Genomic DNA, 45,805 nt, shown 5'->3' on the forward strand with positions numbered 1-45,805 from the left:
TCATCTTTGTTCCTGTTTGTCAAGAACTTTTTTATTTTTTTCTTATTTAAAAGATGATGTGTTTTCGTCTTGTAAAAGACACAACTATTATAGTATACTGCATTTTCTCAAATATGTCAATACCTTTTTTAAAAAAATTAAATCTTTCTTTTGGAAAGATTTAATAACGCAGAAGGAGGGATTTGAACCCTCGCACCGCGTAAACGGTCTATACCCTTAGCAGGGGCACCTCTTCAGCCACTTGAGTACTTCTGCAAATGCCTAAACATTAAAAATATTTTATTGCATTACGTCATTTATGACGCTTGAATATCTTAACAAAACCAAGATGTTTTGTCAATAGATTTTTAATTTATTTTTTCAAAAAAGAGAGCATTAACTATATATAGATAATTATGCTCTCTTCATCCATTATATGGTATATATAATATTACTTATTTCTTCTTTTATTTATTTTAATTTTTTAAACAGATTTTTCACTGTAGGATAGATTTCTTTAAATATCTGATATTTTTCTTCATATTTTTTTGCCAGTTTTTCATCAGGTTCAACTGTATCCACTACTTGTACCAGTTTTTCAGCAGCTTCTTCTACATTTTTAAATTCTCCACATCCTACCGCTGCCAGCATTGCACCACCATAACCTGGTCCTTCTTCACTTTCTATACTATCTACTTTTATATTTAGTACATTGGCTACAATTTTTTTCCATAATTGACTTTTGGCTCCTCCTCCACATATTCTGGTCCTATTGATTTTAATTCCAAGAGATTTTGCAACTTCAAATGAATCTCTAATTGCAAAAGCAACACCTTCTAAAACTGCCTGTGTCATATCTGCTCTTGTTGTATCCATTGTCATACCTATAAAAGTACCTCTTGCATCCGGATCATTATGTGGTGAACGTTCACCCATAAGATACGGAAGAAAGAATACATGATTTTCTCCTAAATTTTCTATTTTCTTCTGTTCCTCTTTATATTCTTTTGTCCCTATTATATTATCCATCCACCACATATTACAAGATGCAGCACTTAACATACATCCCATTAAATGATAATTACCATCAGCATGTGCAAATGAGTGAAGTGCATTATTCTTATCCACTCCAAATTTTTTACTTGAAATAAATACTGTTCCTGATGTTCCAAGCGAAATATTACATTTTCCATCACCAACAGTCCCTGTACCAACTGCGGCGGCTGCATTATCACCAGCACCTGCTATTATCTTCACTTCATGTGAAATACCTATCATATCTGCTATTTCCGGCTTAATTTTACCTACTACCTGATAACTTTCATAAACTGTAGCCAGCTGTTCTTTTTTTACATGACATATATTCATCATTTCTTCAGACCAGCATTTATTCTCTACATCAAACAACAGCATTCCCGAAGCATCTGATACATCTGTACAAAATACTCCTGATAACTTGTAAGCAATATAATCTTTCGGCAACATTATTTTATCTATTTTTTTGAAATTCTCTGGTTCATTATTTCTTACCCATAAAATTTTAGGAGCGGTAAATCCAGTAAAAGAAATATTTGCTGTATATTGGGATAGCTTTTCCTGTCCAATCTCCTGATTCAAATAATCACATTCTTTATACGTTCTTCCATCATTCCATAATAATGCCGGTCGTATGACTTTATCATTCTTATCAAGAATTACCAGACCATGCATCTGTCCACCAAAACTAATGCCGCCAATATCATTTTGTCCACAATCACTTGTTAATTCTTTCATTCCATCCACAAAAGCATTCCACCAGTCTTGTGGATTTTGTTCTGACCATCCTGGATTTGGAAAATAAATCGGATATTCTTTTGATACAATTTTTTTGATTTCACCTGAACCATCCATTAATAAAAGCTTTAATGCCGATGTACCTAAATCTGCCCCAATATACAACATATAATTTCCTCCGTTCTATAAAATATTACTACTTTATGTTTAAAAGGGTATGAAACACCTTTTTTCTTATGCCTCATACCCTTTTCTTTAATTATTCATTTTTTTAAATTCTTCCACTGCTGTTTCATACAAATTATGTCCATGACTATCGATTACAACAATTACAGGAAAGTCTTCTACTCTCAGTTTACGAATTGCTTCTGTACCAAGATCGTCATAGGCAATAACTTCTGAATCTTTTATACATTTAGAAAGAAGTGCACCTGCACCACCAACTGCTGCGAAATAAACCGCTTTATTTTTTACAATAGAATCAATAACCTCAGGTGATCTTTTTCCTTTACCAATCATTCCTTTTAATCCCTGTTCCAGCATAGTTGGCGTATACTTATCCATTCTGCTACTGGTTGTCGGGCCTGCCGATCCAATTACCTGACCCTCTTTTGCCGGAGTTGGTCCCAAATAATAAACAAACTGATTTTCTAAAGATACTGGTATATCCTCGTTATTATTCAGAGAATCAAACATTCTTTTATGAGCAGCATCTCTTGCTGTATATATGGTTCCTGATAAATACACATAATCTCCAGAATTTAAATTTTGTAATTCTTCCTCTGCTGCCGGCACATTTAAATGCTTTTCCATAATTGTTCCTCCTTACAAAACCCTATGAGAATGACGATTCACATGACAACATATATTCACTGCAAGGGGCATTCCCGCGATATGTGTTGGATATGTTTCAATGTTAAGTCCTAATGCCGTTGTATTTCCTCCCAATCCTCCAGGACCGATTCCCAACTGATTAATTTCTTCTAATAATTCCTTTTCCAGTTTAGCTATATGCTCCTTTGCGGAAGGCTGATCCAGATTTCTTGTTAATGCTTTTTTAGCAAGAAAAGCTGCCTTTTCAAAACTTCCTCCAAGACCTACACCTATGACCATAGGCGGACATGCATTTGGACCTGCATCCCTTACAGCCTCTATAACAGATTTCTTTATTCCTTCCTCACCATCTGCAGGTTTTAACATAAAAATCCTGCTCATATTTTCACTTCCAAAACCTTTTGGAGCAACCAGTATTTCCAGATTTTCTCCTGGAACGATATCAATATGTATAATAGCCGGTGTATTATCTTTTGTATTTTCTCTGATCAAAGGATCTTTTACAACTGATTTTCTAAGATAACCTTCTTTATATCCCTGACGTACCCCTTCATTTACTGCATCTTTCAAAGGCAATCCTTCAATATGGAGATCTTGTCCAACATTTAAAAATACAATTGCCATTCCTGTATCCTGGCAAATGGGAGTTGCATCTTCTTTTGCAATTTCCATATTTTCCTGAAGTTGTCCTAAAATCTGCTTTCCAAGAGGACTTTTTTCATTTTCATATGCCTTTTGAAATCTGCATTGCATATCATCTGTCAAAGATAAATTAGCTTCAATACACATCTCTCTGACATTTTTAATAATTTCATCTGTATGAATTGTTCTCATGTTGCCCTCCAACTATTTTATTTAATATTTTATTTTTTTCACAACAGTCATGTCTTTTGGATAAGAATGTACCTGCCATTCTCCATTACTGTTCTTCATAAGTTTATAATAACTATCAATAGTTCTCATATGAAGAGGTTCTTTTTGATTTTGAATTTTATAAGTTTCCTGCATATGAATGATACAAGTATTTTTTGATGGATAACTTACTTTTAAGAAATTATAAGATAATAATTCTTCAGTAATGTCTTTTTTAATATATTCTTTGTTTTCTTTATAAACCGGCCCATCTTTCACCATATATTTTTCAATATAAGAGAAATTATGTTCATTAATTGCCTTGATAAAAGCATTTAAGTAATTATGCATCATTTTTTCAGGCTCAGACAATCCACTGGTTGAAGCAGAAGCTGACATTAATGTATCTGGTTTATAAGAAGAATATTGTTTTCCACCTATCTTTCGATCCTGATACTCTACCATAAGATTACGAAGGTCTGTTTTATTTTCGCTATTACTTACTTTATATTCAACTAAATATAATTCCTTCTGTTGTCTATAAATTTCATTATAAATTTCAGCCATATTATCGATATTATCGATACTACGATAAAATCCGCCTGTTTCAGTGCATATTCTCTGTACATCATATGTTTTTATGGTACTTCCTATTCCAATGATAAAAACCGGAATTTTATATTTTTTTGCAATTTCTATAACATCCTCTGGTTTACAATAGCTGTAATTATCTGCACCATCTGTAAAAGCAACAACACATTTTGCCCCATTTTGAACTGCTGTTGTATTAACAGCTGCAAACAATGCATCATATAAACTTGTCATATTATCTGTTGTAAGATTCTGTATTTTTTCATCAAGAGTCGTTTTATCTTTTGTAAATGAAACTGCTGTCTGAACTCCTGTAGAAAATGTTGTTAATTCAACCTGATCTCCAATAGAAAACTGAACACTATTCAAGAAAGTCTGCATAATATTTTTCGCTTTTAACATTGGAGACCCATTCATGCTGGCACTCACATCAGCAACCATATTAATATTTAGGGCTTCTTTCTGATCCAGCTGAGATGCTTTTATAATAGTCTGTCTTTCAAAATTTTTGCTTCCTGTTTTTTCTTTCAGATAAAAATATTGCTTTTTCAATCCGGAAGGCACCTTATCTGTTGTTTTATCTCTGATATCCAGATAAATTTTTACCTTTGGATACTGTGATGTATCAACCTGAACAACCTGAATAGCTAAATTATCGTATTCAATCTGAATAGATGCTAATAATTTTTCCCATTTTATTTTCACTTTTCTGGCATTTTTAAATCGATTATCATCAATATATTTCTGCATTTGCTTTTCATAATTTTCGATTGATTTTAGTTCATTGTCAAAAGCTTTAGATGTATCACTTTCTTTTAATTTTTTTAAATCATTATCTGCATCTGTTTTATTCTCTTTTACAATCTCCTTTTCAAATTCATCCAGCTCCTTTTGTGCAGTCTTTGCTCCATCAATATTTTTTCTTGAAATAGCATATTCAAAATTTGCCAAAAGTCTTTTATATTCTCCATCATTATTATTTAAGTAATAATTATTAAAACGTTCCTGACTTTCTTCAAATTTCTTTTCCATAGCATGGATTTTATGATTTCTCTGAAATACAAAGATACCGATAACAGATAATGCTATTACTACAAGAATACCTGTAATTTTCTTTTTTCCCATACATTCTCCTCCCTATTATCTATTAACACTATTATATAACGAAATCAGAGCACAGACAATCAATCTATGCTCTGATTTTCTATAAATTATTCTTCTTCAGATAATTCTTCCTGGACTTCTTCTTTTCTTACCTTGGCAATACTTGCAACTTTAACATTTTCATTGACATTCATTACCTTAACTCCTGAAGTATTTCTTCCAAGAACTGATATACTTCCCACTCTTGTTCTAATAATAACTCCTTCTGTTGTTATCATCATGATTTCGTTATCGTCATTTACAGCTTTTACGCCTACAACATCACCTGTCTTTTCTGTAATCTTATAGCATTTAACACCTTTTCCACCACGATGCTGAGAAACAAATTCATCCATCATAGTTCTCTTACCCATACCATTTTCAGATACGATCAATAGTGCTTCTCCCTGAGTATCAAGCTGCATGCCGATAACCTCATCATCTCCTGTAAGATTAATTCCACGTACCCCCATAGAAGTACGTCCAATACAACGTACATCTTTTTCATTAAATCTGATACATTGTCCATTTTTTGTAACAAGAAAGACATCTTTATGATCATCTGTGAATTTTACTTCAATCAACTGATCATCATCTTTTAATGTAATAGCAGCCAACCCTGTTTTTCTTATATTAGAGTAATCCATAATAGATGACTTTTTAACGATACCATGTTTTGTAGCCATCATTAAATATTTTCCATCTTCATATTTTTCAATTGGAATCACAGCTGTGATTTTCTCTCCTGACTGTAGCTGAAGTAGATTTACAATTGCGCTTCCTCTTGCTGTACGGCTGCTCTCCGGAATTTCATATGCTTTCAGACGATATACTCTTCCCATATTGGTAAAGAACATAATGTAATGATGAGTCGTTGTCATAAATAACTCTTCAATATAGTCTTCATCAATGGTCTGCATTCCTTTAATACCTTTACCACCACGATTCTGACTCTTAAAATTATCCACTGTCATTCTCTTAATATAACCAAGTTTTGTCATGGTAATTACAGTATTTTCTCTAGGAATCAGATCTTCTATGGAAATATCATCTACATCAAATCCAATTTGTGTTTTTCTTTCATCACCATATTTATTACGAATTAAGATAAGCTCATCTTTGATAACTCCAAGAAGAATCTTTTCATCTGCAAGAATTGCTTTTAATTCTTTAATACGCTCCATTAATTCATGATATTCTTTTTCCAATTTGGCACGTTCCAAACCATTTAATGCTCTCAGACGCATATCTACTATTGCCTGAGCCTGAGCATCTGTTAATCCGAAACGTTCCATTAATTCAAGCTTTGCAGCCTGAATATTAGCTGCCTCACGAATAATTTTTATAACTTCATCAATATGATCCTGTGCAATCAGCAGACCTTCCAATATATGAGCTCTTTCTTCTGCTTTATTCAACTCATATTTTGTTCTTCTGGTTACAACATCTTCCTGATGCTTTAAATAATAATTAAGCATCTCAAAAAGATTCAATATTTTGGGTTCATTATTTACCAATGCCAGCATGATAACCCCAAAAGTATCCTGAAGCTGGGTATGCTTATATAATTGATTTAAAATGACATTAGCATTTGCATCTCTCTTTAACTCAATACATATTCTCATACCACTTCTATCTGATTCATCTCGAAGTTCAGTAATTCCTTCTATTTTCTTCTCTCTTACAAGACTTGCAATTTTCTCAATTAATCTTGCCTTATTTACCATATAAGGAAGTTCTGTAACTATAATTCTCTGTTTTCCATTGGCCATAGCCTCAATATCTGTTACAGCACGTACTTTTATTTTTCCGCGTCCTGTCCGATATGCTTCATTTATTCCTCCACGACCAAGAATAGTTGCTCCTGTTGGAAAATCAGGACCTTTTACTATTTCTAAAAGTTCTTCCATGGTTGTAACTCTATTTTCAGTTACTTTATCATCAATAATTTTAATAACTGCATTAATAACTTCTGTCAGATTATGAGGAGGAATATTAGTCGCCATACCTACTGCTATTCCCTGTGTTCCATTCACCAGAAGATTTGGAAAACGAGATGGAAGAACGGAAGGTTCCTTTTCTGTCTCGTCAAAATTCGGCACAAAATCTACTGTATTTTTATTTATATCTGCCAGAAGTTCCATGGAAATTTTACTTAATCTTGCTTCTGTATAACGCATTGCTGCAGCGCCATCTCCATCTACAGAACCAAAATTTCCATGTCCATCTACTAATGGATATCTGGTAGACCATTCCTGTGCCATATTAACCAGCGCACCATAAATTGAACTGTCTCCATGAGGATGATATTTACCCATGGCATCACCGACGATACGTGCACATTTACGATGTGGCTTATCCGGACCGTTGTTTAATTCTATCATTGCATAAAGGATTCTTCTCTGTACTGGTTTCAAACCATCTCGTACATCTGGAAGGGCCCTGGAAGCAATAACGCTCATGGCATAATCTATATAAGAATTTTCCATGGTCTCTTTAAGATCAATATCATGAACCTTATCAAAAATTGTATTTTCGTCCATTATCTTCTTCCTTCCTAAATATCTAGATTCTTAACATATTTTGCGTTTGCTTCAATAAATTCTCTTCTAGGTTCGACCTGATCTCCCATTAGTGTAGTAAATGTCAAATCTATTTCAGAAGCAGAATCTTCATCAAGATTAACTCTTAATAAAATTCTCTTTTCCGGATCCATAGTTGTATCCCAAAGCTGTTCTGCATCCATCTCTCCAAGACCTTTATAACGCTGAATTTTATTGTTATTATCTCTTCCAATGTCTGTGAGAATATTATTTAATTCCTCATCACTATATGCATACCAGAACTTTTTATTTTTTTCAATTCTGTATAAAGGTGGCTGTGCCAGATATACATATCCCTGTTTTATTAGTTCCGGCATAAACCGATATAAAAATGTTAAAAGCAATGTAGCAATATGTGCACCATCCACATCGGCATCTGTCATAATAATTATTTTATGATAACGCAGCTTGCTTATATCGAAATCATCATGAATTCCTGTTCCAAATGCTGTAATCATTGCCTGAATTTCTTTATTAACAAGAATTTTATCCAATCTTGCCTTTTCAACATTTAAAATTTTACCTCTCAACGGGAGAATTGCCTGTGTCGCACGGGAACGAGCAGTCTTTGCTGAACCTCCTGCGGAATCTCCTTCGACAATATAAATTTCACAATTTTCCGGATTCTTATCAGAACAATCAGCAAGTTTTCCAGGAAGACTCATTCCATCCAATGCTGTTTTTCTTCTAGTTAAGTCTCTTGCTTTTCTTGCTGCATCTCTAGCTCTTTGTGCCAGTACTGCCTTTTCACAAATAACTTTTGCCACAGCAGGATTCTGCTCAAGAAAATATGTCAGCTGACTGGAAACTACACTATTTACTGCTCCTCTGGCCTCACTATTACCTAATTTCTGTTTTGTCTGTCCTTCAAACTGAGGTTCACCAATTTTTACACTGATAACAGAAGTCAATCCCTCTCTAATATCCTCACCTGACAGATTATCTTCTTTTTCTTTTAACAGATTATTTTTTCTTGCATAATCATTAAATGAGGATGTAAGAGCAGTCTTAAAACCAGATAAATGGGTTCCACCTTCCGGAGTAATAATATTATTTACAAAACTTAGAGAATTCTCATTATAGGAATCATTATGCTGAAGTGCAACCTCTACATACACTCCATCTTTTTCGCCTTCACAATAAATAACATCTTCATAAAGGCTTTCTTTCCCTTTATTAAGATATTCTACAAATTCTTTAATTCCACCTTCATAATGGAATGTTTCCGCAACTCTCTCATCTTCTCTCTCGTCAATTAAAATAATTTTAAGATTTTTTGTTAAAAAAGCAGTTTCGCGTAATCTTCTTTTTAAAGTTTTATAATCAAAATCCACCGTCTCAAAAATTGTATCATCAGGCATAAATGTTACCTGAGTTCCGGTCTTATCTGTATCTCCTATTTCTTTCAAAGGATAACAAACTTTTCCTCTCTCATAACGCTGTTGATAAATATGTCCATTCTCATATACTTTTACTTCCAGCCATTGTGATAATGCATTTACTACAGATGATCCTACACCATGGAGACCTCCTGATACTTTATATCCTCCGCCTCCAAATTTTCCTCCGGCATGAAGTATTGTAAATACGACTTCAACACTAGATACGCCTTTTTTCTTATTGATGCCTACCGGAATACCTCGACCATTGTCTAACACGGTTACAGATCCATCTTTATTTAGAGTCACATGGATAGTATCACAATATCCAGCCAATGATTCATCCACCGCATTATCAACGATTTCATATACCAGATGGTGAAGCCCTTTTTCAGAAGTACTTCCAATATACATTCCCGGCCTTTTTCTAACTGCTTCTAAGCCTTCCAATATTTGTATTTGGTCTGCACCATATTCACCCTGTTTTTGTGTACCCATAGCTTCCTCCTAATTTTGTTTAACGATTTTTCCTGCTCTAATTTGAAACATACGCTGAATTGGCAGATGTTTATCAATAAATTCATCTAAACCTGTACAGGTTATCATGGTCTGTGTATCTTTAATACTTTCCAGTAAATACTTTTTACGATGACTGTCAAGTTCTGACAGAACATCATCTAATAATAAAACAGGCGAATCTTTCATTACCTCTTTTACCAACTGAATCTGCGCAAGCTTTAATGATAATGCTGCTGTTCTCTGTTGTCCCTGCGATCCATATTTTCTTATATCGATATCATTAACGATAAAGCTAATATCATCCCTGTGGGGACCCACTGTTGTAGTAGAATATTTTAAATCAATATTTCTTTTTTTTATAAGTTCTGTCAGAAATTCATCATAATTTACGTTATTATCATATTCCAGTCTGATTTCTTCTTTATTTCCGGTAAGTTTTCCATGAATTTCCTTAATAATAACATTTAAATGTTTAATAAAAGCCTCTCTATACCGAACAATTTCAGAACCATATTTTACAAGCTGTATATCCCAGGCTTCTAAAGTATCAATTAAACTCTTCTGAAAATTAATCTGTTTCAGCAAATTATTTCTTTGAACTAATATTTTATTATATTTTGACAAATGATATAAATATAAACTTTCCAGCTGGGATAATTCAATATCCAGAAACTTTCTTCTTTCACTTGGTCCGTTTTTAATTATTTTCAAATCTTCCGGAGAAAAAAATATAATCGGAATCTGTCCAAGCAGATCACTTGATTTACGGATAGGTATTTTATCAATGGCGACACCCTTAGCCTTGCTCCTTTTCAAATGCATATCCAGCTGATGCATAATATCCTGCTTTTCATAATGCATTCTTATGTGAGATTCATTTTCTTTAAATCTTATAATTTCCCTGTCCTTGCTTCCTCTGTGAGATTTTGTAGTGGCTCCAAGATAAACAGCCTCCAGAATATTTGTTTTACCCTGAGCGTTATCTCCATACAAAAGATTCGTCCCATTTGCAAAATCAATGGAAAGATTTTCATAATTTCTATAATTCTTTAATTCCAATGATTTTATATACATAATTCACCCAACTACTTAATAATATTTATTTCTTCACCATTAAAAGAAATGACTTCTCCTCCAAACAATTTTTTTCCTCGTCTGGTTTCCACTTCTCCATTGAGAAGAACTTCTCCTTCTTGTATCACGATTTTAGCATCTATGCCTGAACCAACAAGTCCCGCTGCTTTAAGAGCCTGTCCAAGCTTAATATATTCACCTTTTAATTTTATTTCATTCATAACAATATCTTCTCCTAATGATTAAAATTTACCGGAAGTATCAGATAAGTGTAACTTCCTGCATCATCCTTAATGAAACAAGGAGCTTTTGGATTTACAAGATAAATATTAATCTCTTCATCGTCAATAACTCTTAATACATCCATCAGGAATTTTGGATTAAACCCTATTAATAAATCTCTTCCTTCTTTTGTGATCATAATACTTTCTTCCATAGTTCCAAAGAAAGAAGAAATATTTAATTGAAGTGAATTATCCGTAATATTAATTATAATAGGTTTTTTATCAGATTCTCTTATTAAAAGACTTGCTCTGTCAATACAGCTCAAAAATTCTTTCTTGTTAATTCTGATTTTTGTTTCATAATCACTTGAGAGCATCTGGCTTATTTTATAATATTCCCCTTCCAAAAGTCTTGAAACAACTTTTGTATTATCAAATTCAAATAAAATATGCTTAGATGTAACATATATGGTAACTTCTTCTTCTGTTTCGCCTGATATAATTTTAACAATCTCCTGAAGTGTCTTTCCAGGAACGACAACCTTGAAAGAATCATAGCTTTCCTTTAGCTGAATATTACGAATGGATATTCTATGACCATCCAGGGATACAACGCTTAGCTTATTATCCTTAACTTCAAACAGTTCTCCAGTCATCAATTTTGTATTTTCATTATCTGAAATAGAAAAAATTGTCTGACGAATTATTTCTTTTAAAGAATATTGTGATAAAGTGATACTTTTTTCTCTTTCTATTTCAGGAAGATAAGGAAATTCATTTCCTTCCTGTCCCATAATCTGGAAACAAGCCTTTTCACAGGTAATTGTTGCTTTAAAATCTTTATTTGTTTCAATAGTAATATCATTATCTGGAAGTTTACGAACAATTTCTGAAAAAAGTTTGGCATCCAATGCAATTTTTCCTTGTTCAAGTATAGTTCCTTCTATAGTAGTTTCAATTCCAAGTTCCATGTCATTGGCTGTTAAAGTAATAGTTCCAGCACTTGCCTCTATTAAAATACATTCAAGTATTGGTAATGTTGTTTTATTGGAAACAGCTTTTGAAACAATACTGACTCCATGAACAAGATGGTTCTTATTACATATAATCTTCATAAATGTGAATAACTCCTTTCGGTGTGAAGTTGGCTTAAATAAATAAATAAAATTCGTAGTAATAGTCGTAGTAGGTGTGGATTTGGGGATAACCTTAAAAAACCGCTAAACATAAAGCTTTTAAGGGTTGATAAAATGTGAAAAAAACTCTGAAAAACAGAGGATAATCAGAAAATTATCAACATTGGAAAATATTAAAAAATAATAAATACACAGGATATCCACAAGTTATCCACAGATTTTGTGGATAACTATCCTGTTAAATAATTTTATTCCATTTTTTTAAGGATTACATTAATAACGCTTTCCAATTGAGGATCATTTTTTAGATCTTTTTCAATTTTCTCTACTCCATGAATTACAGTAGAATGATCTCTTTTTCCTATAATTTCTCCAATTTTAACAAGGGAAGCATCAGTCTGTTTTTTACATAAATACATACAGATCTGTCTTGGATATGCAATATCATGGCTTCTCTTTTTGGAAATAATATCATCTGTTTGTATGTTAAAATGTTCAGCAACTGTCTGTAGAATTAATTCCGGAGTAATTTTCTTCTTATTTTTACTATCAATTAAATCCTGTAGTGCTATTTTAGATAATTCAAGATTAATTGGCTGTTTATTCAGTCTTGAATATACTTTAATTTTGTTAAGAGCCCCTTCAAGATCACGAATATTAGATTTAATATGTGTAGCAACGTAATCAAATATTTCATCATCGATGTGTAAATGGTCTAATTCTGCTCTTTTTCTTAATATTGCAACTTTTGTTTCATAATTTGGTGGCTGAATATCAACCTGAAGCCCCCAGCTGAATCGGCTTCTCAGTCTTTCTTCCAATACATCCAGTTCTTTCGGCGGTTTATCAGATGAAAGAATAATCTGTTTATTAGCATTATACAATGCATTAAATGTATGGAAAAATTCCTGCTGGGTACTTTCTTTTCCTATAATAAATTGAATATCATCGACCAGTAGGACATCGATATTACGATATTTGTTTCTTAGTTCTTCCTGTTTTTTATGCTGAATGGAATTAATAACTTCATTGGTAAAATCTTCACTGGTTACATATAATACATTCAGCTGTTTGTTGTGTTCAATAATGTAATGGGCAATAGAATGCATCAGATGGGTTTTACCTAATCCGGCACCTCCATAAAGGAAGAGAGGATTGTATGCTTCTGCTGGAGCTTCCGCAACTGCAATACTGGCAGCATGGGCCATCTGATTATTATCTCCAATAACAAATGTATCAAAAGTATAACGGGGATTTAAATTATTATTATCCTGAACAGGCTCTTTTTTCGAGATTTTTTCCTGAGCCTCCTCTTTTTCCAGTTCAAAAGAAATATCGTATTTTGTTCCTGTAAGGTCCTGAATTGCTAAAGATATATAAAAATCATACATTTTCTTTTTAATAAACTGGATACCTCTTTCATCATATTTAGCATCCAATGAAAGTATAATATTATTATCTTGAACATCTTTAATATGAAGTGGTTTAATCCAGGCATTAATTGCTGCACTGGAAACATCATGCTCTTGTTCCAGCTTTATTAATACATCATCCCAGATTTTTTCAATGTTATTTTTCATGAATAAAGTAAATCCCTTTCTACGTAGTTTTAAAAATTGTACTCTTTTCCCTTTTTTCGAAGAATTTTTTTATAAAGAATTCCTCGTAATGGGTAGACATAGTCCACGAGGGTATATGAGTGCACTATATTTATAGTATAACAAAAAAACTTTTTTTTCAACTTTTGTTTGTTACTTATCAGGAAGAAAAAGGAAAGTTAATAACAGTGTGTGGATAACTTGCTCCACAGTATTAACATAACGAAAAATGTGGAAAAACAGAGGAAAATCAGATAATATGTAATTGATATTAACATTTTATCACCAAGTTATGCACAAGTTACCCACAAATTGTGGATAACATTATATATACCCACAATATCTATGAAAGTACCTATTTATCTTAAAAAAAGCAATTATTTGCTTGACTTTAAGGTATGTATTTGGATATAATAGAAACGATGTTTTTACGAATATATTATTCATATATATAATCAGAAAAATTTGTAAGGAGGTGTTTGCAGATGAAAATGACATTTCAGCCAAAGAAAAGACAGAGATCTAAGGTTCATGGATTTAGAAAAAGAATGAGCACTGCTAATGGAAGAAAAGTTCTTAAAAGCAGAAGAGCAAAAGGAAGAAATAGATTATCAGCTTAGGTCGCAGAGATGTGACCTTTTCTTTTCTCTATTAATAAGGAAGAGAATATGAAAAATTATCATTCATTAAGTAAGACAAAGGAATTCCAAAAAGTCTATAATAGTAGAAAATCCAAGGCTAATAAGTATCTTGTGATGTATTATATAGAAAATGATTTGGAATATAGCAGATTAGGAATATCAGTAAGTAAAAAAGTTGGGAATAGTGTAGTAAGACATCGTGTAACACGATTAATTCGTGAAAGTTATCGTTTAAATGAGAAAAAATTAAAGAAAAATTACGACTTGGTGGTAATTGCAAGAAATAACACTAAAGATATAGGCTATTATACTATGGAAAGTGCATTTTTGCATTTAGCAGATTTGCATCATTTAATAAAAAAGAGTTGAGTATAGTTGAAAAAAATTTTAATTTCTTTTATTAGATTTTACAGAAAGTATTTATCTAGATTAAAGGGAAGAGGAACATGTATTTATGTTCCAACTTGTTCGGAATATGCTATTGAAGCCCTGGAAAAGCATGGAGTTATTAAAGGAAGTCTGCTTTCTATTTACAGAATTTTGAGATGTAATCCATTCTCCAAAGGCGGATATGATCCTGTTCCGGAAGTCAGGAAAGGAAAAAGGTACGAAAAATGATGTTATTGTCACAGGCTCAGAATGTGGGCAATGGAGGAATTTTATATCCAATTGTCAGAGTATTTGGATGGGTAATTGAAGGAATCTATCATGGTTTAGCTGCAGTAGGAATTCATAATGTAGGTTTGTGTATTATTTTATTTACATTAATTTCTAAATTAATTTTATTACCATTAACTATGAAGCAGCAGCGTTCAATGAAAATTAACCAGATTGCTCAGCCTGAAATGAATAAGATTACAAAGAAGTATAGAAATAAAAAAGATCAGGCATCTATGATGAAACAGCAGGAAGAGATGCAGAAGGTCTATGAAAAATATGGAACAAGTCCTACAGGCGGATGTTTAACAACATTTATTCAGTTTCCGATTATCATGGCTTTGTACTATGTTATTCGTGCAGTAGAAGTCTATATACCACAGATTTCTAAAGATGTGGCAACTATTGGAAAAAGTGTTTATGAAATTGTTCCAGGACTTAATATTCAGGAAACTCCAGGATTTAGATTAAGTATTATGATGATCGTTCCTGTTTTATCATTTGTATTTCAGTTTTTGAGTGCAAAAACATCTATGTCAAATTCACAGATGGATGATAGCACACCTGGTGCAGGTATGACAAAGAGTATGATGTACACAATGCCTTTAATGTCTTTCTTTATGTGTATTACACTTCCGGCTGCGTTAGGTATTTACTGGGCTGCAAGTGCTTTATTCCAGTGGATTCAGCAGATTGCTTTTAATTATTATTATGATCATGCTGATATGGACAAAATTATTGAAAAGAGCCGTGCAAAGGCTGCTAAAAAGAAAAAGAAAAAAGGTCCTTCTTTATATGAAAAAATGTTAGGTGCAGGAGCTGCATCTGACCAGCCAAGCGGTGCATCTATTAAAAAAGGTGCAAGTGCTAAATCAACAAAGAATTTTGATTACAGTGGAAATACAAAAGGAGGAATTGCTTCAAAAGCAAATGCTAATAGAAAAAATAAGGGAGGTAAATAATAATGTCAGTAAAACAATTTACTGGGAAAACTGAATCTGATGCAGTAATAAATGCCGCTATGGAATTGGGAATTCCAAGTACCGACCTTGATTATAAAGTCATTGATCCAGGAAGCAATGGTTTTTTAGGATTATTTAAAAAACCTGTAATTATTGAAATTATAGAAAAAGCTGAAAAGAAGTCAGCAGTTTCCAATAAAACTAAAAAGAAAGTAGAAAAAAAGCAGGATAATGTAAAAACTGAAAAGAAATCAGCAAATAAAAAGACTGCCAATAAAGTAAAAGAAGCAGCTCCTGTTAAGGAAACAAAGAAAAATAAAGCTCCGGAGAATCTTGATGAAATTGTAAATAATACAGAAAAATATCTCGATGAAGTATTAAGAGCTATGGGATTAGAGCCTAAATTGAATCTGTATTATAATAGAAGAGATAATGTTTTGAATATTAATGTGTCTGGAGAAAAGATGGGTGCATTAATTGGAAAACATGGACAGACTTTAGATGCACTTCAGTATTTAACAAGTTTGTTCGTTAATAAAGAAAGCGATTCTTTTATTAAAATAAAACTTGATACAGAAAATTATAGAGAAAGAAGACAGCAGACTTTAGAAAAGCTTGCAGGAAGCATTGCTTATAAGGTAAAGAAAAATAAAAAACCTATTTACTTAGAGCCAATGAATCCAAATGAAAGAAGAATTATTCATTCTGCATTGCAAAAAGATCCATATGTAGTCACAAAGAGTGAAGGTAAAGATCCTTATCGTAAAGTTGTTGTTATGTTGAAAAAATAGAAATTCAGGCTGCCTTAGTTAAGGCAGCCTTTTTTGAGGTAAAAGATATGAAGTCAGATACGATTGCAGCAATTGCTACGCCAATGACCAATAGTGGAATAGGTATTATTAGAATCAGTGGTAATGAAGCATTGAATATTATTGAGAAAATATTTAAACCAAAAAAAGATAAAAAAATAAAGGAAGTTCCAACTTATACAGCACATTATGGTCATATTTTTGATAATGAGATGATGCTGGATGAGTGTATAGTACTTATTATGAAGGCACCTCATTCCTATACGACAGAAGATGTGGTAGAAATAAATTGCCATGGTGGTGTCATTGTAATGAAAAAAATACTGGAGGCTGTCATAAAAGCAGGAGCAAGACCGGCAGAACCAGGTGAGTTTACCAAAAGAGCATTTTTAAATGGAAGAATTGATTTATCAAAAGCGGAAGCTGTTATGGATTTAATTCATTCTCGAAATGAATTTGCCATGACTAGTTCTTTAAAACAGTTAGATGGTGTTTTAGGTGAAAAAATTAATTTACTGAGAAAAGAAATTATCCATAGTGTTGCTTTTATTGAATCAGCGCTGGATGATCCGGAGCATTATTCTGTTGATGGCTTTTCAGATGAATTAAAATTACAGGTAGAACATATTTCTGGTGAATTAAATGAATATTTGAAAAATGCAGATAATGGAAGAATATTAAAAGAAGGTATTCAGACTGTAATTGTTGGAAAACCTAATGCAGGAAAATCTTCAGTATTAAATGTATTGTTAGGAGAAGAACGAGCAATTGTAACCGATATTGCAGGTACTACCAGAGATACTTTAGAGGAATCTATTCAGATTAATGGAATACCTCTTAATATTATAGATACTGCGGGAATCAGAGAAACAGAAGATTTTGTTGAAAAAATAGGTGTGGATAAAGCAAAAGAATTGTTAAAAAAAGCTGATTTGGTATTATATGTTGTGGATAGTTCTACACCAATATCTGCTGAAGATCAGGAAATAATTGAGCTGATCAAAGATAAACAGGTTATTGTTTTATTAAATAAGGCAGATTTAGAATCTGTTGTAAGTGAAAAATATTTGAAAGAACGAGGTTTTGAGCATATCGTTGTTATCTCTGCACGAGAGCGTACAGGAATGGAGCAGCTTTATGAAAAAATCAATCAAATGTTTTTTAATGGAAATGTGTCTTTTAATGATGAAATATATATTACGAATATGCGTCACAAAAATGCGGTTTCCAATGCCTTGGATAGTTTAAAACTAGTGTTAAAAAGTATTGAAGATAATATGCCTGAAGATTTCTTTTCTATTGACCTGATGGATGCTTATGAACAATTGGGTTATATTACGGGAGAGTCTGTAGGGGAAGACCTTGTTAATGAAATATTTGCAGAATTTTGTATGGGTAAATAATATGAATAATTTAGAAGAACAATATGATATTATAGTAGTTGGAGCAGGACATGCCGGATGTGAGGCTGCACTTGCAGCTGCAAGAATGGGATTTAAGACTATATGTTTTACCGTTAGTATGGATAGTATTGCGCTTATGCCATGTAATCCGAATATTGGAGGAAGTTCCAAGGGGCATCTTGTTCGTGAAATTGATGCATTAGGCGGAGAAATGGGTAAAAATATTGATAAAACATATCTTCAGTCTAAAATGCTTAATCAGTCAAAAGGACCTGCGGTTCATTCTTTAAGAGCCCAGGCTGATAAAAAAATGTATTCTATGTCTATGACTCAGATTATGGGAAATACTCCAAATCTGACTGTCAGACAGGGTGAAGTAACAGAAATCATTGTAGAAGATGGAATAATTAAAGGAATAAAAACTTATTCCGGTGCTGTATATCATGGAAGAGCAGTTATATTAACAACAGGAACTTATTTAAAAGCCAGATGTATTTATGGAGATGTAAGTAATTATACTGGACCTAATGGACTTCAGGCAGCAAATTATCTTACTGACTCATTAAAAGAGAATGGTATTTCCATGAGAAGGTTTAAGACAGGTACACCAGCGAGAATTGATAAAAACTCTATTGATTTTAGTAAAATGTCTGAACAGCTGGGAGATGAAAAAATTGTACCTTTTAGCTTTACAAATCGTGAAGAAGATATAAAAAGAGATCAGATTTCCTGCTGGTTAACTTATACTACAGAAGAAACACATAAGATTATAAATGAGAATATACATAGATCTCCGTTGTTTTCTGGAGCAATTGAGGGAACAGGCCCAAGATATTGTCCGTCTATTGAGGATAAGGTTGTAAAATTTCCAGATAAAAACAGGCATCAAGTATTCATTGAACCAGAAGGAGAATTCACCAATGAAATGTATGTAGGTGGAATGTCCAGTTCCCTGCCAGAGGATGTTCAGTATCAGATGTATCATAGTGTGCCTGGTTTGGAAAATGCTAAAATTGTTCGCAATGCATATGCAATTGAATATGATTGTATTGATGCCACACAGTTAAAACCTTCTTTGGAATTCAAAAATATTCAGGGATTATTTAGTGGCGGACAGTTTAATGGAAGCTCAGGCTATGAGGAAGCCGCTGCACAGGGACTTATGGCGGGAATTAATGCAGCAAGAAAACTTCAAAATAAAGAACCTGTAGTATTAGATCGATCCCAGGCATATATTGGAGTACTGATTGATGATCTTGTAACAAAAGAAACTTCAGAGCCTTATAGAATGATGACTTCCAGAGCAGAATACAGACTTCTTTTAAGACAGGATAATGCAGATTTGAGATTAACAAAAATCGGTCATGAAATAGGATTGATAGAAGATGAAAGATATGAAAATCTTTTAATAAAGGAAAAGCAGATTGAAGAGGAAATGAAAAGAATAGAAGGTCTTACGGTTGGAGCTTCAAAAGATGTTCAGAAATTACTGGAGCAGCTTGGAAGTTCAACTTTAAAATCTGCAGCAACTATGGCAGAACTTGTAAGAAGACCAGAATTAACCTATATGGATCTTGCTCCAATTGATAAAGATCGCCCTGATTTAGATATTCAGGTTCAAGAACAGGTAAATATTAATATTAAATATGAAGGATATATTAAACGACAATTATCTCAGGTAAGACAATTTAAAAAAATGGAAAAAAGAAGAATTCCTGATGATATAAATTATAATGAGGTTGGAAGCCTTAGAATAGAAGCAAAGCAGAAACTGTCTAAGATTCGTCCTGCATCTATTGGACAGGCATCCAGAATATCAGGAGTTTCACCAGCTGATATTTCTGTATTGTTAATTTATCTTGAGCAGATGAATCATAGGAGATAGATAATGGAGAGATTAAAACAAAAAGCATTAGATATGGGAATTGCTTTAACAGATGATCAGATTTTTCAATTTGAAAAATATTATGAAATGCTCATAGAAAAAAATAAAGTAATGAATTTGACAGCTATAACAGAAAAAGAGGAAGTAATTGATAAACATTTTGTAGATAGTCTGGCATTTGTAAAGATGAAATTTGATTTATCAGGAAAAAAAATGCTGGATTTAGGTACAGGAGCAGGATTTCCTGGAATTCCATTAAAAATTGCATTTCCAGAACTGGATATTGTATTACTTGATTCTTTAAATAAAAGAGTTCGGTTTTTAAATGAAGTTATTGAGGAACTGTCACTGGAGAAAATTTCTGCAATTCACGGAAGAGCGGAAGATTTTGCAAAACAAAAAGATTATAGAGAAAGTTTTGATTTTGTGGTATCCCGTGCAGTTGCTAATTTAGCTGTGTTATCAGAATATTGTATTCCTTATGCCAAAGAAAATGGGTATTTCTGTCCATATAAATCTGGAGAGATTCAGGATGAGGTAAAAAATGCAGAAAAAGCAATTTCTGTTCTGGGTGGAAAATTGGAAGATATCATTTCGTTTGAAATACCTAATACAGATATGAAAAGAACGATTTTAAAGATAAAGAAAAGAAAGGCAACCCCAAAACGCTTTCCTAGAAAAGCGGGATTGCCTTCAAAAGAACCTATTTGTTAGAAAAATATTCTGCAGATATTGTATACACTTTCAGGATCCTCCAATGAAGGAAGATGTTTTGTATTGTTCAAAAAGCTGCTTTCAATGGATGGATTCAATATCTGATACTGATCCAGCGTATTTTGTGCATCAGGCAGATTTGAACTGATTGCAATATACATACTTTGATTGATATTCTTTAAAGATGTAATAAGATTGCTGTTTAGATAATCTGATTTTAAACTTGCATACAAGTATTTTGCATTTGATCCAGATAAATGTGCAGCCTGATAGTAGGCATCAATATAATATCTTTTAATATTGGCTGGTGACTGAAAATACTTAGTATAAAATCTTTTTTCTACCATAGGCATGGATTGAATAAGGTTATAAGTAAAAGTACCTATAATAGGACATTCCAGTAAATATTTTAAGATTTGTTTTCTTTTATTTGGAAAATATTTGGAAACAGCCATATTTTCAGGATTGATAAACAAAAGTTTATGAAAATTATCTTTTTCCATGTTACATGCCTGAATTACTAAAGAAACAGATTTTCCTGATGCAATAATATCAGTTTTAGACTGAATAATATCTTTAATAAAATCATTAATAAGCTGGACATATATATAACTTGTATATGTTATTTTGGGTTTTTCAGAGCGTCCACATCCAAGCAAATCTAAGGCATAAACTGTATGATGTTTAGAAAGAGGTTCAATTAATTTATAATATTCCATAGCGGAACTTCCACTGTTTAAATGGTGGATTAAAAGTATTGGAGAACCTTTCCCGTGTTTAGTATAAAAAATGTTACCAAAACGCCACTTATAAGTATGTTCGTTTGTAGAAGGAAGAGCATCTTTTAAACTGCATATGAAAGTTATTGTGCGGTTGATTGCATAAATTCCAGCAACTGCCAGACTTCCTAATAATGTAATGTTTTTTAGTTTATTATATTTTTTCATAGGTAGCTCCTTTCTTTATCGGGTACCAGTTTATAGTCTATATTACTATTATATGCTAAATAAAGTTTTGATACAATAATACTTTGATTTCTTCTGCTTTTCGTATATGATAAATAAGAGGTGGTGATAGAATGGAAAAGAAAATAGATAAAGATCATTTGATTAATCAGCTTTATGATTACCTGATAAATGAGGTAAATTGTCTTAAAATAGAAAAAGATAAAATTAGTACAAAACTAAATTTTTATAAAGATGATAAAAATAAAAAATTAAATGTTGTTAAAGACGGAAATAAAATCTATCGTATCCGTAAGATTTTTTCACCACTTGATTTTAATCAGGAAGACGAAAATCAGAACAATTTCATTGATACATCTGAAATAGACCATTCTATACGGTTAGAAGAAAAAAATCTACAAGAGATTAATAATAAAATAAATATCTTATCAGAATATTTACAGGGGCTAGAGGAAAATTATTTCGTTGCGGATTCAGATTATACTGCTGATGAAGATGAAAAAGTTCCGTTTATTCCGGCTTTTGACAGATTAGTTAAACATGTAAAAATGATTCATCCTGAAATAAGAATAAATAATAGTTTAACAGGCAATACATCTGAGATTTTGATGAATTTTTCTTTTTTAAAAGGATTTCAGGTGCTGATCGATTATCTGATTTTTGAGACAGGTGTATATGTAATTAATATCGAGAAATATATAGATAAATATAAAATATTAATAAAATTTGATATAAAGCCTAAATTGCCAAAAGATATTGCTGTTTTTAAGAATAGTAAAAGAATTTTGGAGGAAAAGCTTTCAAAAGAATATTCTGTTATCAGATGGAAGAGTAATTCAATAATAATACAGGCTCTAATGGAGTCATAGAAAGGGAATATTATGAAAAATAAGATTATTAATTTGATTGATGATGCAATTGAGGAATTGGATAAAGATACAATTGCTGGTATTTTGGAAATTCCACCAAAAGAAGATATGGGAGACTTTGCTTTTCCTTGTTTTCAGCTGGCAAAGATTTTCAGAAAAGCTCCAAATATGATTGCTGAAGAAATCGCTGGAAAGATTGAAGTTACAAAAGATTTATCAAAGGTTGTTCCTATGGGACCATATGTTAATTTCTTTGTTAATAAGGAAATCTACGTAAAAGAAGTTTTAGGAAAAGTTGGAGAGAACTATGGTGCTTCTGATATTGGAAAAGGTAAAACAATCTGTATTGATTATTCTTCTCCTAATGTTGCAAAGAATTTTCATGTAGGACATTTAAGAACAACAATTATAGGAAATTCACTTTATCATATTTTTGATAAACTTGGATATCATGTGGAAAGAATTAATCATCTTGGTGATTGGGGAACTCAATTTGGTAAACTAATTGTAGCTTATAAAAAGTGGGGAAGTAAAGAAGCTGTCGAAGAAAAAGGAATTCCTGAATTACTTGATCTTTATGTAAAATTTCATAAAGAAGCAGAAGAGGATGACTCTTTGAATGATCAGGCGAGAGAATGGTTTGCCAAAATGGAACAGGGTGATCAGGAGGCCCTTTCTATTTGGGAATGGTTCAAAGATATTAGTTTAGTTGAATATAAAAGAATTTATAATGTTTTAAATGTTGATTTTGATCATTATACAGGTGAGAGTTTCTATAGAGACAAGACTAATGCAGTTGTAAAAGAACTGGATGAAAAAGGACTTTTGAAAGAAAGTGAAGGAGCAATGATTGTAGATCTTGATGAATATGATATGGCTCCTTGTCTTGTGACAAAGAAGGATGGTAGTTCTATTTATGCAACAAGAGATCTTGCAGCAATTTTTTATCGTAAGAATACTTACAATTTTGATAAATGTATTTATGTTACCGGTTTGGAACAAAAATTACATTTTGCACAGGTTTTCAAAGTTGTTGAATTGATGGGATATGAATGGGCAAAGGATCAGTTAATACATGTTCCTTATGGTCTTGTAAGCTTAGAAGGTGGTAAACTTTCTACCCGTAGTGGAAATATAGTTTATGCTGAGGATATTCTGAAAGAATCAGTTTCAAAAATTAAAGAAATCATTGAACAGAAAAACCCAGATTTAGAAAATAAAGATGAAGTAGCAAAGAAAGTTGGTATAGGTGCAATTATATTTAATGATCTTTATAATCAAAGAATTAAAGATGTAACTTTCACCTGGGAAAAAATTCATAATTTTGATGGTGAGACATGTCCATACGTACAATATACTTATGCAAGGGCTGCAAGTGTATTGCGAAAGACAGGTATTACTGATGTTGGAGAGATTGATGCATCTTTAGTTACTGATGATACTTCTGTTGCATTATTAAAAGAAATTGAAAGATTTCCTCAGATTGTAAAGACAGCGGCAGAACGCTTGGAACCATCTGTAGTATCCAGATATGTAATGGCTGTTGCTCAAGCATTTAATAGATTTTATCATGAAAATCAATGTAATGTAGAAGATGAAAATCTAATGAAAGCTCGTGTGAAATTAGTAATTGTTGCAAAACAGGTTATTAAAGATGGATTAGAGTTATTAGGAATTCAATGTCCTGAACAAATGTAAAGAAAAATTAAAGAAGATAATGTTTCACGTGAAACATTATCTTCTTTTTTTATCTAAAAGTAAATTGTACAAAATAAAAAATTAGGAATGTTTCACGTGAAACATATAGAAAAGGAAAAAAATTAGTGCTATAATAAATCTCAAAAGGAGAATAACATGGGAAGAATTATTGCAATTGCTAACCAAAAAGGTGGAGTTGGGAAAACAACAACAGCAGTGAATCTTTCGGCATCATTAGCAGAAAGAGGTAAGAAAACGCTAATTATAGATATGGACCCACAAGGAAATACCACCAGTGGATTAGGACTAGACAAAAATGAATTGGAAAAAACTACATATGAAGTCATAACAGATGAATATTCTATTAAAGAATGCATTAGAGAAGAAATATTTGAAAATCTGTCGTTGTTACCTGCAAATAGAAATTTAGCAGGAGCAGAAATTGAGTTAATGACAGTTGATAAAATGCAATATATTTTAAAAGATAATTTGAAAGATGTTAAAGATTCATATGATTTTATTATCATTGATTGTCCACCGGCACTTGGAATGTTAACAGTAAATGCAATGACAGCTGCTAATACAGTTATTGTACCTATACAGTGTGAATTTTATGCTCTAGATGGTTTGACACAGCTGATTTATACAATTGAACTGATTCAAAAAAGCTTGAATCCGCAACTGAAAATTGAAGGAGTAGTATTTACTATGTACGATGCCAGAACAAATTTATCTCTGCAAGTCGTGGAAAATGTTAAGTCCTATTTGAATCAGAAAATCTATAAAACAATCATTCCAAGAAATGTGCGTCTTGCAGAAGCACCAAGTCATGGACTTCCAATTAATTTGTATGATCCACGCTCTGTTGGAGCTGAAAGCTATGGATTTTTAGCAGAAGAAGTAATTGAAAACGGGGGTGCAGAATAATGGCAGCAAAGAAAAAAGGTCTGGGAAGAGGACTTAATACATTGATTCCAAGTGTGCCAATCGAGAATGATAATGTTAAAAAAACAGTAAAACAAAAAGAAGAATCTGAAACTGTTTCGGAAAAAGGGGAGATTCAATTATCAATTAATAAAATTGAACCAAATCCTGATCAGCCTAGAAATCAATTTGATGAAGATAGTCTGCAGGAATTAGCAGATTCAATTAAACAATATGGTGTACTGCAGCCATTACTTGTTAAAAAGAGAGATGATTTCTATGAAATAATTGCAGGAGAACGTCGTTGGAGAGCTGCAAAAATGGCGGGATTAAAAGAAGTTCCGGTAATTATTAGAGACTTTACAGATAATGAGATTGTAGAAATTGCATTAATAGAAAACATTCAAAGAGAAGATTTGAGTCCTATTGAGGAGGCTTTGGCATATAAAAAACTAATGGAAGAGTTTGATTTGAAACAGGACGAAGTTGCAACCAAAGTAAGTAAAAGCAGAGCAGCCATAACTAATTCATTAAGGCTTTTAAAACTTGATAAAAGAGTACAGAATATGTTAGAAGATGAAATGATAAGTACAGGACATGCAAGAGCATTACTTGCTATTCACGATGTAAATCAGCAATATGAAATTGCAATGAAAGTCTTTGATGAAAAACTCAGTGTAAGAGATATTGAAAAGCTGGTAAAAGAATTAAATAAGCCAGAGAAAAAGAAAAAAGAAAATAATAAAGAAAATGAACATAGTTTTTTATATACAAATCTGGAAGAGGCAATGAAACAGGTTTTGGGAAGTAAAGTAAGTATAAAAAATAAAAAGGATAATAAGGGAAAAATAGAAATAGAATACTATTCCCGCGATGAGCTTGAGCGAATTGTGGATATGATAAAATCAATTTAGGAGGAACATAAGAGGAATGATGGACTTTTTACAAGGTGTAGACATGTTGTATATCATCATGGGATTAGGCGGTTTTGTAGTTCTTGAATTTATTCTCATTATTATACTTTTAGCTAAAGTGGGAAAACTGAAAAAGAATTATAAAACATTTTTATCGGGAAATGATGGCAAATCATTGGAAAAAAGCATATTTGAAAAATTTGATCAGCTGGAACTTATGAAAAACGAACAAGAAGAAATTAAGAGAGAAATAAGAAAAGTTGATGAAGAATATGCAAAATCATTTTCTAAAATGGAAGTATATAAGTACAATGCATTTAGGGAAATGGGAGGAGATACAAGTTTTGTTATCGCGTTGTTAGATAAAAATAATAATGGTACTTTAATAAATGGAATGAATAGTCAAAAAGCCACCTATGTTTATGCGAAGGAAGTAGTGAATGGTGAGTCTAAAGTAGCATTATCAAAAGAAGAATCAGAAACATTAAAAAATTGTATGAATCAATAATTGGAGGAAAAAATGTTAGATATTAAATTTTTAAGAGAAAATCCGGATGTGGTAAAGCAGAATATTAAAAATAAATTTCAGGATCATAAGTTACCACTGGTAGATGAAGTAATAGAACTGGATAAAGAAAATAGAGAAATAAAACAGGAAGTACAGGAATTACGTGCAAACCGTAATAAGTTGTCTAAACAGATTGGTGCATTGATGGGACAAGGAAAAAAAGAAGAAGCAGAAGAAGTGAAAAAACAGGTTACTTCACAGGCTGGTCGTATTGAGGAATTATCTGCAAAAGAAAAAGATGTAGAAGAAAAAATCAAAAAGATTATGATGACAATTCCAAATATTATCGATCCATCTGTACCAATTGGAAAAGATGATAGTGAAAATGTAGAAGTAGAGAAATTCGGTGAACCTGTAGTACCTGATTTCGAAATTCCTTATCATACAGATATCATGGAAAAATTTAACGGAATTGATTTAGACAGTGCAAGAAAAGTTGCAGGAAATGGTTTCTACTATCTTATGGGTGATATTGCAAGATTACATTCTGCAGTTATTTCCTATGCAAGAGATTTTATGATTAACAGAGGATTTACTTATTGTGTACCTCCATTCATGATTCGAAGCAATGTTGTTACAGGAGTTATGAGCTTTGATGAAATGGATGCAATGATGTACAAAATTGAAGGTGAAGACTTATACTTGATTGGTACAAGTGAACATTCAATGATTGGTAAATTTATTGATACAACATTAGAGGAAGAAACACTGCCAAGAACCTTAACAAGTTATTCTCCATGTTTCCGTAAAGAAAAAGGTGCTCATGGAATTGAAGAAAGAGGAGTATACAGAATCCATCAGTTTGAAAAACAGGAAATGATCGTGGTATGTAAACCGGAAGATAGCAAAGAATGGTATGAAAAATTGTGGAAAAATACAGTTGATTTGTTCCGCTCTCTGGATATTCCTGTTCGTACATTGGAATGCTGTTCAGGAGATTTAGCAGATTTAAAAGTTAAATCAGTAGATGTAGAAGCATGGTCTCCAAGACAGAAAAAATATTTTGAAGTTGGAAGCTGTTCTAATTTAGGTGACGCACAGGCAAGAAGATTACGTATTCGCATAAAAGGTGAAGATGGTAATTACTTTGCTCATACATTAAATAATACAGTAGTGGCACCACCTAGAATGTTAATTGCATTCCTGGAAAATAATCTTCAGGCTGATGGAACAGTTCGTATTCCAGAAGTATTAAGACCATATATGGGTGGAATGGAAGTTATAAAATAAAAGAGGAAAGCATATGGAAAAGGGAAAGATTCTAATAATAGAAGATCATAAACCTATCCGTGCTGAAATATGTAAGTCTCTTGGTAAGTACGGTTATCGTACAATAGAGCTTACAAGGTATGAAACAATAATTGAAGATTGTGTTAAGGAACAGGCAGATTTGATACTATTAGATATCAATCTGCCTGTTTATGATGGTTACTATATATGCAGAAAAATTTGAAAACGATCAGATATTCCGATTATTGGTAAAAGAATCTGATTTAAAAGAAATTGTGGAAAATCCATAAAAATTAATGTAAGAATGTTGATAACATCTAAAGTGATGGTAAACAATATTCAGAAAGAATTATTTTGATTATATCGGATAATAGAAAATGAAAGAATAGAGGATGGGAGTTAATCACTCCCTCCCGGTTTATCATCTGCATTTGGAAGAATTGGCGGTTTATACGGCATAATATCTTCATAAGCTTCATCTTCATAGTCATTTGCCGGTTCAACGCGAATTAGTCCGGTACATTCTGTTGCAGAGCAGACACTGCACATGTCAAAAATATTCTCGTCAATCTGTTCGTTAGTTAGTTCTTTTTGATTTTTAATTTTTTTATCCATAAAAAAATCAGCCTCCTTTATTAAAGTATGGCTGATTTTTATTTTATTTATCCAATAAGATTAAAGCGATTAAAATTAAATCTTCGTCACCGATATTCTCAACACCATGTCCGCATCCATCTGGTGTATAAGTTGTATCACCGGCTTTTACTTCGTATTCATTGCCGTTATCATTGTAGAGACCTTTACCCTGGAGAAAATGATAAGCTTCGCCTTCTCCGTGATGTTCATGATATCCAAAGGAACATCCTGGAGGAATTACAACCTTTCCAAAAAGGCGGCTACTGTCTTTCATCTCTTCTTTTGTTAGAAAACAAGTTTTGTAAATAGTACCTTTTCCGCCGCGGGCGTTTTCTACAGCTTCCATTACTACATCTTCACTTTTTAAATACATAACACTACCTCCATACCGGTTTATTTAGATAAGTCTAGTATAAATGCTTTGAAAAGAAAAAACAATGGTAGTCTTAAATGACAAGAGCTGTGGATTGGATTAGCTTTCAGGAAGTAAAAGTATGATGAAGGAATAATAAATTCTAATGGTTATTTGTGATTGAAAATGATTGACTTTGATTGAATTGGTGGTATAATGAAAGCATAATAAATTAGAGGTGATCATATGTTGGCACAGGAAAGATTTGAAAAGATATTGGAACTGCTGAGAAAAGAACAGTCAGTGTCTGTGTCAGATTTGACGAGACAATTGAATACTTCAGAATCTACCATTCGTAGAGATTTAACAGCATTGGATAAGCAGGGATTGCTGATCAAGGTTCATGGAGGAGCAACGGCTGTTAAAAGCGTATTTGCACTGGAAGAAGCTGTAACTTTAAAATCCAAAAAGAATCTGGATGAAAAAAGGAAGATTGCTCAATATGCAGCCGATCTGGTAAGTTCCAACGATTTTGTTTATATTGACGCCGGAACAACGACAGAATTTATGATTGACTATCTGAAAGAACAGGATGTAACTTATGTAACCAATGGAATCGGACATGCAAGGAAACTGATGAATGCGGGATTTCATGTGATTCTGATTGGAGGAGAGATCAAAGCTGTGACAGAGGCTGTCGTAGGAGATGATGCTTTGGAAAATCTGGAAAAATATAATTTTACCAAAGGATTTTTTGGAACCAATGGAATAGATGGAGATCGTGGTTTAACAACCCCTGATTTGAAAGAAGCATCGGTAAAGAGAAAAGCTCTCAGTCATTGCAGAGAAGTTTATATTCTGGCAGATCACTCCAAATTTCACAATATATCGTCTGTAAAGTTTGGAAATATCGAAGATGCAGTTATTATTACAGATCAGTTAAAGAATAAAGATTTGAATCACCTGACAACCATTAAGGAGGTATTTTAAATGATTTACACAGTAACATTCAACCCGGCTATTGACTATGTAATTAAAGTTGATGATCTAACACTTGGTATGGTAAATCGTACAACAAGAGAGGATATGTATTGTGGAGGAAAAGGAATTAACGTTTCCAATGTTTTATCTAATCTTGGAATTGATAGTGTAGGACTTGGATTTATTGCAGGGTTTACAGGAGATGCTATTGAAGCTGGAGCAAAAGAACTTGGATTTACTCCTGATTTTATCCGTCTCCGTGAAGGTATGACAAGAATTAATGTTAAGATTAAATCCAATGAAGAAAGTGAAATCAACGGATTGGGACCTGTAATTCATGATGATGAGCTGGAAAAGATGTTTGATAAACTGGATCAGCTTAAGGACGGTGATATGCTTGTTCTTGCAGGAAGTATTCCGGCAAGTCTTCCAGAAGATATTTATGAAAGAATTATGAAACGTCTTCAGGAAAAAGATATTCAGATCGTTGTAGATGCAACAAAAGATTTGTTATTAAATGTATTAAAATACCATCCGTTTTTAATTAAACCAAATAATCACGAACTGGGTGAGATGTTTGGGGTAGTATTAAAAAATAATGATGAAATTATTGAGTATGCGAAAAAACTTCAGGAAAAAGGAGCAAGAAATGTACTGGTATCCATGGCAGGAGATGGAGCAATCCTAATTACAGAAGCGGGAGAAGTACATATTTCCCCTTGTCCAAAAGGTGAAGTTAAGAACTCTGTAGGAGCAGGAGATTCCATGGTTGCAGGATTTATAACAGGATATTTAAGAAGCAATGGAGATTATAATGAAGCATTAAAGATGGGAACTGCTGCAGGAAGTGCAAGTGCATTTTCAGAAGATCTTGCTACTGGTGAAAAAATTATGGAATTATATAAACAATTGTAATATTTATCCAATAGTAATAGAAATGTAATATAAATATGATAGAATGAGCTTGAGTGAACAACCAGGCTCATTTTGTTTTAGGAGAAGATTATGACAAAAAATCAGGCAAGAAAATTAGTTAGTCAGAGAAAAAAAGAATTGTCTATGGAGTATAAAGAAAAGGCAAATCAGTCAATTTTAAGACAGGTTTTGCAATTGACTGAATATAAGAATGCAGAGACGCTTTTTTGCTATGTGAGTATGGAAGATGAAGTTAATACATGGCCAATTCTGGGATTTGCCCTGGAACAGGGAAAACGGGTTGGCGTACCTTTATGCATCAGTAAAGGAGTTATGGAGATAAGACAGATAAATTTATTTGATGATTTGGAAAAAGGGGCTTATGGAATCATGGAACCAAAAAAAACATGTCCTTTAATAGATGCTTCTGATATAGAACTTGGTATTATTCCTTGTGTCTCAGCAGATATGGAGAAAAGAAGACTTGGGCATGGAGCAGGGTTCTATGACCGTTATCTTCAGAATACAGTTTTTCCCAAAGTCCTTCTATGCTGGAAAAAGCTAATGATTTCTCAAATTCCAACGGATGAACATGATATAAAGATGGATCGGATTATTTTTGAAGCAGATGAAATATTTTGAAGCTGAGATTTGTATTAATATAAAAAGAAGAAAGGAACATTTTATATTAAGGTTTCTGAGGATGGAAAAACATCCGATGGTGTCTATGCTGTTTATTATGGTCATTGTTATTTTTTGAGGAGGTAGAATAATGAAAAAAATATTGAAAGTATGTCTGGCTATTATATGTTGCGTTATATTGTTATTTCCTGTTACGTATGTAAGTGCTGCAGAAGATTTTATTGCTCCACAGGATGTTTTTAAGATTGCACAGAAAAAGATTGAAAAGAAAGGCAAAAAAACTGAACCTGAAGAATGGAACAGACCAGAAATCAAATCATATCGTTTTGATTCTGCTATTGATGCGTTAAAATATATGTTAACTGGAGGAATGAAATATTATAATGAGAATTTTTTTAAAGAAAATAATAAAATAAAAGTAACTGTTGTGGAAAGTGGTACTTTATTTTTATCAGTTTCTTATGAAAATCAGGGCAGAACAGCTTTGTATAATAAGGATATGAAGTTCATGGGGAATATCCCTGAAGATACGGGAACATATATAGAAGTTGATGCAAAAGCCGGAGATGTTTTCTATGTAGAGATGCCTTCTCATACTAAAGAAGCCTTTGTAATGACATATACTTTGAAAAATGATTTTTATACATTAACAGATGATAGTATTCATCTGCAAAAGGGAAAAGGAACACCGACTTATCATACATTTACATTAAAGAAACGTTCTGTTGCATATATGAAACTGTCACCTGTTACAGAGAATGGAGGGACTGTAGTATCTTATATTCAAAGAAGAATAAAAGGAAAATGGGTGCCAATTGGAAAGACTTATTATACAACGGCTGAGGACATTACAATCTGCACATATGGATTGAAAGCAGGCACTTACCGACTGATATTAAAGGCAGGAACCAATCAGGCGTGTACAGTTGAATATATCAATGAACCTCACAAAAAAAGTGTAACCTATAGTAAATCAAAAGCAGTTAATATCAGATCAAGGGAGACCAAAGAGAATGTTTATACAACCGGAGAAAAAGCATCCCGATGGTATAAAATAAAAGTAACATCTGCTAAAAAGAGAAGAGCTATTGTATTAAATGGTGATGCAGATAATGGAAAGTTTAAATTTACTATTTACCGTTATGGAAGAAAAAAACCGGTAAAAACCAAAACACTGACAGGCGACAGTACATATTCATATAAGCTGCCAAAAACAAAGGCAACATATTATGTCAAAGTCTCAAAAGTTGGGAAAAGAACCAATGGATATTACTATGTGAAGTTTAAATAGAATATAAGAATGATACAACATAAAAAAGGGCGTGTTGCAGAAGCTGATATTTAATCAGCATCTCTCACGTCCTTTCTTTGTACAGATATTACCTTTTTGAAGCCAGTTTATTTGCAAGATTTACAATGGTCTCAATTGGATTGGCCAGTTCACTATGGTTCATAGCATCAATGTAACTCTGGCGGTTGGCATATACTGTGTTAACAGCATTTAGCAATGTCTCGCTGGTCACATCTTTTTCCTGAAGTACATAGCTGTATCCTTGTTTTTCGAAAGATTCAGCATTGAGAATCTGATCACCACGGCTGGCTTCCAGTCCAAGTGGAATCAGAATATTTGGTTTTCTTAAAGAAAGAAGTTCACAAATAGCATTAGCTCCAGCCCGGGATACAACAATATCTGCGCAGGCAAAATAATGTTTTAATTCCTTCTTGACATATTCAAATTGTTTATAGCCTTGTGTGTCAGCTAATGTCTGATCCAGATTACCACGACCACATAGGTGGATAATCTGGTATTTTTCCAGGAGCTGATCCATATTATCACGGATGGCACGATTTATTGCCACAGAGCCAAGGCTTCCACCAATAACAAGAAGAACTGGTTTATCTTGTGAAAAGTTACAGAGTTTTAAACCTTCTTCCTTTTTTCCCTGGAATAATTCCTCGCGAATTGGAGATCCGGTAAGTACAGCTTTGCCTTCCGGAAGATGTTCTACAGTTTCAGGAAAATTACAGCAGATTTTGCTGGCACTTGGAATACTAAGCTTATTGGCAAGACCAGGAGTCATATCAGATTCATGAATGATAACCGGTATTTTTCTTTTTTTGGCTGCCATTACAACAGGAACAGTTACAAAGCCGCCTTTTGAAAAGATTACATCTGGTTTTAATCTGGATAAGAGTTTTCCTGCTTCAAAATATCCTTTAATAACACGAAATGGATCGGTAAAGTTTTTTAAATCAAAATATCTGCGGAGTTTTCCTGAGGAAATTCCATAATAAGGGATTCCAATATCTTCTATCAATTTTTTTTCCATACCATTGTAAGAACCAATATAGGAAATTTCATACCCTTCATCAATTAATTTTGGGACAAGAGCCATATTTGGGGTAACATGGCCGGCAGTACCTCCACCTGTTAATACAATACGTTTCATAACGCCTCCTGATTTACTGATTTTGTTTATATGCCTTTAATGCCAGTGATAACTGGTCAGGGCAGGATGTACCACGGAAACCACATTGGATACCGGATAATTTGTCAATGACTTCATCTACTGGCCGTCCTTTGGCTAAAGCTGCCACGCCGGTGGTATTTCCCTGACATCCGCCATGAAATTTAAGATCAGTAATAATACCTTCTGCTATTTCAAATTCAATGGCACTGGAACAGGTTCCTTTTGTTTTATATATCATGATGTATACCTCCTGTTTTTATATAATATGTTAATAATAAGAATATAATAATTTTAGTCTTTCTGGATATTATATCATAGTCCATGAAAAAAGAAAAATTTGTCACGATGAAAATTGACAAATCTATAAATTCTTTTACTAGCCTGTTAATTTTTTGTATGCTACCATTATTATATAAATAGAAAACTGGTATTACAAAGAAGTGTGAGGTATAGGTATATGGGTAACGTATTTGATGAGAATAGCATTTTATTAAATGAATCTTTTGATAATAAGATTACAGCTATTAAAAAAGCAGGACAGATGTTATTAGATCGTGGATGTGTAGATCCGGAGTATATTGATGCAATGATTGAGAGAGATGAAAAAGTCTCTGTTTATATTGGAAATGGAGTGGCAATTCCTCATGGTGTTGCAGGTTCAGAAAAATTTATTAAAGCATCAGGTGTATCTTTTATTCAGGTTCCAGAAGGTGTTGATTTTGGAGAAGGAAAGAAAGCCTATATTGTAATTGGAATTGCGGGTGTCAATGATGAACATTTGGATATCCTTGCAAAATTGGCGATTACATGTTCTGATCTGGATAAAGTTGAACAGCTTCGCACAGCAGATTCTAAGAAAAAGGTACTTGATATTTTATCAGATGTAGATGTATAAGGAATTTAAAAACATTTTATTTTAAAATTGAAATGTTCTGTATAAATATATACAGAGCATTTTTTTGTTGTTACATATATTGACATGTGAAAAGAAAATAGGCAATATAAACATAGAAAATGAATAGTTTAGGAGGAAATATAAATGATTATTGGAATCATTGGTGCAATGGAAGAAGAGGTCAGTTTACTGATTGATGAAATGGAAGACAAGGAATCTTCATTTCAGGCAGGAATGACTTTTTATAAAGGTATTTTAAAGAAAAAAGAAGTGGTTGTTGTACAAAGTGGTATTGGAAAAGTTAATATGGCAATTTGTACACAGATTTTAATTGATAAATTTCAGGTGACTCATTTGATTAATACGGGTGTAGCAGGAGGTTTGTTCAAAGATATTGAAGTAGGAGATATTGTGATTTCCAGTGATGCTATTCAGCATGATATGGATGCTACAGCTTTTGGATATGAATTGGGAATGATTCCAAGGATGGAAGTTTCTATATTTGAAGCAGATCAGCAGCTGGTTGAGCTTGCACAGGAAACATGCAGGGAGGTAAATCCGGAAATTCAGTGTTTTGTTGGAAGAGTTGTAAGTGGAGACCAGTTTATTTCTGATAATGAAAAGAAACATCAGTTGATTGAATGTTTTGATGGATATTGTGCTGAAATGGAAGGTGCAGCTATGGCTCAGGCCGCTTATTTAAATAAAATTCCGTTTATTATTTTACGTGCTATCTCCGATAAGGCCGATCAGGAAGCAACAGGAAGCTACGAAGAATTTGAAAAAGCAGCAATTAAACATATTGTTCGTCTGGTTCTTGGTATTTTGGACAAAGAGTAGTCTAACTTTGCAGGATGATTTTTCTTAATTTTCTATAAGCATGCTTTTATAATAATAATCAAAGAAATAAAAGGAGACAGGCGTATGGGAATTTTAAGGGAAACATATTTTGTACAGGGATTATGTGTGTTGGCAGCAGTTGGTCTTTTGACAAAACTGCTGGTATGGAAAAGTTACCGGAAACTTCTTTTGGCTTCTGACCATATGGAACAACCTTCAAGAAACTGGATTGGTGTACTAAAGAAAAAGTTTGAAAATTATTATCAGCTGGATGCAAATGTACATAATATTGCATGTATTGTGGATAAGTATTTTGAAAATCATAAGATACTGGGGATAAATGCATCCTTCTGGGAGCAGATTCCTGGTTTCTGCAGTATTTTATGTGTTCTGCTGGGATGTATAGGATCTGTAAGGGGAATTGTTGCTGGAGCAGATCCTTTTTTGTGGATACAAAGTCTGATGATAAGTATTTCGGCGGGTATAGGCATTTTCATGTTAGATTACCTGTTTCGTCTTGATCATACAAAACAGTTGATTCGTGCAAATCTGATACATTTTCTGGAAAATGTTATGCCTAATCGGGTTGATAAAACAATAGCAAAAAACCAGAAAAATAAAAAAGAGCAGCTAAGGCAGAAGGCTGTAATCCAAGAGGAAAAAGAAAAGACGGAGCAAATAGTTGATCATTGGGAGCAGATTGCCAGTGCAAAGGAATTTCATCTGACACAGGAAGATTTGCAGACATTAAAAGATTTTATAAATGACTTATAAACCCCGGAATGTTTCATACAATAGTAAAAAAGGATTTATGTGTTATGAAACATGAAATTTTAGTATTAATTGTCATGATAATACTTTCAATCAGTGGCTGTAGCCGACAAAAAAACAGCGAAATCCGAAAGAGTCAGGAGACTTTGGCGCAGGGACAAGATGAGAAAGAGAGCTGGTGGATAAAAAGAAACCAGGATCATGCAATTCCTCAGGCATCAGATAAAGTTGATTTATCAAGATATGATGCCTACTATGTAGATCCAAAGGCGGGGAAGAAAAAATGTATGTATTTAACCTTTGATTGTGGATATGAAAATGGATTTACACCGAAAATTCTTGATGTTTTAAAAAAGGAAAAAGTACCAGCTGGTTTTTTTGTAACGAAGGCATTTATTCGTGAAAATCCGGATCTGGTGAAACGAATGAAAAAGGAAGGACATGTGGTGGGAAATCACACAGTTCACCACAAGAGTATGCCTTCTTTAAGCGACAGGGATATAAAGCAGGAGATTAATGATTGTTCAGAATTTTGTAAAGAGGCTACTGGATATGAAATGGATAGATTTTTTCGACCGCCAATGGGAGAATATAGTGAACGCACATTGAAAGTAGTTAAGGAGATGGGATATAAAACCATTTTCTGGAGTATAGCTTATTTGGATTATGATGTAAATAATCAGCCGGGAGAAGAATATGTGATTAATCATTTTAAACAAAATTATCATAATGGTGCTATTCCGCTGATCCATAATGTTTCTAAATCCAATGCAAATGCTTTAAGCAGAGTGATTTGTACTCTTAGAAAAAAAGGATATCAATTTCTTTCTTTGAAAAAATTGCCGGACTATTGAAAGGGAATTTGTTGTTTGATAAAATATATGTAACATTTTAGAGTTTAGAAGGAAAAGATTTATAAAGAGATTATAGGAGACACCATGAAGAAAATTGCACAATTTCACAAAGTAAGTTATGCACAGTTTGAAGAAAGCTGGAAGGATAGTTTTCCAGAAACTTCATTAGAGGATATCAGAAAGATTTATGATGATATCCAATTGCCAAAGAGAGCAACCAGGGGATCAGCAGGATATGATTTCTTCAGTCCGGTAGATTTTACCCTCGAACCAGGAGAAACCATAAAAATTCCTACAGGAATCCGGGTTTTTATTGAGGAAGACTGGGTATTGAATATTTTTCCAAGAAGTGGCTTAGGATTTAAATTCCGTCTTCAGATGAATAATACTGTTGGAATTATTGATAGTGATTATTTCTATTCTGATAATGAGGGTCATATTTTTGTGAAGCTGACAAATGATACCAATGAAGGGAAGACCGTATCTGTGGCAAAAGGAACAGGAATGGTGCAGGGAATCTTTATGCAGTATGGAATCACTTTAGATGACAATGTGAAAGAAGTACGTAATGGTGGATTTGGAAGTACAACTGTTAAAAAGTAGATGGGTAAAAATATGGCCGGAGTCTGGTGAGGACTTCGGCCGTTTATTTTGGGAATAAGAGGAATATGACTCTTCAAAGAGATATAAAAAAGTGATAGTGCATCGCCTCCCTGCCTGTGAATTTGAGTGGTTAGGTGAGAAACTTTGCCTTACATTTGTGCTTAATTTTTTGTTACTAATATATATATCGTCATATCCCTCTTATTTCATAAACCAATTTTTTCGTCAAAAGGGGAACTAAAATCCAAAAAAAAATTCAAATTATTTATATCACGCCAAAAAGACAGACGTTTGTCTGCCACCTGAAGGTTTAATTTTTGACGAGTAAGGATTTTTAAAACAATGTTTTTAGTTCATCTTTTGATTGTTATTTATAGCTGCGTTTGTAGGTAAAGGTATCGCTGTTGACAAAAGCTCCACCTTTGGATTTATAAATGTTAACTTTACTGTAAACACGGTAGGTGTAGCCTTTGGTAACGTAGTAGGAGCGACTGTACATATTTACACTGGTGTCTCCATAGGTTCCACTGGTTAATGTATGCCAGGAACCATCGGAGTATCGTTGTAATTTCATATTGATTGTGGAATAATAGGAATCTGTACTTGGGATAACAGTGGTGTAAAATGAAGCTTTGCCTAAGGTGCCAAAAGAAAGACCAATTGTAACATCTTCAAATCCAGCCCAACTATCAGCAGCAGAAACAGGAGTAGTAATTGATACAAAAGCAATAATACAAATTAATAAGAGAGTAATTATTTTTCGTGTTTTTTTCATAGAAAATCCTTTCTATCCTTACTAATGTAAAAATTATTAGCAAGGGAGAAAAGGGAAATAAAAATACAAAAATATTCTCTTTAATAAATTGTAAAAATGCTCGATAAAATATGTAATTGATGTGAAGTGTAAAATTGGTTTGTTTATGCAATCTTGTAGACACAATAAGGATGAATGGTTTACTACTTACTATTTTTCTATAAAAATATAGGATTTATTAAAAAAGGATGTCCTAAAATTTTTTGTAATTTTAGGACATCCTTTTTTGTAGTGGATAAATAAGAAAATTTTATTTTTTTATTATTTTAATGTTTTTTGCTATATTGAGTAATTCGGATTCAGATTTTGTTGAAATAATATTAAAAATAGTATGTTGATGATACCATAACAATCTATTTTTACTACCAGCAATAAAATAATAATTTTGAGAATTAACTTTAATCTCAGAATAGTCATCTTTAATCATTTTCGAATAGTTTGTATAAGATTGATTATACTGGATTTTAATATAAATATTATCTTTTTTTGTATTGGAATATTTATAAACTAATTGGGTATTACCATCAGAATGTTGCTTTTTGGTACATTTATATCCTTTTGGAATATATTTGAACTTATATTTCTCTTTTGAATTATCTAGATGATGAATAGTAATTTGTGTTTTATTATTTGTTTCATTTCTTTTAAATATAAAATTCAACACTGGCTCTCGAAATGCTTTTACATTCATCGCTGTTACGGATACAATACCTAATACAACAATTGCAATGGCTGCAACTCTTCTTGCAAGATGCATGTGTTCCTTACGGACTTCTTTCTTGTAGGCATTTTTAAACATCTTATCCATTCGCTGGTTAAATTCATCGGACAGTTCCAGTTCGGGGATTTGATCAAATTCTTCAATTTCATCATCTATGTATTGTTTTCCACCGTATTCAATGATGTGATCGAGAAGCTTATCCTGGTCTTCAATTTTTTTATTCATATTTTTACTCATAGAAATCCTCTTTTCGAAACATTGCTCGCAGCTCTTTTTTGGCAAGAGCAATTCTTTTCTTTATAGTACGTTCAGAAACATCATATGTCGCTGCAATTTCTCTATATTTGAATCCATAGACATAATGAAGCAGTAATGTATCCCGCAAAGGAGGCTTCAGTGCAGACAGCTTCTCTTTGACAGATTCAAGACTGATTAAGTGTATATATGCATCTATTGGATCTTCCAAATAGTAAGATTCATTACCATCTTCATAGTCAAGAGGCAGGTAATCGTGCTTATGATATTCTTTTTCAATTGTCATCATAACATTACGAAGTATGACAAGAAGAAAAAACAGTACCTGATCCTCTTGGATTTTTAAAATAGTTGTCGGATATCTTAGTACTTTTTCAAAAACAACCTGAACGGCATCTTCGGCATTGCTTTTGTTGGAAGTATATTTAAAAGCAGCATTATATAATTTGTTAGCATACTGACAATAGTATTCGGCAATAATCTGCGAATCATATTTTTTATCAGGATGTTGGTTCAGTTTTTCCATATAATTAATATCTCCATAATATATAATAATTATAGTACAATTGCGTTATTTGGAAAAGCTGTAATTATAATTTTAGTATACTTAAATATCGAAAAGGTGTAAATAATCTTTCAAATATTATTCTTCAATAACCTGGATTTCCAGATAATCAAAATCGATGGTTTCTATAAAACTGTCTTCTGTAAACCGGGTTTTGCTGTGACGGATGAAATCCTGCTTGTTTGTTTCCAACCATAAAGGTTTTTGCAGATCAAATTGGTAACAGATTTCTTCCAGAGCCTGATAAATCTTTCTAGTTCGGTTTAAATCATTATTATCAATACACACAACAGTATCTTTCAGCATATGGTGGTTGCTGAATAATTTTCCCCACATTCGAAACATGACATTTCCTGCTTTCTTTAATTTTTATCTTATATTATTACAAACACTTACTTCTGAGATTTTAGTATAGATTTATTTTTGTTTCTTGTAAAGAATAATCGGTGTGATATACTTAAAAAAAGAAAATAAAGGAGAAAAATACATGAAGCTTTTGAGAAGAATCTTTATAGATGGTTTATCAGGTATGGCACTTGGTCTTTTCTCTACATTGATCATAGGAACCATTTTAGAGCAGATAGGAAGTTTTGTTGGTGGAGATATAGGGAATACCGTTGTCGCTATTGCAGCAGTTGCAAAGGCACTGACAGGTGCAGGAATTGGAGTAGGAGTTGCAAGCAGATTTAAAGAAACTCCATTAGTATGTGCTTCGGCTGCAACTGCAGGTATGATTGGCGCATTTGCATCAAAATTAATGAGTGGGTCTGTGGTGATCAAAAGTGGTGTTTTGCTTTCAGGACCGGGAGAACCATTAGGTGCATTTGTGGCAGCTTATATAGGAATTGAATTGGGCCGGCTTCTGGTTGGAAGGACAAAGCTGGATATTATTTTGACACCTATGATAACAATTTTGGCTGGTGGGTTTGCAGGACTTATGATTGGTCCATACATATCAGATTTTATGAAACAGATTGGAGAGATGATTCAGTGGGGAACACAGCAACAGCCATTTCTTATGGGAATTATCGTTTCTGTTTTAATGGGAGTTTGTCTGACACTTCCAATCAGTTCAGCAGCTCTGGGAGTTATCCTTAATCTATCAGGAATTGCAGCGGGAGCGGCTACAGTGGGCTGTTGTTCCCAAATGATAGGATTTGCAGTGGCAAGTTTTCGTGAAAATAAAGTAGGAGGGCTTCTGGCGCAGGGAATTGGAACATCAATGCTTCAAATGCCAAATATTATAAGAAAGCCTTGGATATGGATACCTCCTATTTTAACAAGTGCAATTCTTGGACCTGTTTCAACAGTAATCTTAAAAATGACAAATAATGCTATTGGTTCTGGAATGGGAACTGCAGGACTGGTTGGTCCTATTATGGCATATAAGACTATGCTTGCGGAAGGGACATCTGCAGGAGCGGCTGCAGCTATGATTCTGATTATGCATATCATTGCTCCGGCGTTTCTTACTTATTTTATTTCGGAAGCAATGCGTCGTGCAGGAATCATAAAATCCGGCGATATGAAGTTGGATATATAAGAGGAAAAGACGTTTCTATCGCAGAAGAAATAAAAGAAGCCAGTTTGACCACTGTGTGAAGTCTGGTATTTTGTATTTTTTCTTCATTGAAATCAGAAAAAGTATTTACAATTCCTGTAATAGAGATGTTTCCAATAGGAGGAAGCTTTTTTGACACTCCCTGACCAGGAAGAAGAGGCATGTTGGAAAGTGTGATATAACCAATATGTTCAGTACACCCAAGGCAGGCATCTATGGCGATAATGAACGGATCGGTATGCAGCTGATAAATATGCCGGATAGTTTCTGTGAGATTTTGGGCATGGACAGGCTGTGATAGACAGCCATAAACAGAAAAATAGGAAGTGTTATGTTGAAGATATTGTCCTACAAGAGGACCAAGGCAGTCGCCGGTTGCACGATCTGTACCAATACAGACGATAACCAGCGGCTGATTTTTTTTTCGCTGGGTGAGGATTTTTCGTTTTAAATCTTTCTGAAAATTTTTGAAGGCTTTATGATCGCTTGGATAATAATATGAAACTTTACTGGTAAACAAAATAATTTCCTCCTGCTCTAGTCTTCTTTGCCTTCCTAGTTTATACAAAAGAATAAAAAGTATGTAGAAAAAAAGAGAGTTTCTTTCGACGAGGTTTGATAAAAAAAGTAAAAACAATATGATAAAGTCTCTTTATCAATAGAAGAAAGGGAGGCTTTTTTGTGAAGACAGAGCAGCAGTTACCAAAAAATATCCGGCAGATCGGCAGTCCGGTGGGACATACAAAAGTTTACATTGAAGATTACGTCATTACTTTTTTGAATAGTATTGCAATTGACAAAAATACATTTGTGCGTGGAGCAATTTTGTTTGGAGAAAAAAAGTCTATAGGAAGTGACACGGTGATTTTTGTTCGCGGGGCCATTGAAGGACAGAATCTGGAACTGGATTTGGATGAAACTGTGTTTGATGATAATGTCTGGAGAGAAATTTATCAGCAAAAGGACAGATTCTTCCCTGAGCTGGAAGTAATGGGGTGGGCTTTATCCAGAATGGGATTTTCGGTACGATTAAATGATAAAATCAAAAAAACTCATTTTGAAAATTTCCCAGGGGAAGGAAAAATCCTTTATATGATGGATTATCTGGAACAGGAAGATGCATTTTATGTTTTTCGAGGACAAGACCTGGTACGTCAGAATGGATACTATATATATTATGAAAAGAATCCTATGATGCAGGAATATCTGATAGAGCGAAATCAAAGAATTAAAGAAGCTCAATCTTATGAAAATATGCTTGAAGCAAAAAGAGATGAAAAGGTAATCCGTCAGTTTCGAGAGAAGATTTCTCAAAAGACCAAATCAAGTCAGCGCAAAGGTCTGATTCGAAAAATGTCATCTGCAGCAGCTATGGCACTTATTATATTTATGGGTGGAACCATGTATTATTATGTACAAAATGATACGACAGTAAATTTTAAAGATATTGTCCGTGGGGCAGTTAATACAATGGGAAAGGGAGTTAAAGAACAGGTAGATTCAACAGATAAAGAAATGCCATCTACACTGGATACTGAGTCAGAAGAAAAAGAAACATCAGATTCTTCTACCATACAGAGGGCAACGACCACAACGGAATATAATTCTGAAACGACCACAACGGAAAGTCCGAAAAACAGCACTGAGAATACGGTTACCCAGTCTGCCGGTGCATATCAAAGATACATTGTTCGAAAAGGAGATACTCTGGTTTCTATTAGTAAAAGAATATATGGAACGCAGACAATGGTTAAAAAAATAAAGGAAGCCAATGGATTGAGTAATGAAAATCAGATTTATCCAGGACAGAAATTGCTTGTTCCTAAAAGCATAAACTAGAAGAGGGATTGTCACCACCTTTGGAAATGTTGTATAATACCCATATTCAGATGCTAAGTTAATGTAGATTGGAAGGGGTTCTATGGAACAAAAGACGAAAGCAGGTTTTTCTCTTTATATTAATAGTAATGAAAATTTTCAAAAGGCAGCTATTATTCAGGATAAGAAGAAAAAGTATCGAAAGGTGCTTCTTATAACATTGGCGGTTGTTTGCGTACTGAGTTTTTTTGCTTATCGATATCGGACTTATCACAGTATGAAGGTTGTAAAGTCTATAACAAAAGATTTATCTGAGTCAGTGAAATCTTTTGCGTATAAGAGTGGAACCATTAGTTATAGTGAAGATGGTGTATCATTTTTAGATGGAAATGGGCAGACCAAGTGGAATCAGACTTTTTCTTTGAAAAATCCTATTGCTTCGTATTGTAAAGAATATATTGTTATTGCTTCAAAAAATGGAAATGAGGTTGTTTTACTGGATGCAGATGGACATATAAAACAATTCAGTGTATCATATCCAATCATAGATGTTGAAGTGGCAAGCCAGGGAGTTATTGCATTGATTCTTCAAGGAGAAAATGCAAATTATATTGAGCTATATGAATCAGCACAGAAAAAATTAGTAAGGATAAAAACAACCGGAGATCAGAATGGATATCCGATGGATATAGATTTATCTAGTGATGGAGAGAATCTTGCAGTAAGTTATCTGGTAGTAGATGGAATCAAAACAAAAAGCAGGATTGCTTTTTATAATTTTGGAGAAGATGGTCAGGAAAAAGAAGATCAGCTGATTGCTGGATTTGATGAATCTGATACAATTATACCTAAAATTAATTTTATGGGAGATTCAAGGCTGTGTGCAGTAGGTGATGGGAAACTTATCATTTTTAAGGCTGGGAAATCACCATCAAAACAGAAGGAAGTTAAAATAGAAAAATCCGTGAAGAGTGTTTCTGTCAATGATAAATATATTGCGATGATTATTGAAAATCAGAAAAAGAATGATGAAGAAAAGTTTGAGGCTAAAATATATAATAAATCGGGAAGAGAGATTATGTCCAAAGGCTTTTCATCAGAATATAATAAAGTAGTGCTTGGAAAAAAAGAATTAATGGTAACAGGAAATTATCATTGTTCCATTTTTAATTTTGCCGGACATGAGATGTTTGATAAGGATTTTAAAAAAAGAATTTTGGATATATCACCAACTGGAAAAACACGTAAGTATTTAGTGGCTTATGAAAATAAGACGGAGTTAATTTGCTTACGATAAGGAGTGAAGTACTATGGGAGAAATTATTTTAATTATTTTTGGGGTGTATTTATTATTTCAGATTGTTGTTGGTTACCGAAGAGGCTTTTTAAAATCATTGTTAATGTTGGTTGCATGGATTTTAACTTTTGCTATAGCTTTTTACGGGGCTGATGAGGTGAAGCCGTTTGTGATTAAATATTTTCCGCAGATTCAAGGGAACATATTATCAGATCACATAACTTATGTTATTGCATTTATTATTACAACTATTATAGTAAGACTTATATTTTCTGTGATTTTACATTTTCTGAACAAGGTAAATGATCTTCCGGGAATTGGATTTGTGAATAAGGCAGCAGGAGGTCTTTTAGGTTTTACAAAAGGAGTATTGGTTATTGCTTTTCTTTTATTTTTTGTTTCTATGATGCCTTTGGTAGGAATGACAGATACATATAATCAGATTATGTCTAGTGACGAAAAAGTAGCATATATGATTCAAAATAATCCTTTTGAGGAAATACTTAATTATTCGAAATTGAATAATATATAACTTTTTTGAAAGATGCTTATTGATTTTAATATGTAGAGACAGATTTAAATTAAATTACATGATAATGTATGGCGTATCATAAAATGGAGGATTTAATTCCACATTTTGTGGTACGCTTTTTTTGTTGCATAGGAAATTCAAGCGGACTTTTCCGCTTTGTTATGGTTATAATTAAGATATGAGAAAAAATATGTAAAAAAAATCAAAAAAATAGTTGACACTGGGTGAATCCCGTGATATTATATGTAAGCTGTCTTTGAGAGACAGGAAAAAACAACATCATCAAATATGACTTTTGAAAAGATAAAAAAGTTCTTGACAAACAGGAACAAAGATGG

Annotated in this window: 48 protein-coding genes and 1 tRNA gene; 28 read left to right on the top strand and 21 right to left on the bottom strand. The window is 33.0% G+C overall.

Translation table 11 applies throughout. The features are described 5' to 3' along the window. Nucleotides 1-167: 167 nt before the first annotated feature. The 11 genes from KTB61_RS11450 to dnaA form a co-directional block, all read right to left on the bottom strand. Nucleotides 168-255, bottom strand: a tRNA-Ser gene (locus tag KTB61_RS11450). A gap of 195 nt (nucleotides 256-450) precedes the next feature. Continuing rightward, nucleotides 451-1,920 (bottom strand): xylulokinase, encoded by a 1,470-nt coding sequence (gene xylB / locus KTB61_RS11455; RefSeq protein ID WP_216697552.1) that lies wholly within the window; start codon nucleotides 1,918-1,920, stop codon nucleotides 451-453. A gap of 87 nt (nucleotides 1,921-2,007) precedes the next feature. Next, nucleotides 2,008-2,565: a Fe-S-containing hydro-lyase gene (locus tag KTB61_RS11460; protein WP_075759711.1), complete on the bottom strand. Its 558-nt coding sequence runs from the start codon at nucleotides 2,563-2,565 to the stop codon at nucleotides 2,008-2,010. A 12-nt stretch (nucleotides 2,566-2,577) separates the two neighbouring features. Further along, nucleotides 2,578-3,420 carry a fumarate hydratase gene (locus KTB61_RS11465; RefSeq protein WP_216697553.1) on the bottom strand — a complete coding sequence of 281 codons (843 nt, stop codon included), beginning with the start codon at nucleotides 3,418-3,420 and terminating at the stop codon, nucleotides 2,578-2,580. A 21-nt stretch (nucleotides 3,421-3,441) separates the two neighbouring features. After that, nucleotides 3,442-5,154 carry a vWA domain-containing protein gene (locus KTB61_RS11470; protein ID WP_216697554.1) on the bottom strand — a complete coding sequence of 571 codons (1,713 nt, stop codon included), beginning with the start codon at nucleotides 5,152-5,154 and terminating at the stop codon, nucleotides 3,442-3,444. Between the two features lie 86 nt (nucleotides 5,155-5,240). Then, the gene (gene gyrA, locus KTB61_RS11475) at nucleotides 5,241-7,715 is read right to left on the bottom strand and encodes a DNA gyrase subunit A (protein ID WP_216697555.1); all 2,475 of its coding nucleotides are present in this window, start codon (nucleotides 7,713-7,715) and stop codon (nucleotides 5,241-5,243) included. A gap of 14 nt (nucleotides 7,716-7,729) precedes the next feature. Beyond that, nucleotides 7,730-9,652 carry a DNA topoisomerase (ATP-hydrolyzing) subunit B gene (gene gyrB, locus KTB61_RS11480; protein ID WP_075759716.1) on the bottom strand — a complete coding sequence of 641 codons (1,923 nt, stop codon included), beginning with the start codon at nucleotides 9,650-9,652 and terminating at the stop codon, nucleotides 7,730-7,732. Between the two features lie 9 nt (nucleotides 9,653-9,661). After that, complete coding sequence (gene recF, locus KTB61_RS11485; protein WP_216697556.1) at nucleotides 9,662-10,747, bottom strand: DNA replication/repair protein RecF; 1,086 nt, start codon at nucleotides 10,745-10,747, stop codon at nucleotides 9,662-9,664. Nucleotides 10,748-10,758: 11 nt separating this feature from the next. Further along, a complete protein-coding gene (locus tag KTB61_RS11490) occupies nucleotides 10,759-10,968 on the bottom strand; it encodes an RNA-binding S4 domain-containing protein (protein WP_075759718.1) in 210 nt (69 codons plus the stop codon). 14 nt (nucleotides 10,969-10,982) lie between these two features. After that, entirely contained in the window at nucleotides 10,983-12,086 is a 1,104-nt protein-coding gene (gene dnaN / locus KTB61_RS11495; RefSeq protein ID WP_075759719.1) for a DNA polymerase III subunit beta, read from the bottom strand. 269 nt (nucleotides 12,087-12,355) lie between these two features. Then, nucleotides 12,356-13,687, bottom strand: a complete 1,332-nt coding sequence (gene dnaA / locus KTB61_RS11500) for a chromosomal replication initiator protein DnaA (RefSeq protein WP_216697557.1) — start codon at nucleotides 13,685-13,687, stop codon at nucleotides 12,356-12,358. Between the two features lie 503 nt (nucleotides 13,688-14,190). On the opposite strand from dnaA, the gene rpmH reads away from it, so the two are divergent. From rpmH to rsmG, 8 genes are read left to right on the top strand one after another with little or no spacing between them, the layout of a single operon-like run. Then, entirely contained in the window at nucleotides 14,191-14,325 is a 135-nt protein-coding gene (gene rpmH, locus KTB61_RS11505) for a 50S ribosomal protein L34 (RefSeq protein ID WP_008392981.1), read from the top strand. A 48-nt stretch (nucleotides 14,326-14,373) separates the two neighbouring features. Next, nucleotides 14,374-14,715 carry a ribonuclease P protein component gene (gene rnpA / locus KTB61_RS11510; RefSeq protein WP_075759721.1) on the top strand — a complete coding sequence of 114 codons (342 nt, stop codon included), beginning with the start codon at nucleotides 14,374-14,376 and terminating at the stop codon, nucleotides 14,713-14,715. A gap of 6 nt (nucleotides 14,716-14,721) precedes the next feature. Further along, nucleotides 14,722-14,964 (top strand): membrane protein insertion efficiency factor YidD, encoded by a 243-nt coding sequence (gene yidD / locus KTB61_RS11515; protein ID WP_075759722.1) that lies wholly within the window; start codon nucleotides 14,722-14,724, stop codon nucleotides 14,962-14,964. Then, complete coding sequence (locus KTB61_RS11520) at nucleotides 14,961-15,965, top strand: YidC/Oxa1 family membrane protein insertase (protein ID WP_075759723.1); 1,005 nt, start codon at nucleotides 14,961-14,963, stop codon at nucleotides 15,963-15,965. Before yidD ends, KTB61_RS11520 begins: the two co-directional genes overlap by 4 nt. Before the next feature lie 2 nt (nucleotides 15,966-15,967). Beyond that, complete coding sequence (jag, locus tag KTB61_RS11525; RefSeq protein WP_075759724.1) at nucleotides 15,968-16,756, top strand: RNA-binding cell elongation regulator Jag/EloR; 789 nt, start codon at nucleotides 15,968-15,970, stop codon at nucleotides 16,754-16,756. A 47-nt stretch (nucleotides 16,757-16,803) separates the two neighbouring features. After that, nucleotides 16,804-18,177 carry a tRNA uridine-5-carboxymethylaminomethyl(34) synthesis GTPase MnmE gene (gene mnmE, locus KTB61_RS11530; RefSeq protein WP_075759725.1) on the top strand — a complete coding sequence of 458 codons (1,374 nt, stop codon included), beginning with the start codon at nucleotides 16,804-16,806 and terminating at the stop codon, nucleotides 18,175-18,177. Continuing rightward, entirely contained in the window at nucleotides 18,143-20,062 is a 1,920-nt protein-coding gene (mnmG, locus tag KTB61_RS11535; protein WP_330656379.1) for a tRNA uridine-5-carboxymethylaminomethyl(34) synthesis enzyme MnmG, read from the top strand. The genes mnmE and mnmG overlap by 35 nt, the downstream gene beginning before the upstream one ends. Nucleotides 20,063-20,065: 3 nt before the next feature. Then, entirely contained in the window at nucleotides 20,066-20,776 is a 711-nt protein-coding gene (gene rsmG, locus KTB61_RS11540; RefSeq protein WP_216697558.1) for a 16S rRNA (guanine(527)-N(7))-methyltransferase RsmG, read from the top strand. On the opposite strand, the gene KTB61_RS11545 is transcribed toward rsmG, so the two are convergent. Continuing rightward, nucleotides 20,773-21,723: an alpha/beta fold hydrolase gene (locus tag KTB61_RS11545; protein WP_075759728.1), complete on the bottom strand. Its 951-nt coding sequence runs from the start codon at nucleotides 21,721-21,723 to the stop codon at nucleotides 20,773-20,775. The genes rsmG and KTB61_RS11545 overlap by 4 nt on opposite strands. A 131-nt stretch (nucleotides 21,724-21,854) precedes the next feature. On the opposite strand from KTB61_RS11545, the gene KTB61_RS11550 reads away from it, so the two are divergent. The 7 genes from KTB61_RS11550 (at nucleotide 21,855) to KTB61_RS11580 (ending at nucleotide 28,167) form a co-directional block, all read left to right on the top strand. Beyond that, nucleotides 21,855-22,610, top strand: coding sequence for a hypothetical protein (locus KTB61_RS11550; protein WP_216697559.1), 756 nt, complete (start codon nucleotides 21,855-21,857; stop codon nucleotides 22,608-22,610). A gap of 12 nt (nucleotides 22,611-22,622) precedes the next feature. Beyond that, nucleotides 22,623-24,308 (top strand): arginine--tRNA ligase, encoded by a 1,686-nt coding sequence (argS, locus tag KTB61_RS11555; RefSeq protein ID WP_216697560.1) that lies wholly within the window; start codon nucleotides 22,623-22,625, stop codon nucleotides 24,306-24,308. 156 nt (nucleotides 24,309-24,464) lie between these two features. Further along, a complete protein-coding gene (locus tag KTB61_RS11560; RefSeq protein WP_075759731.1) occupies nucleotides 24,465-25,235 on the top strand; it encodes a ParA family protein in 771 nt (256 codons plus the stop codon). Then, nucleotides 25,235-26,146, top strand: coding sequence for a ParB/RepB/Spo0J family partition protein (locus tag KTB61_RS11565; RefSeq protein ID WP_075759732.1), 912 nt, complete (start codon nucleotides 25,235-25,237; stop codon nucleotides 26,144-26,146). Before KTB61_RS11560 ends, KTB61_RS11565 begins: the two co-directional genes overlap by 1 nt. Nucleotides 26,147-26,162: 16 nt before the next feature. Continuing rightward, nucleotides 26,163-26,654: a DUF4446 family protein gene (locus tag KTB61_RS11570; protein ID WP_216697561.1), complete on the top strand. Its 492-nt coding sequence runs from the start codon at nucleotides 26,163-26,165 to the stop codon at nucleotides 26,652-26,654. A 12-nt stretch (nucleotides 26,655-26,666) separates the two neighbouring features. After that, a complete protein-coding gene (gene serS, locus KTB61_RS11575) occupies nucleotides 26,667-27,944 on the top strand; it encodes a serine--tRNA ligase (RefSeq protein ID WP_216697562.1) in 1,278 nt (425 codons plus the stop codon). 13 nt (nucleotides 27,945-27,957) lie between these two features. Beyond that, the gene (locus KTB61_RS11580) at nucleotides 27,958-28,167 is read left to right on the top strand and encodes a response regulator (RefSeq protein ID WP_216697563.1); all 210 of its coding nucleotides are present in this window, start codon (nucleotides 27,958-27,960) and stop codon (nucleotides 28,165-28,167) included. Nucleotides 28,168-28,343: 176 nt separating this feature from the next. Here the strand turns inward: KTB61_RS11580 and KTB61_RS11585 are convergent, their stop codons facing one another. Together KTB61_RS11585 and KTB61_RS11590 are read right to left on the bottom strand one after the other, a co-directional pair. Further along, nucleotides 28,344-28,559, bottom strand: a complete 216-nt coding sequence (locus tag KTB61_RS11585; RefSeq protein ID WP_075759736.1) for a hypothetical protein — start codon at nucleotides 28,557-28,559, stop codon at nucleotides 28,344-28,346. 43 nt (nucleotides 28,560-28,602) lie between these two features. Continuing rightward, entirely contained in the window at nucleotides 28,603-28,953 is a 351-nt protein-coding gene (locus KTB61_RS11590; RefSeq protein ID WP_075759737.1) for a cupin domain-containing protein, read from the bottom strand. A gap of 225 nt (nucleotides 28,954-29,178) precedes the next feature. Between KTB61_RS11590 and KTB61_RS11595 the strand changes: the two genes are divergently transcribed. The 4 genes from KTB61_RS11595 (at nucleotide 29,179) to KTB61_RS11610 (ending at nucleotide 32,761) form a co-directional block, all read left to right on the top strand. Beyond that, nucleotides 29,179-29,922 (top strand): DeoR/GlpR family DNA-binding transcription regulator, encoded by a 744-nt coding sequence (locus tag KTB61_RS11595; protein ID WP_216697564.1) that lies wholly within the window; start codon nucleotides 29,179-29,181, stop codon nucleotides 29,920-29,922. Further along, nucleotides 29,923-30,828, top strand: coding sequence for a 1-phosphofructokinase (pfkB, locus tag KTB61_RS11600; RefSeq protein ID WP_075759739.1), 906 nt, complete (start codon nucleotides 29,923-29,925; stop codon nucleotides 30,826-30,828). Between the two features lie 90 nt (nucleotides 30,829-30,918). Then, nucleotides 30,919-31,470, top strand: coding sequence for a 5-formyltetrahydrofolate cyclo-ligase (locus KTB61_RS11605; RefSeq protein ID WP_216697565.1), 552 nt, complete (start codon nucleotides 30,919-30,921; stop codon nucleotides 31,468-31,470). A 130-nt stretch (nucleotides 31,471-31,600) separates the two neighbouring features. After that, on the top strand, nucleotides 31,601-32,761 hold the full coding sequence (locus KTB61_RS11610; protein WP_075759741.1) for a hypothetical protein: 1,161 nt from the start codon (nucleotides 31,601-31,603) through the stop codon (nucleotides 32,759-32,761). An 88-nt stretch (nucleotides 32,762-32,849) separates the two neighbouring features. Here KTB61_RS11610 and KTB61_RS11615 read toward each other — a convergent pair whose 3' ends face one another. After that, complete coding sequence (locus KTB61_RS11615) at nucleotides 32,850-33,920, bottom strand: undecaprenyldiphospho-muramoylpentapeptide beta-N-acetylglucosaminyltransferase (protein ID WP_216697566.1); 1,071 nt, start codon at nucleotides 33,918-33,920, stop codon at nucleotides 32,850-32,852. A gap of 13 nt (nucleotides 33,921-33,933) precedes the next feature. Continuing rightward, a complete protein-coding gene (locus tag KTB61_RS11620) occupies nucleotides 33,934-34,179 on the bottom strand; it encodes a TIGR03905 family TSCPD domain-containing protein (RefSeq protein ID WP_075759743.1) in 246 nt (81 codons plus the stop codon). A 219-nt stretch (nucleotides 34,180-34,398) separates the two neighbouring features. Here KTB61_RS11620 and KTB61_RS11625 point away from each other — a divergent pair, with 219 nt between their 5' ends. The 5 genes from KTB61_RS11625 (at nucleotide 34,399) to KTB61_RS11645 (ending at nucleotide 37,904) form a co-directional block, all read left to right on the top strand. Further along, complete coding sequence (locus tag KTB61_RS11625) at nucleotides 34,399-34,836, top strand: PTS sugar transporter subunit IIA (protein ID WP_075759744.1); 438 nt, start codon at nucleotides 34,399-34,401, stop codon at nucleotides 34,834-34,836. Nucleotides 34,837-34,983: 147 nt separating this feature from the next. After that, complete coding sequence (locus KTB61_RS11630; RefSeq protein WP_075760563.1) at nucleotides 34,984-35,676, top strand: 5'-methylthioadenosine/adenosylhomocysteine nucleosidase; 693 nt, start codon at nucleotides 34,984-34,986, stop codon at nucleotides 35,674-35,676. Between the two features lie 84 nt (nucleotides 35,677-35,760). Continuing rightward, nucleotides 35,761-36,450, top strand: coding sequence for a hypothetical protein (locus KTB61_RS11635; RefSeq protein ID WP_075759745.1), 690 nt, complete (start codon nucleotides 35,761-35,763; stop codon nucleotides 36,448-36,450). Between the two features lie 44 nt (nucleotides 36,451-36,494). After that, nucleotides 36,495-37,301: a delta-lactam-biosynthetic de-N-acetylase gene (locus KTB61_RS11640; RefSeq protein ID WP_075759746.1), complete on the top strand. Its 807-nt coding sequence runs from the start codon at nucleotides 36,495-36,497 to the stop codon at nucleotides 37,299-37,301. An 84-nt stretch (nucleotides 37,302-37,385) separates the two neighbouring features. After that, on the top strand, nucleotides 37,386-37,904 hold the full coding sequence (locus KTB61_RS11645; RefSeq protein ID WP_216697567.1) for a dUTP diphosphatase: 519 nt from the start codon (nucleotides 37,386-37,388) through the stop codon (nucleotides 37,902-37,904). A 367-nt stretch (nucleotides 37,905-38,271) separates the two neighbouring features. On the opposite strand, the gene KTB61_RS11650 is transcribed toward KTB61_RS11645, so the two are convergent. The 4 genes from KTB61_RS11650 to KTB61_RS11665 all read right to left on the bottom strand — a co-directional run bounded on the left by KTB61_RS11650 (nucleotide 38,272) and on the right by KTB61_RS11665 (nucleotide 40,604). Continuing rightward, the gene (locus tag KTB61_RS11650; protein ID WP_216697568.1) at nucleotides 38,272-38,679 is read right to left on the bottom strand and encodes a hypothetical protein; all 408 of its coding nucleotides are present in this window, start codon (nucleotides 38,677-38,679) and stop codon (nucleotides 38,272-38,274) included. Nucleotides 38,680-38,968: 289 nt separating this feature from the next. Beyond that, nucleotides 38,969-39,676, bottom strand: coding sequence for a DUF4367 domain-containing protein (locus KTB61_RS11655; RefSeq protein ID WP_216697569.1), 708 nt, complete (start codon nucleotides 39,674-39,676; stop codon nucleotides 38,969-38,971). Next, nucleotides 39,669-40,220 carry a sigma-70 family RNA polymerase sigma factor gene (locus tag KTB61_RS11660; RefSeq protein ID WP_216697570.1) on the bottom strand — a complete coding sequence of 184 codons (552 nt, stop codon included), beginning with the start codon at nucleotides 40,218-40,220 and terminating at the stop codon, nucleotides 39,669-39,671. Before KTB61_RS11660 ends, KTB61_RS11655 begins: the two co-directional genes overlap by 8 nt. 117 nt (nucleotides 40,221-40,337) lie before the next feature. Continuing rightward, nucleotides 40,338-40,604 carry a hypothetical protein gene (locus tag KTB61_RS11665; protein WP_216697571.1) on the bottom strand — a complete coding sequence of 89 codons (267 nt, stop codon included), beginning with the start codon at nucleotides 40,602-40,604 and terminating at the stop codon, nucleotides 40,338-40,340. A 142-nt stretch (nucleotides 40,605-40,746) separates the two neighbouring features. On the opposite strand from KTB61_RS11665, the gene KTB61_RS11670 reads away from it, so the two are divergent. Next, entirely contained in the window at nucleotides 40,747-41,802 is a 1,056-nt protein-coding gene (locus tag KTB61_RS11670; protein ID WP_216697572.1) for a PTS transporter subunit IIC, read from the top strand. On the opposite strand, the gene yyaC is transcribed toward KTB61_RS11670, so the two are convergent. Continuing rightward, nucleotides 41,768-42,340 carry a spore protease YyaC gene (gene yyaC / locus KTB61_RS11675; RefSeq protein WP_230973739.1) on the bottom strand — a complete coding sequence of 191 codons (573 nt, stop codon included), beginning with the start codon at nucleotides 42,338-42,340 and terminating at the stop codon, nucleotides 41,768-41,770. The two genes, KTB61_RS11670 and yyaC, sit on opposite strands and share 35 nt — an antisense overlap. Before the next feature lie 161 nt (nucleotides 42,341-42,501). Between yyaC and KTB61_RS13295 the strand changes: the two genes are divergently transcribed. From KTB61_RS13295 to KTB61_RS11690, 3 genes are all read left to right on the top strand, one after another. Further along, on the top strand, nucleotides 42,502-43,659 hold the full coding sequence (locus KTB61_RS13295; RefSeq protein ID WP_216697573.1) for a LysM peptidoglycan-binding domain-containing protein: 1,158 nt from the start codon (nucleotides 42,502-42,504) through the stop codon (nucleotides 43,657-43,659). An 82-nt stretch (nucleotides 43,660-43,741) separates the two neighbouring features. Continuing rightward, nucleotides 43,742-44,935 (top strand): DUF5711 family protein, encoded by a 1,194-nt coding sequence (locus KTB61_RS11685; RefSeq protein WP_075759753.1) that lies wholly within the window; start codon nucleotides 43,742-43,744, stop codon nucleotides 44,933-44,935. A 13-nt stretch (nucleotides 44,936-44,948) separates the two neighbouring features. Continuing rightward, the gene (locus tag KTB61_RS11690; RefSeq protein WP_075759754.1) at nucleotides 44,949-45,467 is read left to right on the top strand and encodes a CvpA family protein; all 519 of its coding nucleotides are present in this window, start codon (nucleotides 44,949-44,951) and stop codon (nucleotides 45,465-45,467) included. The last annotated feature ends 338 nt before the right edge of the window (nucleotides 45,468-45,805 follow it).

Origin of the sequence: Anaerostipes faecalis (assembly GCF_018982945.1) — a bacterium.
Taxonomy (GTDB): domain Bacteria; phylum Bacillota; class Clostridia; order Lachnospirales; family Lachnospiraceae; genus Anaerostipes; species Anaerostipes faecalis.

What these genes read in the sequence shown, in the direction of transcription:
- xylB (WP_216697552.1), bottom strand. Translation starts at nt 1,920, where the DNA reads ATGTTGTATATTGGGGCAGATTTAGGTACATCGGCATTAAAGCTTTTA.
- KTB61_RS11460 (WP_075759711.1), bottom strand. Translation starts at nt 2,565, where the DNA reads ATGGAAAAGCATTTAAATGTGCCGGCAGCAGAGGAAGAATTACAAAAT.
- KTB61_RS11465 (WP_216697553.1), bottom strand. Translation starts at nt 3,420, where the DNA reads ATGAGAACAATTCATACAGATGAAATTATTAAAAATGTCAGAGAGATG.
- KTB61_RS11470 (WP_216697554.1), bottom strand. Translation starts at nt 5,154, where the DNA reads ATGGGAAAAAAGAAAATTACAGGTATTCTTGTAGTAATAGCATTATCT.
- gyrA (WP_216697555.1), bottom strand. Translation starts at nt 7,715, where the DNA reads ATGGACGAAAATACAATTTTTGATAAGGTTCATGATATTGATCTTAAA.
- gyrB (WP_075759716.1), bottom strand. Translation starts at nt 9,652, where the DNA reads ATGGGTACACAAAAACAGGGTGAATATGGTGCAGACCAAATACAAATA.
- recF (WP_216697556.1), bottom strand. Translation starts at nt 10,747, where the DNA reads ATGTATATAAAATCATTGGAATTAAAGAATTATAGAAATTATGAAAAT.
- KTB61_RS11490 (WP_075759718.1), bottom strand. Translation starts at nt 10,968, where the DNA reads ATGAATGAAATAAAATTAAAAGGTGAATATATTAAGCTTGGACAGGCT.
- dnaN (WP_075759719.1), bottom strand. Translation starts at nt 12,086, where the DNA reads ATGAAGATTATATGTAATAAGAACCATCTTGTTCATGGAGTCAGTATT.
- dnaA (WP_216697557.1), bottom strand. Translation starts at nt 13,687, where the DNA reads ATGAAAAATAACATTGAAAAAATCTGGGATGATGTATTAATAAAGCTG.
- rpmH (WP_008392981.1), top strand. Translation starts at nt 14,191, where the DNA reads ATGAAAATGACATTTCAGCCAAAGAAAAGACAGAGATCTAAGGTTCAT.
- rnpA (WP_075759721.1), top strand. Translation starts at nt 14,374, where the DNA reads ATGAAAAATTATCATTCATTAAGTAAGACAAAGGAATTCCAAAAAGTC.
- KTB61_RS11520 (WP_075759723.1), top strand. Translation starts at nt 14,961, where the DNA reads ATGATGTTATTGTCACAGGCTCAGAATGTGGGCAATGGAGGAATTTTA.
- jag (WP_075759724.1), top strand. Translation starts at nt 15,968, where the DNA reads ATGTCAGTAAAACAATTTACTGGGAAAACTGAATCTGATGCAGTAATA.
- mnmE (WP_075759725.1), top strand. Translation starts at nt 16,804, where the DNA reads ATGAAGTCAGATACGATTGCAGCAATTGCTACGCCAATGACCAATAGT.
- mnmG (WP_330656379.1), top strand. Translation starts at nt 18,143, where the DNA reads ATGAAATATTTGCAGAATTTTGTATGGGTAAATAATATGAATAATTTA.
- rsmG (WP_216697558.1), top strand. Translation starts at nt 20,066, where the DNA reads ATGGAGAGATTAAAACAAAAAGCATTAGATATGGGAATTGCTTTAACA.
- KTB61_RS11545 (WP_075759728.1), bottom strand. Translation starts at nt 21,723, where the DNA reads ATGAAAAAATATAATAAACTAAAAAACATTACATTATTAGGAAGTCTG.
- KTB61_RS11550 (WP_216697559.1), top strand. Translation starts at nt 21,855, where the DNA reads ATGGAAAAGAAAATAGATAAAGATCATTTGATTAATCAGCTTTATGAT.
- argS (WP_216697560.1), top strand. Translation starts at nt 22,623, where the DNA reads ATGAAAAATAAGATTATTAATTTGATTGATGATGCAATTGAGGAATTG.
- KTB61_RS11560 (WP_075759731.1), top strand. Translation starts at nt 24,465, where the DNA reads ATGGGAAGAATTATTGCAATTGCTAACCAAAAAGGTGGAGTTGGGAAA.
- KTB61_RS11565 (WP_075759732.1), top strand. Translation starts at nt 25,235, where the DNA reads ATGGCAGCAAAGAAAAAAGGTCTGGGAAGAGGACTTAATACATTGATT.
- KTB61_RS11570 (WP_216697561.1), top strand. Translation starts at nt 26,163, where the DNA reads ATGATGGACTTTTTACAAGGTGTAGACATGTTGTATATCATCATGGGA.
- serS (WP_216697562.1), top strand. Translation starts at nt 26,667, where the DNA reads ATGTTAGATATTAAATTTTTAAGAGAAAATCCGGATGTGGTAAAGCAG.
- KTB61_RS11580 (WP_216697563.1), top strand. Translation starts at nt 27,958, where the DNA reads ATGGAAAAGGGAAAGATTCTAATAATAGAAGATCATAAACCTATCCGT.
- KTB61_RS11585 (WP_075759736.1), bottom strand. Translation starts at nt 28,559, where the DNA reads ATGGATAAAAAAATTAAAAATCAAAAAGAACTAACTAACGAACAGATT.
- KTB61_RS11590 (WP_075759737.1), bottom strand. Translation starts at nt 28,953, where the DNA reads ATGTATTTAAAAAGTGAAGATGTAGTAATGGAAGCTGTAGAAAACGCC.
- KTB61_RS11595 (WP_216697564.1), top strand. Translation starts at nt 29,179, where the DNA reads ATGTTGGCACAGGAAAGATTTGAAAAGATATTGGAACTGCTGAGAAAA.
- pfkB (WP_075759739.1), top strand. Translation starts at nt 29,923, where the DNA reads ATGATTTACACAGTAACATTCAACCCGGCTATTGACTATGTAATTAAA.
- KTB61_RS11605 (WP_216697565.1), top strand. Translation starts at nt 30,919, where the DNA reads ATGACAAAAAATCAGGCAAGAAAATTAGTTAGTCAGAGAAAAAAAGAA.
- KTB61_RS11610 (WP_075759741.1), top strand. Translation starts at nt 31,601, where the DNA reads ATGAAAAAAATATTGAAAGTATGTCTGGCTATTATATGTTGCGTTATA.
- KTB61_RS11615 (WP_216697566.1), bottom strand. Translation starts at nt 33,920, where the DNA reads ATGAAACGTATTGTATTAACAGGTGGAGGTACTGCCGGCCATGTTACC.
- KTB61_RS11620 (WP_075759743.1), bottom strand. Translation starts at nt 34,179, where the DNA reads ATGATATATAAAACAAAAGGAACCTGTTCCAGTGCCATTGAATTTGAA.
- KTB61_RS11625 (WP_075759744.1), top strand. Translation starts at nt 34,399, where the DNA reads ATGGGTAACGTATTTGATGAGAATAGCATTTTATTAAATGAATCTTTT.
- KTB61_RS11635 (WP_075759745.1), top strand. Translation starts at nt 35,761, where the DNA reads ATGGGAATTTTAAGGGAAACATATTTTGTACAGGGATTATGTGTGTTG.
- KTB61_RS11640 (WP_075759746.1), top strand. Translation starts at nt 36,495, where the DNA reads ATGAAACATGAAATTTTAGTATTAATTGTCATGATAATACTTTCAATC.
- KTB61_RS11645 (WP_216697567.1), top strand. Translation starts at nt 37,386, where the DNA reads ATGAAGAAAATTGCACAATTTCACAAAGTAAGTTATGCACAGTTTGAA.
- KTB61_RS11650 (WP_216697568.1), bottom strand. Translation starts at nt 38,679, where the DNA reads ATGAAAAAAACACGAAAAATAATTACTCTCTTATTAATTTGTATTATT.
- KTB61_RS11655 (WP_216697569.1), bottom strand. Translation starts at nt 39,676, where the DNA reads ATGAGTAAAAATATGAATAAAAAAATTGAAGACCAGGATAAGCTTCTC.
- KTB61_RS11660 (WP_216697570.1), bottom strand. Translation starts at nt 40,220, where the DNA reads ATGGAAAAACTGAACCAACATCCTGATAAAAAATATGATTCGCAGATT.
- KTB61_RS11665 (WP_216697571.1), bottom strand. Translation starts at nt 40,604, where the DNA reads ATGTTTCGAATGTGGGGAAAATTATTCAGCAACCACCATATGCTGAAA.
- KTB61_RS11670 (WP_216697572.1), top strand. Translation starts at nt 40,747, where the DNA reads ATGAAGCTTTTGAGAAGAATCTTTATAGATGGTTTATCAGGTATGGCA.
- KTB61_RS11685 (WP_075759753.1), top strand. Translation starts at nt 43,742, where the DNA reads ATGGAACAAAAGACGAAAGCAGGTTTTTCTCTTTATATTAATAGTAAT.
- KTB61_RS11690 (WP_075759754.1), top strand. Translation starts at nt 44,949, where the DNA reads ATGGGAGAAATTATTTTAATTATTTTTGGGGTGTATTTATTATTTCAG.